Here is a 48,495-nt window from a genome sequence, read left to right as displayed (position 1 = left end):
GCCGCTCGCCGCCGAGGTGATCGCGGCGGGCGGACGGGCGCTCGCCCGGCTCGTCGCCCTGCTGGCGGCCCGCGGCGCGGCGGCCGGCGCGGTCGTCGTCGCGGGCGGCGTCATCACCGCCCGGCCGGCCCTCATGGCCGCCTTCGAGGAGGAGTTGTCGGCGCTCCTCCCCGGCACCGGAGCGCGCCTGCTGGACCAGCCGCCCGTCAGCGGCGCGATCGAGCTGGCCAGGCGAGCGATGCGGTACTGAACGCGATGCGGACGGCCCGCCGCCGCTCAGGCGCGCGCCGATGGCGGGCTGCCGGATCTTGGAGCTGTGGAGGATGAATGCGGTACGCACAGGTGGTCGGGGCACGGACCTCGGAGATCGTCGGGGTGGACACGCCGCCGCCGGGAGGCGGCGAGGTCGCGCTGCGGATCCTCGCGTCCGGCGTGTGCTCCTCGGAGCTCCCGGCCTGGACCGGGCACGACGGCGGGGCTCCGGTGCGGCTCGGGCACGAGGTGAGCGGTGAGGTGATCGGGATCGGCGCGGGCGTCCACGGCTGGGCGCCCGGCGACCGGGTGACCGGGTTCGCGTCGGGCGCGTTCGCCGACGTGGTGAACGTCCCGGCCCGGGCTCTGCTGCCGGTGCCCGCGAACGTCCCGTCGTGGGCGGCGCTCGGCGAGCCCGTCGCGTGCGTGGTGGAGGCGCTGTCGCGGTGCGGACTGCGTCCCGGGCTGCGGGTCGCCGTGGTGGGGCTCGGGTTCATGGGGCTGATCGCGGTGCAGGCCGCCGCCGCGCACGCGCCGGCCGTGCTGGCCGGGGTGGACCCGGTGGCGCACTCGCGGGAGCTCGCGTCGGCGCTGGGCGCGCACGAGACCTTCGCGCCGGAGCAGGCCGAGGGCCGGTTCGACGTGGTGGCCGAGTTCTCGGGCACGGCGAGCGGCCTCAAGCTGGCCGGCGACCTGACCGGGCCCCACGGCGTGCTCTGCGTGGGCGGCTACCACCACGAGGGTCCCCGGGAACTGGACGTCAACCTGTGGTATCGCGGGGTGACGATCGTGAACGGGTTCACGCCGCAGCGGTGGCGGCACCTGGCCGCCCTCGAGGAGGGGCTGCGGCTGATGGAGCAGCGCATGCTCACCCTCGAACCGCTGATCACCCACCGGGTGCCGCTGGACGGCGTCGACAGTGGCTTCGGCCTCCTGCTGGAGCGGCCGGCCGGTTTCGTGAAGTGCGTCGTCTCCGCGGCGGCCGGATCGTAGAGGTCTCGACTGGAGAACGCGCGACGATCTGCGATTTGCGCCTTTTCGCCTGCTCTATCTCATCACGGTCCGGGTGTTCGGCTGGCTGATGCTGCTGGGCCGCAGCCGGGCGGTACAGGGTCATTGCCCGGGATGAGCAGCGCCGCCCTTTTCCCACATGGCCAGTCGCGGCCAGTAGATGTCGGGTTCCAGGTGGAAGCCGGTCCCGTCGATGCGTACCAGGGTCGGTTCGCTGGGTGAGTGCGGTGGCCAGTGGGGCATGTGCGGCGTCTCGGGTGAGCCGCCGGACACGAACGCCGCCCAGGTCGTGTGGACGGAGTCGGCGAGCTCCGGGTCCGTGGGAACGAATCGCTCGGGCACGTCGGGCGCCGGGCCGTCCGGGTTCCGCCAGATGTAGCCGACTTCCGCCCCGTGGCGTGCGCCCGCCCCGTTCGGCTCGTGTTCGCCGTAGAGGTACTTGAACACGCGGGCATGACCGGACTGGGCCGCGGCGAAACGCGAGGTCGGAAGCTGGAAGACGAGATCACCGGTGATCTCGGTCAACAGGCCCTTGCCGGTGTGCTCGGGCAGAAGCTCTCGGTACGCGCTGACGATGTCCTGACCGGTGAGGCCAAGGGGAACGAGCCGGGGATGGACAAGACGGGCGGCCTCGGCGTCGGTCATCTCGTCGTGGATGGAGGTATGGGTGACGGCCTCGCCTGTCGTCGTACCGATCATCAAATCGACGTCCAAGGCGAACCCACGGGCGATCGCCCGCTCCGGGGTCTCCGGGAGCGTCACGCCGTCGACGACCGGCTGGAAGGGCAGACCCAGAACGGCGACGTCGCCATAGACCTCAGGGCGAAAGCGGGTGTAGGCGTCGTCGCAGAGGCTCTTCTGGACGCGGAGCAGGTCCTCGGTCGGCACGTCGGGAATCTGGCGCGCTTTCACGCCGAGCTCGCGGCAGAAGAGCGAGGTGATGTTCTCGGCCGTTTCGACGGTGATGACCGCCGGGCTCGCCCCGCTCTGCACCAGGGCCCGCTGGAAGAGGCCCTTCGCCCCGGGCATGGCCATCAGGGTCGCGACCGCGAAACCGCCGGCCGACCTGCCGGCGAGTGTCACGTTGGAGGGGTCTCCGCCGAACTGGGCGATGTTCTCGTGAACCCAGCGGAGGGCGGCGATCTGGTCCAGGAGCCCTCGGTTCGCGGGGACGTCCTCTCCCAGGTAGAGGAACCCGAGAGCACCGAGCCGGTAGTTGACGGTGACCTCCACGACGCCGCTGCGTGCGAACGCCCCCGACTGGAGGACCGGCTCCGCCCCGGACCCCACCGCATATCCCCCGCCGTGGACCCAGACCAGCACCGGGGCCCTGCCGTCCGGGTCGGGAGTGCGGACGTTGAGGGTCAGGAAGTTCTCCCCCTGCTCCAGGTGGGAGGTGGCCGCGGTGCCCACCGGCCCGTACGTGGCGACCTGGGGGCACACGGGGCCGAGCCGGTCGGCCGTTCGCTCTCCTGACCAGGGACGAACGGGTTCGGGAGCCGCGAAGCGCTGTGCTCCCGTCGGAGCCTCGGCGAAGGGGACGCCGAGGAAGCTCGCCATCCCATGCTGGACGCGGCCTCGCAGAAGCCCGGAGTCCGTACGCACCGTCGGCTGCGTGTCAGTCATCGATTCCTCTCTGTCATCGCGGTGGAAAGTGCTGCCGTGCCGGCATCAGCGGATCCGAGGGTCATCATGAGCCGGTTGGCCCAGGCGAACATCGCGGCGACGGCGATCATGTCGCGGACCGCGTCGTCGTCGAGGCCGGCGGCGTGCAGGCGGTGGATGTCGTCGACGGTGAGCGCCGGCGGGGTCACCGCGGCGTGGGCCGCGACGTCGACGATGGCCCGTTGCCGCTGGTCGGTCACGCCGGCGGCGCCGCGTTCCGCGAGGGCGACCGCGGTGACCTGGTCCTTCGAGAGCTGGACCTGACGGCGCCCGTGCACGGACGCGCAGTATTCGCAGCCCGTGACGAGGGAGGTGGCAAGGGCTGCCAGCTCACGGTCGGCCCGGCCCAGCGAACCGGTACCCGTCATGATCGCGTTGTACAGCGCGGTGCGTTCCGCCAGGACCGCCGGATCGTGCAGCAGGGTGAGATAGAACGGCGACCACTTGGCGGGGGTCTTGTCATCGGCGCCGGCCTCCTTGGCGGGCGGGGCGGCCGCCTCGACCCAGGGGTGCCAGGTGAGGACCGGGAACCGCTCGCTCGCCTGCGGCAGCGCACGAGGTTCCGGCGGCGGGGCGGGCTGGGCGAGTGGCGGGACCGGTGGACGGGGCGTACGCCGGGATGTCTCGATCAGGCTCATGCCGAGGAGCAGCCGCACCCGGTAGCTGGTGTACGCGACGACCTGTGCCGCCGCGACGATCTGCGCGGCGGTGAAGCCGTGGGCCCGAAGGAGCGCGATCTCGGCGGTGCCGGCGTCGGCCGGGTCCATGGCCATGAGCTCGGCGTGTGCGAGCAGCCCGGCGGTGGCGGGGCCGAGTTCGTCCCAGCGCTCCGGATCGCCGACGATCTGCGCGGCGCCGGCGCCCGCCAGGGAGTCGAGGCGGTCGGCCAGCTCGCCGGCCAGGCCGTGATGCCGGTTGACCTGAGCGACCCGCAGCGCGATCCGGGCTCGGTCGGCCCAGGTGAGCGCCGATTCGTCCGCGGGCCGCAGCACCGTGGCATCGACCGAGTCGGTGAACGCACGGACGTCCTCCCGCAGCACCGCCAAGTCCGGCGGCGCACCCGCGACCGCCGCCACGTCCGGCCGCGCACCTGCGACCGCCGCCACGTCCGGCCGCGTACCCGCGACCGCCGCCAACTCCGACGGCGCACCTTGGACGGCGGCCGAGTCCGGCGGCGGCCCCGCGGCCTCGGCCGAGCCCGGCGAACCGGCGGACGACACGCTGCTTTCGAGGAAGCCGAGCAGGCGGCGGCGCTCGGATTCAAGATCCAGCCCCTGCCGCGCGACCCAGTCATCGCTGTAGTACGAGTCGCCGTACCGTTCACCGCCGTCACAGATCAGCGTGACGATGCTGCCGCTCTGTCCTGCGGCGCGCATCCGCGAGATCAGTTCGAAGGCGCCGGCCAGATTCGTTCCCGTGGAGGCTCCCGCCCGGATTCCCGTGACCTCGGCCAGCACGCGCATGGCGGCGATCGAAGCGGCGTCGCCGACCGGCAACACCTCGTCGATGACGCCGGGCACGAACGACGGCTCGACGCGGGGCCGGCCGATGCCTTCGATGCGTGAGCCGGCGCCCACGAGGTCGCGCCGCCCGGTCGCCCATGCCTCGTGGAACACCGACCCTTCCGGGTCGACCACGGCGACCCGCGTCGACACCCGCTTGTAGCGGCAGTACCGGCCGATCGTCGCGCTGGTGCCGCCCGTTCCCGCGCCGACGACGATCCAGGTGGGCTCCGGGTGCTGTTCGAGGGCCATCTGCTCGAAGATGGAGCAGGCGATGTTGTTGTTGCCCCGCCAGTCGGTCACGACCGAGGCGTTGGTGAACTGGTCGAGGTAGAACCAGTCGTCCTGGCTGCCGAGCCGCTCGGCCTCGGCGTACACGGCGCCCGCGTCGGCCACCAGGTGGCACCGCCCGCCGTACCTCCGAATCAGCTCCAGTTTGGCGCCCGAGGTTCCCTCGGGCACGACCGCCACGAACTCCAGTCCGAGCAGGCGCGCGAAGTAGGCCTCCGAGACGGCGGTGGAACCGCTCGAGGCCTCCACGAGCGTCGTCCTGCCGTCGATGTCGCCGTTGGCCAGGCCGAACAGGAACAACGAGCGGGCCAGACGGTGCTTGAGCGAGCCGGTGGGGTGCACGGACTCGTCCTTCAGGTACAGCTGGATGTCCCACGAAGGCGGGAGGGGGAAGACCTGCAGATGGGTGTCGGCACTGCGGTTGGCCTCCGCCTCCACCCGGCGGATGGCGTCCTCGACCCACGCGCGCCGAGCGCGTGTGGTGTCCATGAGCATGAAACGTTCCTGTCCGTCGAGGGCCGAGATACCGGGCGCCGATGGTGATCGCCGAGATGTCCGCCGGGATGGCGGACCGCGGAGTGTGGGGGACGAACCTCCGCCGGGATACCGTCGCATCGTTTCGGTCAAGTCTTCAAGACCGAAACTATTCACCTGCCTATCACATTGGCTTATAGTCGCGGTGTGATCGAGCTCAAGCACTTCCGTCTGCTCCGCGCGATCGCCCGGCACGGGACCATGTCCGGAGCCGCCCGTGAGCTTGGTTACACTCAGCCGGCCGTGACCCAGCAGATCCAGAGCCTCGAACGGTCCATGCGCACCCCGCTGGTGACGCGGAACCGGACCGGCTTCCGGCTCACCGACGCCGGTGAGCTGCTGCTCCGGCACGGCGCGACGGTGCTGGCGACGGTCTCGCTGGCCCAGGCCGAGGTGGAGGCGATCGCGGGACTGCGTGCCGGGCGGGTGCGGATCGCCTGCTTCCCGAGCGCCGCGGCGATGTTGCTGCCACGGGCTCTGGGCGCGATGACCGTCGAGCATCCCGGGGTGTCCTTCACGCTCGCGGAGACGGAGCCGCCCGAGGCTCTGGAGATGCTCAGGCGCGGCGAATGCGACATCGCCATCGTGTATCTGTACGTGACCGCCGGCTCGGACTGCCCGTCCGCCCTGACCCTGGAGCCGGAGGAGATCCGCACCCAGCTGCTGGAGGAGTCCGTGCACGTGGCGATGCCGCGGGGGCACCCCGCCGCCGCCAAACGCTGGGTCGACCTGCGCGAACTGCGTGAAGAGCGGTGGATCGCCGGATGCCCCGGATGCCGCGGGAACCTGTTGGAGGCGTGCGCGGCGTCGGGGTTCACGCCGGACATCGCCTTCGAGACCGACGACTACGTGGCGTTGCAGGGGCTCGCGGCGGCCGGGCTCGGGGTGGCGCTCGTACCCGATCTCATGCGGGCCGCCGCGCGTCACGAACCCGGGCTGGCCCTGCGCCGCCTGCACCCCATGTCGGTGCGCGTGGTCAGCGCCGTGTCCACGGCCGCGCTGATGGGCGTGCCCGGCGTCGCGCAGACCGTCGCCGCCCTGCGCGAGTCGGCGGCCGCGGTCGATCTTGCCGACGTCCCTTCGTAGGGCTCTCAGGGGACGAGCATAAGTTCATCTTATGCCGACCCCAAGAAAGTCGGCCTTGCCCTTCCAGGTATCGTCTGACAACACTGGGTGACCTCCCTAGACCGAAATTCGGCCAGCCGTCTTCCCCCCGTGTTGTCAGATCGGACCTCCATGCGTCACAAACTCCGTCCCCCCACGTCCTCCGGCGACCTGCCGGAGAGCCGGGCGACGGCCGGGCACGGCACCGGCACGCTGCGTGTCGCCGTCGTCGGCGCGGGGCCGCGTGGACTGGCCGTCGCGGCACGGCTGGTGGACGTCCACCGCGAACGAGCGGCTTCCGCCCCCGCGCTCGAACTGCACCTCATCGATCCGATGCCCGGCGGGCGCGTCTGGCAGGCCGACCAGGATCCGGCGCTCCTGATGAACTCGCGAACCCGTCAGGCGACGCTCTTCGCCGACGACAGCGTTCCGGGCGTCACCGGGCCACCCCGCGGGCCGTCCTTTCTGGACTGGTGCGCGGAGGTCGCCCCGCATCTTGATCTGCCGTGGGCGGCGGCGGAGGAGGCGAAGGCGCTCACCCCCGACGGGTTCGGGTCCCGCGCGCTGTTCGGCCACTACACCCGCTGGGTGCTGGACCGCCTGACCGCCGGGTCCGTGCCGGCGCACGTCCACGCGGTCCGGGCCACGGCTCTGGCCGAGCGGGCGGACGGCGCCCAGGTCCTCGCCCTCGACGACGCCGTCACGCCGGAACTGGTCGTCGATGCCGTGGTGCTGGCCCTCGGCCACCTGCCGGTCGCCGCGACGGAGCGCGAACGGGAACTGACCGCGTTCGCCGCCGAGAACGATCTGCTGTACGTGCCGCCGGGACCGGCGACGGCGGCGCACCTTGCCGCCATCCGGCCGGGGGAAGAGGTCGCCGTCCTCGGATCCGGGCTCAACTTCTACGACGTCATGGCGCTGCTGACCGTCGGCCGTGGCGGACGCCATGAAGCCGGCCACTACGTGCCCTCCGGTCGCGAACCGGTCCTGCTCGTCGGGTCGGGGCGCGGCATGCCGTACCTCGCGCGGGCCGTGCGGCCCGGCCCGGTGACGTTGGAGGTCTGCACGCCGCAGGTACAGGCCGCCTGGCTGGCGGCACGGGACGGGCTGGACGTCAAACGCGACGTGTGGCCGGTCATCGAGGAGGAGCTGCGCCGCACCTGGGAACGCGAGGCGGCCGTCTCCGGTGAGAGCCGCCCCTTCGAGCTGGCCGCGATGATCGACCCCCTGGCCGGTGGGGAGGAGCCCGGTTCGCTGACCGGGAGGCTGCGCGGGTTGCTGGCCGCCGACCTGGCCTCGGCGACAGCCACCCCGCGCGGGTCCGCCACCGCGGTCGGCGAGACCCTCGCCAAGCTCAAGGACGTCGTCCGCGACCTCGTCGCCGAGGGCGTGATCGACGGCCGGTCCGTGCTGTCGGACCTGCACGGCTGGTTCCGCAGCGTGGGCGGATTCCTGGCCGCTGGACCTCCCGCGCGGCGCGTCGCAGAGCTGATCGCCCTCATCGACGCCGGGCTGGTCCGCTTCCTGGGGCCGGGCACGCGGGCCACGACCGACCCGCAGGGGAGCGCCTTCCTCGTCACGGCGCGCGAACCGTCCGCGCCGTATCGGGTCCGGGCGCTCCTCGACGCCCGCATGCCCGAGGAGGACGTGCGCAGGACCACCGACCCGCTCGTACGAGACCTGCTGGCCACGGGCCTGGCCCGGCCTGCCACCCTGCGGACCGCCGACGGCGGCCGGGTGACGACGGGCGGCCTGGACGTCACCCGTACGGGGGCTCGGACGCCTTCCGTGGACTGCTGCCGGCTCATCGCGGCGGACGGCACGGCGAGCCCTCGCCGCCTGGCCATCGGCCTCCCGGTTCAACCCCTCGAATGGAACATCGCCAACCTTCCTCAACCAGGACAGTCCGCCCGGACCCTGATTCAAGCGGAGATGATCGCGCGCCACCTGCTCGCGCTCACCCCGATCGTCCAGCCCGCCTCCGTCTCCGCCGAGACGAGGAACCACGAAAGGAGGTGTCCATGACCGCGCGTTACCAGCGAGCCCTGGTCATGACGCCGGCGAAGGCGGCGTCATGACCGTCGTAGTCCGCCATGCCACGATCATCACCGGCCGTGACCAAGAGGTCATCGAGGACGGGCGGGTGGTCGCCGACGGCGACCGCATCGTCGAGGTCGGCCCCGACACCGGCGCCGTTCCGAGCGGAGCCACCGTCCTGGACGCGACCGGCTGCACGGTCCTGCCCGGCCTGCACAACCTCCACGACCACGTCGCGCGCAAGACGCTGCGGTTCCCGGACGGGTCGGGGGTCGGCTACCGGGGACGGGGCGACGTGCTGATGCGGCAGCCGCTGCCCTTCCTGGCCTACCACACGGCCGCGAACCTGGCGGCTCAGCTTCGCTCCGGGGTCACCACCATCAGGGACTTCGGCCTGCCCGGGATCACCGGCATCCAGGCGATGCGAGCGGTCGCGGAGGGCATCATCCCCGGCCCCCGTCTGATCGCGGGCGGCGACCCGATCTGCATCACCGGCGGCCACGCCAGCAACTGGGGTGCCATGGAGGCCGACGGCCCCGTCGGCGTCATGACCGCGGTCCGCAAGCAGATCATCGCGGGCGCGGCCGTGCTCAAGTTCATGGGGTCCGGCGGACTCGGCACCTATCCCGAGGAGGACCCGGGCATCCCCGAACTCGGTCCCGACGAGCTCGCGGCGGGCATCGCGGAGGCGCACAAGTTCCACAAGCGCACCGCGACCCACGCGTACAGCACCGAAGCGATCATGAACGCGATCGTCGCGGGGACCGACACCATCGAGCACGGGGCCTTCACGGACGACGCCGTGGTCGCCGCGATGCTCGAACACGGCACGGCGTTCGTCCCCACCCTGTCCAGCGTCATCGCCATCGCCTTCCAGCATCGGCTCGTCGGCGACCAGTACCTTTACCAGCGGATCCTCGACGACATCGTCGGCCCCCACATGGCCGGCGTCGCCCTCGCGTGGCAGGCCGGCGTACCGGTCGCGACGGGCACCGACACCAACGGTGAGGTGGTGGAGGAGCTCGAACTCATCGCCGAGGCCACCGGCGCGTCGGTGCTGGAGGTGCTGCCCTCGGCGACCCGCGTAGCCGCGGAGGTCGCGGGCCTGGCCGGGGTGACGGGCATGCTCGAACCCGGACTCGCCGCCGAGGTGCTCGTCGCGGACGGCGACGTGATCAAGGAGGGCCTGGACGTGCTGCGCCGGCCGCGCTGGGTGCTGCGCTCGGGCGCGGTGCACCCCGGCGCCCCGCTGCCGCTCGGCATCAGGCTGAGCCAGCTGCGGAACCCGACCCAGCAGTAATCCCCCGCTCTCGCTTCCCCTCATAGGACCAGATGCCTTATGTCCCGTATCCGACTTGCCCAGCTCGCCGTCGCGGCCGCCTCCCTCGTGCTCGCCACCGCATGCTCCTCCACCGCGGCCCCGGCGGGCCAGTCGCCGGCCGCCGGTGGTGACGACGCGCACACCCTGAGCGTCACCGGCTTCTCCGGAGCCTTCGCCGACCAGTTCAAGGCGGAGGTCATCGACCCGTTCCAGAAGGCGCACCCCGACATCACGGTGAAGTACCGCCCGACGACCAACTCCGCCGAGATGCTGGCCGGCCTGCGTACCAACAAGGCGCGGGCCACGGACGACATCGTCATCATCGACTCCTCCGTGCAGCGCACCGCCAACGAAGAGGGCCTGTTCGCCAAGCTCACCGAGCAGGAGGTGCCGAACCTGGCGAACCTGGTCGACGACGCCGTCGTCCAGAAGGGTTACGGCCCGGCGCTGTCGATCGACACCCTCGCGATCGTCTACAACCCGTCGCTGGTGAAGACGCCTCCCACCAACTGGCAGGGCCTCGGCGACAAGCAGTACGCCGGGCAACTGGTCCTGCAGATCGCCGACACCCGCGGCATCGCGTTGATCGCGGGCCTGTCCAAGGAGATGGGCCGCGACTACCAGGACAGTATCGACGCCCAGCTCGGCAAGCTCGCCGCCATGGCGCCGAACGTCCAGACCTTCCAGCCCCAGCCGAACCTGTACGACGCGATCCGCTCGGGCAGCGCGGCGATCGGGGCCGGCTGGAACGCCCGCGCCCAGGCCCTGCACGACCAGTCGCCCGAGCAACTGGCCGTGGCCGTCCCCAAGGGCGGCGGCGTGGCGCAGATCAGCACCATCAACCGCGTCGCGAGCTCGAAGAAGACCGCCGCCGCGAACACCTTCATCGACTTCGCGATCGGCACCGAGGCGCAGAAGGGCCTGGCGGAGAGGGGCTTCTACGGGCCCGTCGACAAGCGGGTCACCCTGCCCGAGAACCTGAAGTCGCGGGTCGCGGCCAAGGACGGCCTGCTCGCCGACGCCGCCCCCATCGACTGGGCGTGGATCTCACCGAAGTACGCCGACTGGGTGCAGCGGATCCAGCGTGAGGTCATCGGTGGCTGACAACTCCTACCTGCGGATCCGCGAGCTGCACAAGACCTATCCAGGAACACGGCGGCCGGCCGTGGCCGGCATCGACCTGAGCCTCGCCCAGGGCGAGCTGCTGGCGCTGCTGGGCCCCTCGGGCTGCGGCAAGACGACGACCCTGCGCATGATCGCCGGGCTCGTCGAGCCGACCTCCGGCCACATCGAGGTGGCCGGACGCGACGTGACCCGCGTGCCCGTCCACAAACGCGGCATGGGCATGGTGTTCCAGTCCTTCGCTCTGTTCCCGCACCTGGACGTCGCCGAGAACGTGGCCTTCGGCCTGCGGCTGCGCCGGATCAGCACCGCAGAACGCCGCCGCCGGGTCGCCGAGGTGCTGGAACGGGTGGAGCTCAGCGCGTTCGCCCGGCGCCGCGTGGCGCAGCTGTCCGGCGGGCAGCAGCAGCGGGTCGCGCTCGCCCGCGCCCTGGTCGTCGACCCCACCCTGCTGCTGCTCGACGAACCCCTGTCAGCCCTGGACGCCAAGCTGCGCGAGTCGCTGCGCACCCAGATCCGCGAGATCCAGCAGTCCTCCGGTACGACCTCCGTCTTCGTCACCCACGACCAGGACGAGGCGCTGTCGATGGCCGACAAGGTGGCGGTGATGCACGAGGGCGCGGTCGTGCAGTTCGGCCCGCCCGAGGAGATCTACCAGGCGCCGGCCACGGTGTTCGCGGCGACCTTCATCGGCCGCGCGAACCTGTTCACCGGGACGCTCGGCCAGGACGGAGTCCTCGACGCCGACGGGCTCGGCAGGATCCCCGTCGCGCCGACGACGGTCGCTCCCGGCAAGGTGTCGGCCATGCTCCGGCCGCAACTGGTGAGCGTGCACGAAGCCGCCGGCCAGGACGGGGCGTTCCCCGGCACGGTCGTTTCCACCAGCTACACCGGAGATCAGATCTCCTACCGCATCGACGTCAGCGGGCGGACGATCGACGCGGAACGCTCCAGCGCCGGCGCCACGATCCTCGCCCCCGGCACGCCGGTCGCGGTCTCCTGGGACGCCGCGGATGTCCGCGTCCTGGAGGGCTGAGCGATGACGAACCCCCAGCCCGCCAGGTTGCGGCGCCGCCCTCCAGCGGCCCTGGGGCTTCTGCTGCCCGGAATCGCGGCGTTGATCTTCGCGTACGTGCTGCCGATGGCGTGGGTCGCCCGCATGTCGGTCAACCGGTTCGTCGACGGAGGCGGCATCGAGCAGACGTTCACCGGCGAGTCGTTCGCCGAGATCGTCACCGACTCCTACTACCTGCAGGTGGCCGGGACGACCGTGTGGCTCGGCGTCGTCGTGGCGGCCCTCACCGTCGTCGTGGCCTACCCGCTCGCGATGTTCCTGGTACGTACGGAGTCCCGGTTCAAGGGCCTGCTGACCATCCTGGCGATCGCCCCGATGCTGGTGTCGTCGGTGGCGCGCACCTACGGCTGGGTCATCGTGCTCGGCAACCAGGGGCTGGTCAACTCGTTCCTGCGCATGCTGGGCATCTCCGATCGCCCCCTGCAGCTTTCGAACAACTTCACCGGAGTCGTCATCGCGCTGGTGCAGATCTTCCTGCCGTACGCCGTGCTCGCCATGACCAGCGGGTTCGGGCGCCTGGACCGGAACGTCGAACAGGCCGCCGCCTCGCTGGGGGCCTCCCGGCGACAGGTCTTCACCCGGGTGACCCTGCCGCTCACTCTTCCCGGTGTCCTGACCGGGGCGCTGCTCGTCTTCGTGCTCGCCATCAGCGCGTACGTCACCCCGCGCCTGATGGGCGGCGGACGGGTCGTCGTGCTCGCGACGGAGATCTACGACCAGGCCACCAACCGGCTGAACTGGCCCTTGGCAGCCTCGCTCTCGGTGGTGCTCATCGTCATCTTCGGCGTGGCCATGGCCGGATACCAGGCGCTCCAGCGCAGGGCCGAGAGAAAGGCGAGCGGACAATGACCAGCTGGGCCTCCCGCGCGGCGAACCGGACCGTCGTCGGGCTCATTCTGCTCTTCCTGTGGACGCCGATCCTGGTCGTCTTCATCGTCTCCTTCGACACCTCCACCTTTCTGCGCTTCCCGCCGAGGGAGTTCAGCTTCGCCCCCTACGTCGAGGTGTTCCAGACCGCGGAGTTCAGCCGCGGGTTGTGGATCTCCATGGTCGTCGCCGCGGGCTCGACGCTGCTGGCGGTCACGGTCAGCACCGCCGCGGCCCTGGCGCTCCACCGGCACCGGTTCCGCGGATCGGGCGTGGTGCAGGGCTTTTTCGTCTCGCCACTGCTCGTCCCGCACATCGTGCTGGCCCTGGCGCTGCTGCTGCTCTTCTCGCCGATGGGACTCACCGACGGCTTCACCGGCCTGATCCTGGCGCATCTGGTGTTGTGCATCCCGTACGCGATCCGGACCATCAGCGTGAGCCTGTCGACGGCCGACACCGCCTGCGAGGACGCCGCCCGGGTGCTCGGCGCGAACGGCTGGACCACGTTCAGGAGGGTGACCCTCCCGCTCATCCGGCCGGGCATCGTGGCTGGGGCGATCATGTCGTTCCTGGTCTCCTTCGACGAGGCGGTCATCTCCCTGTTCCTCAGCGGCTACTACGTCAAGCCGCTGCCGGTCGCCCTGCTGGAGCACGTCGAAACCCAGGCGGGCCCCGAGGTCGCCGCCCTGTCGGTGCTGCTCATCCTGTTCTCCATCGGGATCATGCTGCTCCTGGAGCGGATGACCGGACTCCGCCGCTCACTGCGGTGACATTCAGGAATGCCCCATGCGGCGCCGGAGGGTGTCGCGGTGATCTACGGTGTCGATCCGGCTCTCCAGGTGGTGACCCGCGTTCGGGCCGGCCCGTTCAGGAGCGGTCAGGGGCGGGGCCGGCGCAGCACCGTGCCCGGCCGCGCGCCGGTGGGCGCGCCGTCGGCGAGCACGGCGACGCCTGCCACCAGGACGGCGGCGAAGCCGGTGGACAGCTGCCAGGGATCGGTGTAGGTCGAACGGTCGGCGACGGTCTCGGGATCGAAGACGGCGATGTCGGCCACCGCTCCCTCGGCGAGGCGGCCACGGTCGGCCATTCCCAGCCGCTGGGCCGGTAGCCCGGTCATCTTGCGTACGGCCTCGGGCAGGTCGAGCACGCCAAGTTCGCGAACGTACCGTCCCAGCACCCGCGGGTAGGTGCCGAAGCTGCGCGGGTGCGGCAGCCCCGCGCCTTCCGGCCGCAGCACCCAGCCGTCGCTGGCGACCGACGTCATCGGGTGGCGCAGCACCGTGATGACGTCCTCCTCGCTCATCGCATGGTTGATGATCTTCACTGAGGCCCGGTGGGCCGCGAGGACCCGCAGCGCGGCCTCCGCCGGATCGGTGCCCTCACGCCGCCCGATCTCGGCGATGCTGTGGCCGACGGCGCCGCCATAGGGCCCGTCCGCCAGGCCGGCGAGGATGACGCCCTCGGGGTCGACGTCACGGCCGAAGCGGGATCTCAGGCCCTCGGCCACCCGTTCGCGATCGGCGGGGTCGGCCAGCCTATGCAGCAGCGCGGAAGGGCCGCCGTCCATGCTCCACAGAGGGAGCCGCGAGGTCAGGGTGGTGCTGGAGGCGGTGTACGGGTACACGTCGGCGGCGGCGTCCACCCCGCGTTCCCGTGCCCGGTCCAGTTCGGCGAGCGCGGTGGCGACGGAACCGTGGTTCTCCGGTCCCATCGCCTTGAGGTGGGAGATCTCCAGTCGGCCGCCCGCGGCCTGCGCCGCGCCCAGCGCCTCGCGTACGGCGGGCAGCAGCGCCCCCGACTCGTTGCGCATGTGCGTCGAGTACAGCAGGCCCGCCGCCGCCGCTTCGGCCACCAGGGCGCGTACCTCCTCCTCGGTGGCGAAGGAACCCGGGGCGTAGATCAGGCCGGTGGAGAAGCCGTAGGCGCCCTGGGTCGCCGCCTCGCGGAGCAGCGTGCGCATCGCGTCGAGCTCGGCGGGCTCGGGGGGCCGTTCGGCTCCCTCCATCGCGGCGATCCGCAGTGCCGCGTGCCCGACCTGCAACGCCAGGTTGACGGCGGGCCGCGCGCTGGACACCGTGGCCACGAATCCCCCGATATCGGTGAAGTCCCACCCGGTCTCGGGAGCGAGGAAGTCGCTCCAATCGCGCAGCAGGCCCGCCGGATCCTGCGGGAACGGCGACCACCCGCAGTTCCCCGTCACCAGGGTCGTCACTCCCTGGTAGAGCTGGGTGGTGGCCTGGGGCCAGCCTTCGACGCTGAAGTCGGCGTGCGAGTGCAGGTCGATGAAGCCCGGCGTGACCGCCAGACCTGACGCGTCGACGGTGGTGCGGCCCCTTGGCGGGTCGCCGTCGGCGAAGCGGGCGATCCGGGTGATCCGCCCGCCGTCGAGGCCGAGATCAGCCCGGTAGCCGGGGGCGCCGGTGCCGTCGATCAGGGTGCCGCCACGCACAACGGTGTCGTGCTCCGTCACTGTGCTCGTCCTCCAGGTGTTCCAACGGGAATTCGGTGCTTCAGCAGGCCCTCCCCCGGTCTCAGGGGGACAGGAAGAGCAGGATGGCCGTGTACATCAGGCAGGACGGAACCAGCAACGCCCAACCTGTGATCATCATGTTCCGCAGGTTCGAGGAGCGGGCCAGGCCCATCGCGCCGACCATGTTGGCATTGGGGAAGGGCCCGTAGGTGTCGGCCTTGGAGGCGAACAGCAGCACGATCGTCCACGCGCCGACGCCGACGCCGATGGTGGCGGCCAGGTCGCCGAAGACCTTGTCGAGCAGCACCACCTGGGCCGCCGTCGCCCCCGGCACGCCGACCCAGCCGAGCAGCGCGATGAGGATCGTGAACACGAAGGGGGAACTGCCCGCCAGGCTCTCGCCGTACATGTCCAGGATCACCTTGAAGGGCGCAAGCTTGTCGATCGTGATGAACAGCGCCGCCAGCAGCCAGAAGAGCAGGAAGATGCTGATCAGCCGGGATGCGCCCCGGTAGAGAAGCTCGATGATCTCCTTGGGGCCGAGGCCGCTCGCCAGGCCCGTGACGACGCCCAGCACCGGCAGGGCGAGCAGCGGGAACGCCGTCCCCGCCATGGTGACCGTCGCGTAGGCGACGCCGGCGAGCAGCGCGATCAGGAAGGCGGCCGTGGCCCGGCCCGCGCCCGCGTTCGGCACGTCGGCGTCGCTCGCCGAGCCGACCTCGGCCTCGCTGTAGAAGTCGTCGATGCGCTCGGTCCTGCGCTGCATCCACGGGACCACGATGAGTCCCATGATCAGCGAGAGCACCGCGAGCGGTCCGGCTCCGTAGCCCAGGTAACCGAGGTAGCCGATGCCGGCCGCGTCCATGATGGCTACGTTGGACCCCGCGAAGGGCGCGATGGTCAGCCCGGCGCAGCCACCGATGAACATCATCGACGCGGTCGCCGACCGGGTGAAGCCCATTCTGGCGGTGATCGGCAGCAGGATGGGAGCCGCGATGGCGAGCGCCCCAGCCAGCGTGCCCAGGCTGGCCACCAGCAGCAACGAGGCCACCATGACGCCCAGGATCACGGCGGAGCGGCTCTTCTCGCCCACGACGCGCATGACCCCGCGCACGATGGTCCCGGCCACGCCGGTGCTCTTCAGGATCTCGCCGACGCCGGACCCCAGCATGATGATCAGTCCGATCATCGTCACCTGGTCGGCCAGGGAGTCTCCGAGCAGCGCGCCGATGTCGATCGGCGGCATCTGCGCGACCAGCACCCCTGACAGCAGGGCGATGACCGTGGCGATCACGATGTCCATGCCGAGCAGGGACAGCAGTGCGTACAGCGCGATCGGCAACAGGCCCCAGAGCGTCGGGCCGTTGGCGAGGAAACCGGCGCCGACCGAGGCGACCAGGCCGATCAGGGCGATGATGTTGGTCAGCCTGCGACGCCTGGGGGAGGTTTCGACGTCATAGGCGTTGGTGTCGTTCTCAGGAGAGGTGCCGGGGGAGGCGCTCATGTGCTTTCTCTCTGCGGGGGGTTCGGGCAACTGATCCCGCCGTGGCAGGGCCCGTTGCGGTTCTGGAAGCTGTGATGGGGAGGACTCAGCCGGGGGCGGTGATCGTGATTTCCTTCAGCCGGTTCTCGCCGATGAAGGCGACGTCGACGGTGTGACCCAGTCCCGGCCCGTCCGGTACCCGGACGACGCCTTGGTCGGCGACGACCTCCGGCTGGACGACGTCGCGGGCGTAGTACTTGGCCGAGGCCGACACGTCGGAGGGCAGGGTGAATCCGGGGAGGCTGGAGAGGGCCACGTTGACGGCGCGGCCGATGCCGAATTCGTGCATGCCGCCGCACCACACATCCACGCCGTGCTCCCGGGCGAGGTCGTGGGCCGCCACGGCGGCGGTGAGCCCGCCCATCCGCGACACCTTGATGTTGAGCACCCGGCCGGCTCCCAGCGCGAGCGCCGTGCGCAGGTCGTCGATGGTGTCGACGGACTCGTCGAGGCACACCGGCGTCCGCACGCTGCGCTGCAAGGCGGCGTGGGCGACCAGGTTGCGCGGCGCGAACGGCTGCTCGATCATCAACAGCCCGAAGTCGTCCAGGCCGCGGAGCACGGCGAGTTCCTCCGCCGTCTCGCCGTAGGCACCGTTGGCGTCGACGTGGACCGCCAGATCAGGGAAGGCCTCGCGGACCAGCCGTACCGGCTCTGTGTCCCAGCCGGGGGCGATCTTCAGCTTGACCCTCGGGTATCCGGCGTCGACCTGGCGGCGTACCTGGTCGAGGAGTGCGTCGTAGGTGGGTTCGATCCCCAGCGACACACCCGCCACGACCTCGCTGCGGGTCCCGCCCAGTGCCTTCGCCAGCGAGACGCCGCGGATCCCCGACCACAGGGCCCAGCCGGCGGCGTCGACGCCCGCGATCGCGAAGCGATTGCCGCGTACCTTGCGCCACAGCCGGGGCAACTCCGCCGGGTGCTCCCAGACGGCGTCGACGACGGAGGGCAGCAGATAGCGTTCGGCGATGTGCCAGCAGGTCTCGGTGGTCTCCGGGCAGTAGAAAGGGTCGGACGGAGAGGCGATCTCGCCCCACCCCTCGGCTCCCGACTCCTCCACCAGCCGTACCAGGATGTGGTCCAGATGGGTCTTACGGTGGGAGCTGGTCTGGAACGCGTGCACCAGCGGCAGCCGGACGAGATGCAGCGACGCTTCGACGATGCGGATGGTTCAGTCCTCCAGATAGTTGCCGAGGGCGTGGCTGAGCCGGTCGCGTTCCGCGAGCCTGCGCCGGGCGCCTTTCGAACTGGCGGTGGCCAGAGTGGTCAGCAGGTGCACGACCGCGGCGACCGCCGTTGGGGAGTCGGCGTAGGAGGCGCTGTCGGTCCGTACCACGATGGTTTCGGCCGCGATGGAGGCCAGTGGCGCCCGCGCGTCGTCGGTGATGGCCACCACCGCGCCGCCGGCCTCGGCGAAATGCCGGGCGACGACAACCGTCTCGCGGCGGTACCTGCGCAGCGACACCGCGACCAGCACGTCGGTCTGGCTCACCTCGCTGAGCACGTCGAGGGCCCGCACCACGGCGCCGTCGACGAGGGTGACATGGGAGAGTCCGGCGGACAGGTCGGTGGCCAGCAGCGAGGCGTAGGCGAACGACTTGCCGTACCCGGTGACGAAGCGCCGCCGCGCGGCCACCACGGCGGCGGCGGCCCGGGTCGCGGAGCCGTCGGCGGCGATCCGCTCCAGGGCCTCGGCGAGATTGCGGGTCTCCTGCTCAATGACCTTCTGCTGTAACGCCTCGGCCGACGAGCGGCGTTGCAACCGGGCGCCGAAGCGCTCGCCGGGGCTGCTCAGCCGCCGGTTTTCGGCGTGGGCGAGTTCGAGGTCGCCTGTCGTCACAGGGCACGCTCCAAGCGGTAAAGGGCGGTCTGGGAGGTGTACGGCGAGCAGGACACGGCCGCCCACCCGTCGTCCATCAGTGGTCCGAGGACGGCTGCCAGATCGGTGCGCACCCGTTCCGCGTGGAGCGGGTCTCGCTTGGCGAGGGCAGTGAAGTCGGACGGGATCGGCAGCCATATCCGGTCGCCGTCGGAGATCGGGCGGGCCCAGTCGACCAGGTCCGCAGGGGGATCCTGGGCGGGTGTGCGGGGTCCGGGAGCGCTGCTGAGATCCCAGTCGACAAGGAGGCGGTCGGAGCTGTCGTCGTAGAAGCCGCCGTGGAACCAGCGTGCGACCGCGCCCAGCACGTCGAGGTTGAAGTGCGCGTTACGCGCGATCACGGGGTCGTAGGTCCAGCGCATCCGGGTGGCGCCCCAGCCCAGCGCGACCTCGCGCTGGGCTGACTTGAGCGCCCGGCCCAGGCCGCAACCTTGGTGGCTGGGGTGGACCACGGCCGCCTGGGAGTAGTGGTAGGAGCTGGTCCCGTCCGTGGCCTGGAAACCGAAGGCGAAGGCGATGACGCGGTCGCCGTCGCGCGCGCCGACGACGGAGCCGCCGTTGTCGCGCAGGGCGGTGAGCAGTCGCGGGCTGGCGCCCTGGCGCAGGTCGGTGTAGCCGAACACGTCCCGGTAGAGCGTGGTCGCCTGACCGAGCTCGTCCGGGGTGGTGAGGGTCCTGACCACGGGCGTGGTGGTTGACGTCATGAGGACGGGGTGCTCCTGCTGCGAACGAGGTGATGTCGGGATTCGTACCTTAAAGTCGCATCTAGATTAGGTATCAAGGCATCGACAATACTGTCAATACCGGGCTGAACTGCGAATAGTCGTGACGTAGACGCTGAAAGCCTGTGAAAGGTGGGCCATTGCGGCGGATATACGTCACGTATCATGCTCTGCAACGCAGGGGCGGCCCGCGCTGGGCCGCCCGCCCTCCAACCCCGAGGACAGCAGATGATCAGCGTCGGATCCCCCCACGGCGACGGCACGGCGGACACCCCGGCCACCGGGCTTCTTGAGGCAGCCCAGGCGCGCGCGGCGGAGATGGCGGAACGGGTGCGCCGCTACGTGGAGCACGAGACCCCCACCGGCGATGCCGAGGCGCTCAACGCGCTCGCCGACCTGCTGGTGGCCCGCTACACCGAGCTCGGCGGCGTCGCCCGCCGGGTCGCCGAGCCCACCGGCGACCACGTCACGGCCGACCTTCCCGGCTCCCCCGGACGAGCGGACGAGGCTCCGCTGCTGTTCATCGGCCACCACGACACCGTGTGGCCGAAAGGCCATCTGGCAGGGCCGATGCCGTGGCGGCTGACGGAGTCGGCCGAGCACGAGACCCTCGCGCACGGGCCCGGCGTCTTCGACATGAAAAGCGGCCTGGTGGTCATGGAGACGGCTCTGGAAGTGGCCGCGCGCGCCGGCGTCCGGCACCGGCCGGTACGGGTGGTCGTCGTGGCCGACGAGGAGATCGGCTCCCCCACGTCCAACGCCCTGGTCAGGGAACGCGCGCAGGGCGCGTTCGCCGCACTCGGCTTCGAGTCCCCGCACCCCGGCGGCGCGCTCAAGCGCGGGCGGCGCGGCAGCACCCGGCTGCGGCTGAGCGTGCACGGGCGCGCGGCGCACGCCGCGCTCGACCCTGAGAAGGGGATCTCAGCGATCGACGAGCTGGTCGACCAGCTCGTCAGGGTGCGCGAGGTCGTCGGCAGGCATTCCCATGGAGTCCTGTGCAACGTCGGCGCGCTGTCGGGCGGCGGCAAGACCAATGTGGTGCCCGAACGCGCCTCGGCCGACATCGGACTGCGCTTCGCCGACGCCGCCGTCGAACGCGCGGTGCTCGCCGAGCTGACCGCCCTCGCACCGGTGCGCGAGGGGGCGCGGGTCTGGGCGGAGATCCTGTCGAGCAGGCCCACCTGGGCGTTCGAGGGCCCCGACGACCCCTTCAGCGCCGCCGTACGCGCGGCAGGGCAGCGGCTGGGCCAGGACATCACCGCCGAACCCGCCGCGGGGGCCGCCGACACGAACACGGCCGGCTCGCTGGGCCTGCCCACACTCGACGGATTCGGTCCCCTCGGGGCGGGCGCGCACGCGCTGCACGAGCAAATCCTTCTGTCTTCGCTGCCCGAGCGCGCGGCCCTGGTCGCCGCAATCCTCGCCGAACTCTGACCTGAAGGGTGTCACGACTCGGCTTCAGTCGCTGGTCTGCGGTTGATGACCAACGAGACCCGCCCCCGTACCGCACCCTCCACGGCAGACGGCTCCTGGTCGACCGCGTTCGTGCCGGCAGACCCGTCGCCCATGTCGCCGACGAAATGCCGTAGCTCTGACCAAGGAACGTCAGTTTCTCGTCGCCGGGCGCAGCCCATGCCACGGGCGGTCGTACTCTACGATTCCGGGCGTTCACGCAACGATCAGAAGCCGAGGCTCGCGACACCCTCGCACTGAGCCCGGGGACACCGGCAGAGAGCACACAGCATGACCAGCATCTCAGTAGCGATCGGTACCGAGGACTACAATTGAGGCATGGGTGGTTCCCGGAGTACTGTCATGGGCCGGCCTCGGGAATTCGACATCGACGAGGCGTTGGAGCGCGCCATGCAGGTGTTCTGGGAGCGGGGGTATGAGGGGGCGACCCTCTCTGATCTGACCGGCGCCATGGGGATCACCAAGACGAGCATGTACGCGGCCTTCGGTAACAAGGAGCAGCTGTTCCGCAGGGCACTGGAGCGCTACGCGGAGGGGCCGGCCTCCTACGCGACGCGCGCCCTGGAGGAGCCGACCGCACGAGGGGTGGCCGAGGCGCTCCTGCGTGGAGCGGTTCGGACCACGACCCTTTCCGAAGGCCATCCTGGATGCCTGACAGTGCAGGGCGCGCTGGCGGCAAGCGACGGAGGTCGACCCGCGCACGATCTGCTCGTCAGCTGGCGGAACGATGCGGGCCTACGCCTTCAGGAGCGCTTCCAGCGCGCCGTCGACGAGGGCGACCTCCCGCGCGACGCCGACGCAGGGCGACTGGCCCGATACGTTATGACGGTGGCCTTCGGTATCGCTGTCCAGGCCGCCAGCGGCCTCGGTCACGACGAACTCCAGGACATCGCCGACACGGCGCTGCGCAGCTGGCTGCCATAGCGGGGCGTGCGACTCTGTCGAGATGAAGGATGCGAAGACGTCCGACACGCATTCGCGCAGAGCCTCACCGAGGGCCACGTCGGCCACGCTTACAGAATCGCCCTCCGGCACGAGGACGCTGTCCCGGATCGAATCCGGCGCAGACACTCGCCAGGCGGACCGGTGACGTGCTCGCTCTGAACCTGCCGTACGAGCGAGGTATTGACCGTGTCCCGACTACCTGGTTTCTCCTTTCAGACAACCCACGGGGGGACAAAGGAGAGGACATGACTGGCGAAACCGCGACAGGGGGTGTTCGACTGAGGGCGCCAGCGTGGGCGGAGATCCTGGCGGGAGGCGCCGCTTAGGCGCGTCCTTTCTCCTTGTGGCCGTCCTGCTGCCGCTCGTCAAAGACGCCGCCGTAGCAGGCGTCGTCGGGCTTCTCGTCTCGGGTGCGATGGGGCTCATGGCCTTTGCAGCCGCCGTACTCATCCGTATACGCGGGCTCGCAGCCTTCGGCGTTCGCCGTGCGAGGCCGCGAGCGCGGCGGTCTTCGCCGTCGCCCACGGCATCAACCCCATCCCGCCCGTGGCGTTCGTGGTCGGGGTGCTCGCCGCCCTGCTGTTCCGCTGGTCGGGTTCGATGGCCGGGCGTTGTGTTGCACGGCGTCAACAACGCGACCGCTTTGCTCGTCCCACTCGCCGGGGGCGTGAGGAGATCCGTCGGCGCGGGTGCGTCGGCGGTGCAGCGCGTGAGGACTGCGGGGCCCGTTCTTTCGAGCCCTTGCGCATGTCCGTACGACGTCGGGCGAGCGAAACCGGCGCGCTGCGCTGACGCTGCCGCGGTGCCGCGTCCCGGAGCGACACGCCGACTTATGTACCGATCGGAATAGAAGTAGCGGGCCCGAAGTTAGCCCCTCCAACGATGGCCGCCGCGACGAGAGCGTGGAAGGGCGTCGCGAGTCATCAACACCCGAACAGAGCCCCGATCCGGGGCGGCAGAAAGGCCATCATGTCTGACACCGACCTGCGCAACATCGAGGCGCTCGACGCCCATGAGTCCGACCGCATCGCAGTGGTCACCGGCGCCAGCCGTGGCATCGGCGCGGCCATCGCCGGCCGTCTCGCTGCCGACGGGTACACCGTCGCCGTTCACTACCGCCAGGACTCGGCCGCCGCGGCCGGCGTCGTCGAAAAGATCATCGCGGCCGGCGGTGCGGCGTTCTCCTTCGCCGCCGACCTGGCCGCGCCCGACACCGGCACCGCGTTCTGGGCCGCCTACGATGCGGCTGCGGGCTCGCTGCGCGACGTTCCCGTGCGGGTGCTGGTGAACAACGCCGGGATCGCCCTGCACGGCACCATCGAGGAGTTCGGTGCCGAGGACTTCATTCGCCAGCAGCAGATCAACACCACCGCGCCGTTCCTGATCATTCAGGCTGCCCTGCCTCGCCTGGCCGACGGCGGGCGCATTGTGAACATCTCCTCCGGCGCCACCCGCGTCGCTCTGCCCGACATCATCGGCTACACCATGACAAAGGGCGCCATCGACGCCCTCACCCTCCCCCTCGCCCAGCACCTCGGCTCCCGCGGCATCACTGTCAACGCCGTCGTCCCCGCCACCATCGACACCGACATGAACGCCTCCTGGTTGCGCGGCAACCCCGACCTCATCGCCGACATCGCCGCGCAGAACGCCCTCGGCCGCATCGGCGAACCCGACGACGTCGCCGACGTCGTCGGCCTCCTCGCCTCCCATGACGCCCGGTGGGTCACGGGACAGGTCATCGACGCCACCGGCGGCTACCGCTTGTAGAAGGCGTCCCTCCGGTGCCAACAACGCATCCGCGTTGCTCATCACGCTCGTGGGGGCGTTACGAGAGCTGACGGGGCGCGCCCCGGTCGACTTCTGTACCGATTAGAATAAAAGTACCCCGCAGTCGAATTCTTACTTCGGCGACGGCCGCCACGGCGAGATCGTGGGAGGGCGTCGCACGCCATCACCATTGCGGAGCTGGAGGGGCACGGCGGCGATGCCCGGACCGTGGTGTTCGGCAGCAACTCAGCGAGCGTCACCCCTGGAGTGCCCCGGCGGGTGATCCGCGCCCTGCGCGCCGGTGAGATCGATCGAGCGGCGCGGACGCTGCGACTGTTCGGGCCGGTCGCCCCGAACATCGCCTACGCGGCGTCGAAGAACGCGGTGACCGCCATGGTCAGCCCCTCCCACCAGGACGTCGCCGTGAGCACCACGCCGAGGACGCTCAGCGGCGCGATCGCGGCGACGGCGGTCACCATCACCACCCGACGCATCCGTGTACCGGTCGGGGCGTCGTCCTGCGTGTGGTCGTCGATGATCAGATCCGCTTCTCGGCTTCCCGTCGCTTGATCGCGCGGCCGACGAAAGGCTTCGCGATCAGCGCCGCGACGAGGAGGCCGAGCGCTACATATTGCAGAGCCCCATTGCGGGTGAAGAACCCCGTGATGCTCTCAGGAAGCGTCGTGAAGAGGCCGAAGTCGAAGTAGTACAGCCCGATGTAGGCGAGGAAGACGGTCACGGACAGGAGGATGACCGCGGTGAGCACCAGGTCGAGGATCTTCATAGTTCCTCCACGATCGCGTCCGTCGCCTGCCCGGGGTAGTGACGTGGTGTCACATCGTCCGGTGACACCCCGCCACTGCACGCGCGGCGGACGATGGGATGCGATGGGGGCATGACATCCCAGTCGGCCCCTATCGAGCACCCCGCACACGTACCGTTCTGGCGACGACCCCTCCTGGTGATCCGCGAGAACATGCGCGCCTATCTCGTCATCAACGCGGCCGCCTACGGCCTCGCCATCATCGGGTTCGTGATCGGACTCGTCTTCCCCGACCTCAGCGCGGCACGGTCTGCGTCCCTGGAGGAGGACGGCACCGGCGAGCTGGTGCGCTGGCTGGTGAACACCCCGCCGCTGTTCGCGCTCACGATCCTCGGAGTCAACCTCTTCCGCCTCAGCGCGCTGACCATCGTGCTTCCGTCACTCATCGTGCCCTTCGCGGGGCTCGCGTTCTTCGGCTACTGGTCGGTCGAGACCGGCATCACGCTCGTTCCGGCATCCCCCCAGGGGTGGGTGGCACTCATCCCCCACTCGCTGACCCTCGTCATCGAGTTCCAGGCGTACGTGCTTCTTCTGCTCGGCGCGTACCTCCTGGGCAGGCACTGGCTGTTCCCCCGCACCATCGGCGCGGAGAACCGACGCCAGGGCTATGTCGGAGGCCTGCAGCGGATCGGCCTGCTGGCGCTGCCGGCACTCGCGCTGCTCATCGTCGGCGCGGTGTGGGAGGCGTACTCACTGCGGTACTTCGTGTACCCGCTCAGTCAACTGCTGCTGTGATCCCACCGGCAGACCGGGTGCTCAGAGGCCGCCCGGGCACGCCGGTGGTCCTCAGAGGAAGCTTCCAGAAGTCGGATGTCCACACCGGCGGATGCCTCAACCACTACGCCAGTCGCATCTTCGTGATGTCGAAAAAACGGGACACCCGGTTACCCGAAGTCATCCAGCATATCGAGGAGGCACTGGATCCGGCGAAGAACGCGGCCACGTTCCCGCCGCTGAGGGACGGGCACGACTGGGACGAACCCTCGTACCCGCCCTGCGACGAGTTCCCCTTCGCCTCCACCATTCAAGGGGCAGCGAACGCCGACGGGCATTTCTCGGTGCACGCTGTCAATCACCAGCAAAATATCGACCAAGGTCATGTGCTGCGATCCTTCTATGCACATTACCGAGTCGGCGGCGACAACCAGTTCTGGGTTTCGATCGAACCCTAGCTTGCCAGCCCACACGCATTAACCGAGGGAGGGCCTCAGCGGTCCTCCCTCAACCCTCCGCCACCGGCGGAGCTGCATAGCAATCTTTGGTCGCTAGATCGCAAACTGCCGTAGAGTACGTCCCCCATGAAAGGCACCGACATCCCCCGCTACCCATGGGCTGAACGTCTCCACACCATGAGCGGCACAGACCACGATCTCTACACCGATCAAGACCCCTCGTCCTATCCGCCCGAGTGGCTGGGAACAACTCCCGCCGACGAAGCCGAGATCCGCCGGCAGGAGAAGCGCCTCGGCCGCCGCCTGCCACCGAGCTACCGGGAGTTCCTCCAGGTGAGCAACGGCTGGGACGTGGACTCCGCCACCAGCCTTCACCTGCTCCCCATCACCGAGGTCGGCTGGACGCGCGACGTGGACCCACACCTCGCGCACTCATGGGGTCCCCCGTCGGGCTCCCCCATTCCGAAATTACCCGACGATTATTCCTTCGACTACGACGCCCCTCAGGACCAGGACTTCTTCGAGGTCGGGGACTTTCTGCCGCACACGTTGTGCATTTCCGAGAACGTCGAAGGCAGCGTCTACCTGCTCACTCCGCACATCGTCACTTCGGGCGACGAATGGGAGGCGTGGTATCTCGACACCTCGTACATGCTCGGCGCTACCCGCTTTCGGTCATTCTGGCATCTGATGGAAGACGCCTTCCGGCGCGACACATACTGAGGCTTTTTCATCCCATGGCGACTGTCACAATTTTCGCTGCTTTGACAGAGACGGCGACACTCGCCATGATCATACGCCATGCTCAACATCTCCGAACGAATCTTGTTGACGTCGCCACACCGGCCTGGTCGGCGACCGTTACGGACCGGAATCGCCCTATGCGCCGCGCTGGTTCTGTCCCTGGCGGGAATGCATGGGGCCGCCGCCGACACCACCACCGCCACCGGCCAAGTCGTCGGGTGGGGTAGTGACTACTACGGCCAGGCCACGCCCCCCGCCTCGGTCCAGTCGGGCGTGGACACGATCTCCGCCGGGCTCACCCACGCGCTGGCTCTCAAGGACGGCGTGCCGATCGCATGGGGCAACGACTACGAAGACCGTACCTTCGTCCCGATCGACCTGCGCCGGGGAGGGGTGACCGCGATCTCGGCCGGTTACCACCAGAGTCTCGCGATCAAGAATGGCGCTGTCTGGTCCTGGGGTTCTTACACGACGCCAGGTGAAGCCCTGGCGCCGCCGCCGGAGACGCAGTCGAATGTGGACGCGGTCTCCGCTGGTTACATGCACAGCATGGCGCTGAAGGACGGCGAGGTCATCGCGTGGGGCTTCGGCGGCCACGGTGAGACCGCGGTGTCGGAGGAGGCACGCTCCGGCGTCGACGCGATCTCCGCGGGGATGTACTACAGCCTCGCTCTGAAGGACGGCAAGGTCATCTGCTGGGGTCCCAACTATGACGGGGAATGCGACGTGCCCGAAGAAGCGCAGTCGGGCGTCGACGCCGTCTCCGCGGGCTCCACCTTCGTCCTCGCCCTCAAGGACGGCCGGGTGATCGGCTGGGGCAACAACAACTACCACCAGCTCGACCTGCCCATCGAGGTGGACGACCACGTCATCGCAATCGCCGCCGGATCCATGCACGGCATCGCACTCAAGGACGACGGCCAAGTCATCGGCTGGTGGTACGACGCGCAGGGACAGAGCACGGTGCCGGAGGTGGCCACGTCGGGTGTGACTGCCATCTCGGCCGGCGGGTACTTCAACCTCGCTCTGAAGTGACCGGACCGCCGGGGGACGAACGGTTCCCCGGCGCTGTGCCTGCCGATGATGACATCCGCCCAGATCATGGGCAGCCGGAGCCCTGCGGTTCGATCAGGACCGCTTTGACGTGCCGATCCGCATTCCGGTCGATGGCGGCCCGGTCGGCAGTGACGGCCCCCCGCCAACGGTCGCGGTGACCTTGCGGCGTACTGTCCGTACCCTATATGGTCCAATTCGTCTCCTAATAAGGTACTGATGGAACTGGATGGCGGTGTACGTACTCGATGCCCATGGACCCGGAGCCGTCATCACCGCGGCCAATGACAGCGTGCTCCTGCGCGTCCTCCTGGACAGCACGCTCATCCTCAACGCGCACCATCTACGCCGGACCCTCACCCGCTATCTGCAGCACTACAACACAGCCCGACCCCACCGCGGCATCCGACAGTTGTCCCCATCGCAAGCCGAAACAGGACCGCCGACCCCCATCGACCTTGCCAGCCGACGAGTCCACCGCAGAGCCATCCTCGGCGGCCTCATCAACGAGTACCGGATCGCCAGCTGATCAGGGGGCGCGATCAACGAATACCACCACGCCGCTCAACCACAGCTCAAAGCACGTAACTCAATATTCGAGCGGCACACGCTGCCACTCATGCAGGACACCGAGGACGAATACGTTAAGGTACGGGCCGGCGACCGGGCGGCGCAGGCGCGGCTGCGCGGCGAGTTGCTCAAGGAGTTCGGCACGCAGGCCACGTACGAGCTTTGGCTCGATGCCCAAGGGCGCCCGGCGCGGCAACGACTGACCGCGAAGACGCCAGTGGAGATCACCTTCTCCGATTGGGGCGATACGACGGTGATCGCTCCTCCAGCCGATCAGGTCCGGGTCCTGACGCAGTAAACCCGGCGTTATGTCAAAGCGGCTGGCCGAACCCGCGACTCCCCGAACGCTGACCCCAAGCCCCGAGACGACTACACAAAGCTACTCCGGCCACGGTGGCAGCTTCGTTACCGGCGCCCCGGTACGACGCGGGCTGTAGAAGTGCCTGTCGACGGTGCGGGATGCGTGTCGTTCGCCAGGACGAGTTTGCTTGACCGAGACTGTGCTCTCGCCTTCAGTCACGCGGACTCGCAGATGCAGAGTTGAAGCGGCGTGTCCACGGCAAATGGCCGACCGGACCAGTCGCCGAAGCGCTCGACGAGCCGAAGGCCGCCGAGCGAGACGAGCAGCGGCAACTCCTGCGGGAAGATGCTCCTGATCTCGAGCGGTGCGACGACGAAGTCGGGCTCGGAGTCAGTCGAGAGGTGCCACGTCCCGCGTGTGACTTGCACGGGCGCATCGTAGATCTCAGCGACATCGACGCTGACGTTGCCACGGTCAGGATCCATGAACGACAACGACTCCCGGGTGCGCCGCACGCCATCGGCTTCGGCAAGCAGGCGCACGCTCGGGTTGAACACATCGAAGACGAACCGTGCTCCAGGCGCCAGGTGTCGTCGGACCGACCGGAAACAGCTCACCAGATCCTCGGCATCATGCAGATGCAGCAGGGAATTGGCTGTGATGAACACGAAGTCGAATGTGCGGCCCAGATCGAAGGCCCGCATGTCGCCCTGCACCCATTCCACCGCCACACCGCGCTCATTCGCCTTACGCTGAGCCTCAGCCAGCATGTCCGACGAGAAGTCCACGCCGACGCACGGATGCCCGTCAGACGCGATGGGGATCAGCTTGTGCCCGGTGCCGCACCCGAGTTCCAACACGCGCCCGCCTTGCCGATTGGCCTCGGCCCGGTAGAAGTCGACTGCGGGCCCGCCGCCCGGGAACATCAGGTCGTACAGCCTCGCGTGCGAGTAGAACGCTTCACTCATCAAGCGCCTCCTCCTTCCGGCTCATCCGCTGTTGGCCGTGGTGGCCTGCCGATTCAAGCGTGTGCGCCACAGCCGCGACAACAGCTTTACCGTCATCCGCGCCAACCTCCGCTTCCCCGCGGTGATGACCCGCCACACCAAGATCAAAAACCTGCACCCCTCGCGGGACGCGAAGAAGCACGCTGCCGCCGCGCGCCAGAAGGCCGCCACCTACCGAGCCAAGGATGCCCACGCCAAGTCGATCGCCGAAACCCAGACTCCGGACCAGCACGCCAGCGAGCACGAACGGCGCTGGCCCAAGGAGATCTACGGCCCGTACCGGGTCTGTCGGTTTCCGAAGTCGTCTGCACGGATGCGCGAGTGGTCTGCATGCTGCGGCACACCAAGGAGGCAGGGCTCGGTTCTAGCGGCTTTCGAAGCCACCACCGAAGCTTCCACTTGGGGTGTTCACAAGTGGCGTTGGCCAGCAGGGAAGGGACTGGGTCATGTCCGATTGCAGCTCCGACTGTCGCCGCATACAGGATGTCGCCGCAGAACAGGGTCCGGCCATTCCGGGTACTCCTCCGGCGCAGGCGGCGCTCCATCATCACTCATCCTTTCTTCTACCTCCGATGCCCCGTCACGCCATCCGGTTCTGCTCCGAAGCAATCCGAAGATCCACGGGACACGCTCTAGTCGCGAGCCGACATAACTGGCGCTACGCCGTAAATCAACGGATTCACAGGTGATCGTCTGCGCGTTACTCTGCCTCCGAACTCACGGAAACGGAGAGCGTAGATGCGCAGATCAGCCAGATCCGGTTTAGCCCTGTCCCTGGTCGGGGTGGCAGTCACGGCCGTCTTGATCGCCACCGCACCGGCCGCGTCAGCCGCGCCCGCCCGCGCCGACGGGCACCGGGTCACCGTCATGGTCCACGGGTTCGACCGTGAGGCCGACATCAGTTGCGCCGGCGCCTGGAACAGCGCCAAGAAGCTGCTGAACGCCAACGGCTGGGGCGACGTCGTCACCTTCGGCTACTACAACAAGGCCACCAACTGCGACCTGCGGCTGCAGGGGACCACCGACACGCGCATCCAGGAGGTCGGCCGCCAGTTCGCGTGGACCGTCTACTACCTGTACTCCAGCCATGACGTGGCTATCGACGTCGTGACGCACTCCATGGGCGGCCTGGTCGCGAAGGCGGCCATCGAAGGCGTCAACAGGTACGGCGTGGGCAAGCCGCCGCCCGACCTGAGCGGGCTGACGGTCGACCCGAACAACATCGGCGCGACCAAGTGGCCCAGGGACTGGCCCCCGTTCCTGTACATCGAGGACATGGTCACGCTCGCCACCCCGCACCAGGGCATCGGCAGCGCGGTGGTGAGCGCGTGCGCCATCACCCACGAGCAGTGCAGCGACATGCGTCCGGGCAGTGGCTTCCTGAGCTGGCTGGGTAAACAGCCGGCCTCACAGATGGGCACGGACTACACCTTCCTCGCCTCCAGCCACGACGACACGGTCAGTTCCGACTCTGCGACCAACAAGCGCATCGCCCACCACTGGGCGCTCTACGGCTCGGACGCGGATGGCGGCACACTCAGCCACACCTCTATCCGCAACACCTCGATCGGCGACTGGCAGGCGTCGTACGGCGGGGATTTCAGCGACGAGGGTGAGGGCGCCTATCCCGCGCCGCTCCGGCGCATGCTGGAGGGACTGTACGACCAGCGGGCCCAGTAACGCGCGACGACCGTCGGCGCTGTCGCCCCGGGCGTGCGGATCATCACCCTCTCCTCGTGAACGCCTCCTCGCCGTCGCCCTGTCGGCGGGAGCCGACGGCCCGCGGACCGGAGGCGCCGGGGACAGCGGACCGGAGGCGCCGGGGACGGCGGTAATTTCCGCGTGCCGTGCTCGATGAAGACCAGCACATACAGCCGCTTGAGCAACATGGTCTCGACCACCAGGAAATCACACGCGACGATCGCGTGGGCCTGAGCGGCCAGGAACCGCCGCCCCGCCGGCCTGGCCCGGCGGGGCGGCAGGGCGGGGCGGGGCGGCAGGGCGGGGCGGCAGGGCGGCGGACCGATACCAGCCACGTGCAGGATCTCCCACGCCGTGGCGGCCGCGATCCTGCAATCCAGGCAGCCCGACTTGCCCTGGATTCCCCTATGACCCCAGGCCAGGTTCTCCCGCGTCATCCAACAACCAGACGCCGCAAACCAGAGCCGATCGGCGTGACTCCACCGCGGCCGGCCCCCAAGTTGACGACGGAGCACCTGATTCTCGTGACGGAGCGCTGAGTGCCACCTCAGATTGACCGGACTGGTTTGCTCAGGCTTGGGGTTTATCGACCCGCCACTCCCCCGCGATGACCATCGTCGCGCGTTCCTCCAGGGAGTACCGGGGCCAGGCCGGGATCGTCTCGTGGCTGGGGTCGCCGGTTCGGGCGAAGGCGGCCCAGGCACGGCTCATGGCATCGGCGACCTGCTGGCGATCGGCTTGCTGTCCCACGAAGGGGACACGGTCGACGACGTTGAACGCGTAGGGCAGGTCAAGGCTGTGGCAGGAGCCTAGGAGTTCCCCGAGAATAGGAGTTTCCTGGGCGAACAAGTACATGTAGACCGCTGCGGGCTGTGTGAGTTTGCGTTCGGCGATCGCGATCGAGCCTTGACGGAAGGACAGGTCGCTGATGATGCGGGACCACAGCAGGCGGGGGGATTCGCCGGGATATTCGGCGCGATAGCGCGCCACCGTCTCCCCCGCCTGGTCGCCGAGGTCGCGCCGGAGCACCGTCGACAGGCCGGCCTCCGTCAGTTCCAGGTACTCGGGATCCTCGTTCAGCAGGAGCGCGGCGTCATGGACCGTCGAGCCGATCAGCAGCGGAACGTCGGCTGCCTGGGCGGCGGGGCCGGGGTCGAAAGGGTGTATCGGGAGGACCTCTCCGTCGAGGATGGGTCCGAGGCCGATGGCGTTGGAGAACAGGCCCGCGCCGAAGCGCATGGGTTCGCCGTAGAAGATGGCGGTCTGTACGTCGAGAAGGTCACGCATGGAGATGTCCAACAAGCCAGCGGCCTGGCTTCTCGGAAGGTCGAGTTCGCGCAGCACCCGATCGAGCAGCCGGTCGCCGTCCTCGACGGTGGCGACCTTCGTGATCGGGCCGCTCTGCATGATCGCCTTGTGGAACAGGCCCGCGGCCCGGGGCATGGCCATGACCGTGGCCACCTTGCCGGCGCCGCCGGACTGCCCGAAGATCGTCACGTTGGCGGGGTCGCCGCCAAAGGCGGAGATGTTGTCGCGGACCCACTCCAGGGCGAGCGCCAGGTCCGAGAGGCCCGCGTTGCCCGAACCGGCGAACCGCTCTCCCAGAGCGGCATCGAGCGGGAGATGCCCGAACAGGCCCAGGCGGTGGTTGACGGTCACCACGACCACATCACCGCTACTGGCCAGGCGGTCGCCGTTGAACATCATCTCGGCGCCGGTGCCGTGGATGAATCCGCCGCCGTGGAACCAGACCATCACCGGCCGAGCGGGGCCGCTTTCCGCGTCGGGAGTCCAGACGTTGAGGGCCAGGCAGTCCTCCCTCATCGGGCCGCCCTCGACGGGTGTGCCCGTGCGGGGGTACATGAGCGAGAGCACCTCGGGCATGCTGCCATTGGCGTAGACGCGCGTGTCGACCTGGGGCGCGGCCGGGCCGAAGGTGACGGCGTCGCGTATGCCGGTCCACGCTCTGGCGGGCTCGGGAGAAAGAAAGCGATCGGCCTCACCGTACGGCACACCCAGAAAGGCGGTGACGCCGAGGCTTTCCACGCCGCGCAGGGTGCCCGCCTCCGTCTTGACGGTCACGTATCGGGGCATTGTCGATCTCCTTGAGATAGCGATAAGGGGTCAGCGGATCTTGCGGATGGGCACGATGGCGACGGCCCCAAGGAGGGCCGTGACGATGACGAAGGCGAACAGGCCGCCGTAGCCGCCGGTGAGGCCGATGATCGCGGCGGCGATGAACGGGCCGGCGATCTGCGGTCCGGTGGTGGCGACGTTGAGCAACCCCAGGTCGCGGCCGCTGTTCTCGGCCTTGGGCAGCACCAGGGTCATGATGGCCTGATCCACCGCGCCGTATATGCCGAAGAACAGTCCGGACAGTGCGCTGTACAGGAGCATGCCCGTCCACGTCGGCCAGACCAGCGGGATCACCGCCGCGGCGGCCATGCCCATCGAGGAGACGATCACGAACGCCTTGCGCCGGTTCAGCCGGTCGGACAAGGCACCGCTGAACAGCGTGGTGACGAACATCGTGACCATGCTGACCGTCGCGAGCGTGGCCACCGCGGCGGAGGCGTCGCCTGCGGGGATCGCCTCGGCACCGATGTAGTCGGTGAGCGTGTAGAGCAGGTAGGTGTTGATCGTCCAGTAACCGGCCATCATCAGCACCCGGGCCACGAACGCCCAGCGGAAGTCCCGGTCAGCGAGACCGGAGAAAAACCGGCCGAGCCGCACCAGCAGAGGCACATGCCCGGTGTCCGCGGCAGCGGCGGCGGCGGTGGGCACCGGGTCCCGGCTGAGCGTGACGAGCAGGATCGTCGCGACGACCAGGACGGCGCCCAGCACCGCGTACCCAGCGATCCTGTTTCCGGCCAGCGCCGATGCCCCGTTGACGCCGAGGAGCACGCCAACCGTGGTGGCCACGCCGACCAGCGAGGAGACCAGGCCCCGGCGCGCCTCGGGGACGCGGTCAGGCACGAGTGCGCCGATGACCGCCTGGTACGCGCTCATCGCGGCCATCACCGCCACATAGACGACTCCGAGCGTGAACAGGCTCCCCATGCCGCCGAGCAGCAGCATGGCCAGGAAGGCCACGATCGCGCTGGCCAGCAGCCACGGGGCCCGGCGGCCGAAGCGGCCGCGCGTACGGTCGGACAGAGCGCCGAACAGCGGATTGCCCACGGCGGCGACGCCCGCCCCCAGGCTGGCCAGGACGCCGTAGGCGGCGACCTTCCCTGCCGGGTCGATGTCGGCGACCTGGCCGGGCAGCAAGATCTGCTGGATCCCTTGGAACAGGCCGAACATGGCGAGGTTGCCGACGAGGAGCGGGCCGAGAAACCGGCCTGGCACGCGCGGCGAGGGGGATGACGGGAGGGGCGGCGCGTCAGGGGTGACATCCGCTGATGACATGGGGATCTCCTGACCGGCGCGGAGGCGGCGCCGGGTCGTACAGTGTTGCCCGTAGATTAATTCTGACTGTGAAATAATGTCAATGAGGATGCCGCTAGACTCGACGCCATGAAGGTCGGCAGCGATTCCCGGCAGGCGCCCGCCGACGTCCTCGACCTTCGCCGGCGCAACCTCTCCCAGGTCCTGCACCATCTACGCGACCGCGGCCGGAGCTCCCGGATCGAGGTCGCCGCCGACACCGGCCTGGCCGCCGGGGCCGTGACCAGCCTGATCTCCGAGCTGATCGACGCCGAACTGGTCCAAGAGGCAGGACTGAGCGGCAGCGGCGCTGCCGGCCGCCCGCGCCGGCTTCTGACACTGGCCGGAGGCTCGGTCGCCGCAGTCGGCGTCCAGGTCGACGCCGAGACCGTCGCGGTGCGGATCATCGACCTCGTCGGGCGTGAGCTCTACTCCGGCCGCCACGCACACGCCGTATCGGACTTCTCCGACGATGCGCTGGCCCGCGCCGCCGCGGCACACATCACCAGTGCCCTCGACACGGCCGGCGGAGATCGGCTCACCATCGCGGTCACCGTCGCGGTTCCCGGCTGGCCGCACGAGGGTCTCGTCGTCTCGCCGACACTCGGCTGGGCGGGAAATCCGTTCCTCGACGATCTGCGGACGCATCTCGGCTGCCCGACCGGCGCTCTCAGCTTGGCCAACGACGGCAACCTGGGCGCTCTGGCCGAGTACCAACTCCTGCGCCCGACCGGCGTGCGCGACCTCGTCTATATGGAGGGTGGGGTCGGCATCGGCGGCGGAGTCATCGTCGATGGCCGCCAGGCGTTCGGAGCGGCAGGGGCCGCAGGCGAGTTCGGGCATGTGGTAGTCGATCCGCAAGGTCCGGCCTGCCTATGCGGGCAGCGCGGTTGCCTGGAGCGGTATGCCTCACTTCCCGTGCTTCTGGAACGGACCGGGCTGCGTGCGCAACTGAGAGAACGCGGGGCCAACGCCTCGCTGGCGGAACTGGTCCGCCTGGCACGAGCAGGAACCCTTCCAGTACTGGACGCGCTCTCGGACATCGCCCGGCACCTGAACGTTGTGACGGCCGCCGCCCAGATGATCATCAACCCGCACACGATCGTGCTCGGCGGCTACTTCGCTCAGGTTGCCCCATGGCTCATCTCCGCGATGACCCGCCAGGCGGCCCCCCTGATAATGTCCCCGAACATCCGCCCCGGCGCCCTGAGCGTCGACGCTCCTCTTCATGGCGCCGCCCTATCCGCCACCAATGCCATCCTCGACGATCCCCTGCGCATCACCCGCCCTTCTTCCGGCCGTACGGGGTAGTGATGCGCCGGGAGTGCGCCAGGCCACCGCCCGCGCGGCCGGCCCCGGCGCCGCGCATGGGTGCCGTGGCCGCGGTCACCACGGGGGTTGCCGGTTGCCAGCGGGGCGAGGGCACCCCCTTCGTAACGACGTCTCCGAAGCCGCGGTCACGCAGCTGACCAACCTGACCGGCACCGCTCCGGTCCTGCTGACCGGCGACAACCCCCGCGCGGCGGCCCTGGTGGCCGGCCAGACCGGCATCACCGACGTACGAGCGGGCCTTGGGACAAGAACACCCCGTCGTGGGTTGGTCCGGCGGAGTGTTCATCGGTGACGTGTCGTCGGTCGTCGGCAAGATGCCGGTGATTAGTCGACCACCTCGCTGACGCCGGAGCGCTCCGCGGGCTCGTCAACGAGGTATTTTGCCGGCCGCGAAGAGGCGACGAGCGAGCGCAGGGCGAGGTTGATGACCGCGCGGGGATAGCCGCGGGCGGTCGTGTGGATCAAGGTCATGGCGTCCTCGGCGAAGAGTTGGTCGGGACAGCCGACCAGGTTCAGGTGGTGCTTGACGTAGCCGGCGGTCGCGTTCCATCAAATCAGTTTGATGTATTGTGTGGGCATGACCCAGTCTGGTCAGAGCATTCCGCCGCCGTTCGTCCGGCTGGTCGCCCACGAGGTGCGCTGGCGGCTGTTGAGCGAGCTGGCGCGCAGCGATCTACGCGTGCGGGAACTCGTCACCCTGGTCGGCGAGCCGCAGAACCTGGTCTCCTACCATCTGCGACTGCTGCGCTCGGGCGAGCTTGTCACCGCCCGCCGCAGCAGCTTCGACGGCCGCGACAGCTACTACCACCTGGACCTGGACCGCTGTGCGGACGCGCTAGCCGCCGCCGGTGCCGCCCTGCATCCCGGGCTGCGCCCGCTCCCCACCGGGCCGGCCAACGCAGCCGAACCTCCTGGAGCCAAAGTGATCGCAGCCGCACGCGCGGCCGGAACCTCTGTGACGCCCTCCGTGCTGTTCATGTGCACCGGTAACAGCGCCCGTTCCCCCATCGCCGAGGCCCTGCTGCGCCACCGCGTCGGCAGTCGCGCCGAGGTGACCAGCGCCGGCAGCCACCCCAAGCCGCGCCTGCACCCCCACGCCGTACGCGTGCTACGCCGGCGGTACGGCATCGACCTCACCGGTCAGCGTCCACGCCATCTGGACATGATGACCGGCCGCCGCTTCGACTACGTGATCAGCCTGTGCGACAAGGTCCGCGAGGTCAGTCCCGACTTCGACGACGATCCGCGAGGAGGGCCGCAACGCCTGCACTGGAGCATCCCCGACCCAGCCGCCACCAGCGGCGACGACACCACCGAGGCCAGCTACCCCGAGTTCGACCGTACCGCCGCGGAGATCGACACCCGCATCCGGCACCTGCAACCCATCCTGTTCCCCACCCCGTACCGGGAGGTCCAGCCATGATGCCAGCCGACCAGGTCGCCAGCGTCCGCTACATCGTCGACGACGTCCAAGCGGCCATCGACTTCTACACCACTCACCTCGGCTTCACCGTGAACTTCAGCGCCGCGCCCGCCTTCGCCGACGTGGTACGCGGACCGCTGCGGCTGCTGCTGTCCGGTCCCGCCAGCTCCGGCGCCCGCGCCACGCCCGACCAGGCCGCCACCGCGGGCCGCAACCGTATCCACCTGATCGTCGACGACCTGGACGCCGAGATCGCCCGGCTGCGCGACGCGGGCCTACCGTTCCACAGCGACGTGGTCGCCGGCCCCGGCGGGCGCCAGATCCTGCTGGGCGACCCGGCCGGCAATCTGATCGAGCTGTTTCAGCCCGCCCACCAGCCTGCCGCCACTCCCTGAGGAAAGCCTCCATGTGACGGCCTCACATCCCACTGGCCGGCTCACCGCACTTCCCAAGATCCCAGGAGCGACCATGTCCGCCACCCCTGCGGTGCCGCGACGCCCATCTTCCCCGCACGCGGTACGGGCACTGAGACCTGGCCGACCCGGTCGGCAAAGGCGTCGAGCGACGCTGGCCCGAGCCGCGATGAGACCGTCCGGCGCGTCCAGACCCTGCTCGCCGAGCTGGTGCCCACCGGCGCCTGAACACCGCAACCGGAGATAGTCGTGGCGGGCACCGGTCAGGGGCTGTTGGAGCGCCGTCTGGGTCTGGCCGACGCGGTCGTCATCGGGCTGGGCTCGATGATCGGCGCCGGTGTCTTCGCCGCCTTCGCGCCGGCTGCGCGCGTGGCCGGCTCGGGGTTGCTGGTCGGGCTGGCGCTGGCGGCGGTGGTCGCCTACTGCAACGCGACCTCCTCGGCCCGGCTGGCCGCCCGTTACCCCGCCTCCGGCGGCACCTACGTGTACGGGCGGGAGCGGCTGGGGGATTTCTGGGGTTACCTGGCCGGGTGGGGGTTCGTGGTCGGCAAGACCGCCTCGTGCGCGGCGATGGCCCTGACCGTGGGCTCCTACCTGTGGCCGGAGCAGGCACACGCGGTCGCGGTGGCCTCCGTGGTGGCGCTCACCGCGGTCAACTACGCCGGGATGTCCAAGACGGTCTGGTTGACCAGGGGAATCGTCGCCGTGGTGGTGGCCGTGCTGGCCGCGGTCGCGGTGGCCTGCCTCGGCTCCGGTGCCGCGGACGCCGCCCGCCTGGATGTGACCTCCGATGCCACCGCCGCCGGGATCCTGCAGGCGGCGGGCCTGCTGTTCTTCGCCTTCGCCGGATATGCCCGCATCGCCACGCTGGGAGAGGAAGTCCGTGACCCGGCCCGGACCATCCCCCGGGCCATCCCGCTCGCGCTCGGACTGACCCTGGTGGTGTACGTGGCGGTCGCGGTGGCTGCGCTGACCGTGCTGGGCAGCACGGGCCTGGGCCGGGCGAGCGCCCCGCTGACCGAGGCCGTGCGCGCCGCCGGGCTGTCCGGCCTGGCGCCAGTGGTCGGTGTGGGCGCCGCGGTGGCCGCGATGGGCTCGCTGCTCGCGCTGATCCTGGGTGTCTCCCGCACCACGCTGGCCATGGCCCGCGACCGGCACCTGCCGCACGTGCTGGCCGCCGTCCACCCCCGCTTCAAGGTCCCTCACCGTGCCGAGCTGGTCATCGGCGCGATCGTGGCGATCCTGGCCGGCACGGCGGACCTGCGCGGCGCGATCGGCTTCTCCTCCTTCGGCGTGCTGGTCTACTACGCCATCGCCAACGCCAGCGCCTGGACCCTCACCCCCGCCGAGGGCCGCCCCATGCGGCTGATCCCTGCCGTCGGCCTGGCCGGCTGCCTGGTCCTCGCCTTCGCCCTGCCGCGGTCCTCGGTGATCGCCGGGGCCGCGGTGCTGGCCGCGGGCGCCGCCGCATACGGCCTGCGACGGGCGATCATCACCCGCTCGTCATGATGCGAAGATGGCAAGGCAGCCCACAGGGCACGGCGACGGAAGGCGCTTGAGCTCCGACGGGTCCCCTTCGGATGACGTCAGCTTCCCTCCCGCCTCGGCTTGCCGTCGTTGAGATGCGGAAACGGCTCCGAGTCAGGCGCAGCGCAGCAGGAACACGAATCCGTAGTCCATGTGGATCTGCTGGTGGCAGTGGAACAGCGACAATCCCGGCTGGTCGGCGGTGAAGTCGAAGTCGAGGCTCTGGTACCAGCCGAGCATGACCACGTCCATGAGCAGGCCATGGATGGCAGCGCCGGCGATGTGGGTGAGGTGGCCCACTGCGCATGCCGTATGCGATGCAGAAGGCCGAGGAGATCCGCGCCCGCGGCTACCCGCCCGGATTCCCGCTCAAGGACCTGGGGCTGCTCGCCGACGAACGGGTTTCGGAGCAGAGCCCCCGGCCACCGCGACGAGGCGGGTGGCTCGCCGTGGAGGATGCGGGGTCCAGGCGTTCGGCACTGTGCAGAGGTTCCGCCCGAACTCTCCCCTGACGCTCAGGAGCTCCCTTCGCGCTCGCCGGCGGACTACGGGGCCAGGTCGGTGTACGCGGCGAAGCCGGTGGTCTGCCAGGTGTGACCGCCGTTGGTCACCGCGAACGCTTCGAGGTCGTCGCGCTTCTCGACCCAGTCGCGGGCGTCGTCGCCCATCGCGTACGCCGCGGTGGCGAAGGCGTCGACGGTGGTCAGGCGGGGGCCGATGAGGGTGATGGACAGCAGTTCCCCGGCGGGCCGTCCGGTGTGCGGGTTGAGGATGTGCGGGCCGCGTTCGGCGTTGCCCGAGGTGGCGATGGCCAGGTCGTGGCCGGTGACCACCGTGCGGAGGGTGTCGGGCCGCAGGGGGTCGGCGACGGCGATCCGCCAGGGGCCGGGTTCGGGGCCGAGCTGGATGTCGCCGCCGCCGTTGAGGCAGTGGCGGGGCGCGCCGGCCTCGGTCAGCAGCAGGGACGCCTCCTCCACGGCCCAGCCCTTCACCAGGCCGGACGGGTCCAACCGGCCGCCAGGACAAGTGGCGAAATATCCGTCTGTGTCGAGTTCAACCTGTGCGCACAGGGCAAGGACGTGGGCCACCTCCGGCGGGCAGCCCGTCAGGCCGACCTCGCCGCGTGCGAGGCGGCTGATCGCGCTGTCCGGCCGGTAGGTGGAGAAGACCTCCTCCACGTGGTGCAGCCAGGCGACGGCGCGTGCCACCGCTTCGTCGGCGTCGTGGCGTACGTCGAAGGAGAAAACGGTGCCCATCGCCTGCTCGACGTGCCGGGTCACAGCGCACTCCGATCGATGGCGCTCTGGAGGGAGCGGGTGTAGCCGTCGCTGGTGTAGGTGGCGCCGGAGACGGCGTCGATCTTGGCGCTCTGGGCTGAGAGCGTCTCTTGGCGCAGGATGGGCAGCGCCGTGTCGCTGATCTCGAGGTCGCGCCGGTTGCCGTCCGGGGAGCGCAACACCTGAACGTCGGTGATCTTGCTGCCGGTGACGGTGATGCGCACCTGTACGGGGCCCCAGCGGGTGTCGACGGTATCCCCGTCGACGTTCCGGATGCCGGCGGAAGCCGCGGACGGCGAGGACGGCGCAGGGGTCTGGCCGCCGCTCCCGAGATCCGGCCGTACCGGCTCACGGGTCTGGACGGCTGCGGGCGGCGGGGCGAGGCCTGCGACGTCGTGTGGTTTGAACGACAGCAGGAGCGCCAGGCCGATGGCGGTGACGATCACCGCGAACACCATCCTGCGCATGGCGGATCTCCTTAGAATTCGAACGACTCGTGATGGATCTGCTGGTTGGGCACCCCTGCGGAGCGCAGCGCCTTGATCGCCGCGCGGGTCATGGCGGGCGGTCCGCACACGTAGGCGTCGTGCTCGCGCAGGTCGGGCAGCAGGCGGTCGAGCTCGTCGAACAGGCCAGGGGCCCTGGGCCCGGTCGAGAGGTAGAGCGTGGCGTCACCGCAGGCTCGGGCGATCTCCTGCAGTTCGCCCTGGAAGAGCAGTTCTTCGGGCGTGCGGGCGCGGTAGAGCAGTGTCACTCTGCCGGGCAGCGTCTCGAACAGGGTGCGCAGCGGGGTGATGCCGACGCCGCCCGCGATCAGCAGCGACTTGCCGCCACGGCCAAGACGCGCGGTGAAGCCGCCGTACGGGCCTTCGGCGAGCACCGGCGTGCCCGGCCGCAGCCGGGAGAGCGCCGCGCTGTGGTCGCCCAGCGCCTTGACCGTGATGCGCAGCTCGTCGCCGGCGGGCGCGGCGGACAGCGAGTACGGGTTGGCCGACCACCACAGCCCGCGGGTCAGGAACCGCCAGCGGAAGAACTGGCCGGGCTCGGCGCCGAGCCCTCGCAGGGCCCGGCCGGTCAGGTGAACCGACACGACGCCCGGGGCATCGGTCGTGACGCGGGACACGCGCAGGCGATGCCGCGCCCACAGCCGGACCGGGCCCAGGAACCGGTACCAGACCAGCAGCGCCGCCACCCCGAGATACAGGGCCCACCAGGCGAGCTGGGCGATGCGGTCGCCGGTGAACTGGGCGCCCGTCGCGAGCTGGTGCCCGAACGCCAGCCAGGCCGCCAGATAGGTGTAGAAATGCAGGTAGAACCACGTCTCATAACGCAGCCGACGACGCGCGGCGCGGGCGGAGACCAGACCGACCCCCAGGAGCAGCAACAGGGCCGCGGTCGCCTTCAGCATGTCGGGGAAGGTCAGCACCATGGTGGCCGTCTCGGCCACGACGCCGGCCTGGTCAGCCAGGGCGTACCCCCAGATGATCGTCAGCACGTGCACGGTGATGAGCCCGATGACGTACCGGCCGCCCATCGCGTGCCAGCGGGCCAGCCGGTCGCTGCCCACTCCGTGCTCCAGCGCCGGGATCCTGGCCATGAGCCCGAGCAACACGGCCAGCCCGTAGCCGGCCAGCAGTCCTGTGATGCGACCCGCCTCGGTGAGCCAGCCGTCGAGCCCCACCACGGACGGCGTGCCGCGCCACCACAGGACGAGGACCGCGACCGCGCCCGCAGCCACGGCGGCGAGCAGCCGCTCGGGGCGCATCGGACGGCGAGGCAGAGCCCTGCCGGCGCTGTGCCGCGTTGTAGCGTGAAGAGTGGCCATGAGGCCACCGTTCCAGGTCAGCCTATGTTTTCCCTCTGAGAGAGCCCTTTCAGAGGATTCTCAGAGGAAGTTCGCCTTTCCTGGCAAAGGAGGTGAGAATGAGCAACCTGTCGCGTCCGGACGGCACGCCGATCCGCGTGCTCGTCGTGGACGACGAACCGGACCTCCTGGAAGTGCTGGAGCGCACGCTGCGCCAGGAGGGCTGGCAGGTCGAGGCCGTGGGGAGCGGCCAGGCGGCGATCCAGGCGGCCGAGAGGTTCGCGCCGGACGCGGCGATCCTGGACATCATGCTGCCCGACCTCGATGGGCTGAAGCTGATGGGCAGGCTCAGGGAGCGCATGCCGGAGTTGTGTGTGCTCTTCCTGACCGCGCGCGATGCGGTGGAGGACCGGGTCGCGGGCATCACGGCAGGCGGCGACGACTACGTCACCAAGCCGTTCAGCCTGGAGGAGGTGCTCGCACGGCTGCGCGGCCTGCTACGCCGCGCAGGTATGGCCCGCGCCACCGACGGCGAGCGGCTCGTCGTGGCCGACCTGTCCCTGGACGAGGAGAGCAGAGAGGTGAGCAGAGCCGGCACACCGATCGACCTGACTCCGACCGAGTTCGAGCTCCTGCGCCTGCTCATGTGCAACCCGCGCAGAGTGCTGACCAAGGGGCAGATCCTCGACCACGTGTGGTCCTACGACTTCGGCGGCCAGGCGCACGTGGTCGAGCTCTACATCAGCTACCTGCGCAAGAAGATCGACGCGGGCCGCAAGCCGCTGATCCACACCGTGCGTGGCGTCGGATACGTACTCAAACCGTGAACCTCCTGCCGCGCACCCTCAAGGCCAAGCTGATCGCCGGGCTGCTCGTGCTGCTGGCGCTGTCGTGCGCGGCCGTCGGCGTCGCCACCTCCGTGGCCATGGAGAACTTCCTGATCGGCCGGCTGGATCAGCAACTCGCCGTGTACGGCGTGCAGTTCCCCGCCAGCCTGGAGCATGACGAGGACACCCGCGGACAGCCGCGGGGCACGTTCGGCGCGCGACTGCTCGACGGGCGCCTCACCCACGCGGCGGTCGTGTCGCAGGAGAGAGCCGTCCCGCTCAAGCTCAGCCACAGCGAGGAGGTGACGCTGGCCGCGCTCCCGGTCGACGGCCCGCCGCGGACCGTGACCCTGTCCGGCCTGGGCGACTATCGGGTCCAAGCCGCCCTGGGCCAGGACGGCGACGTCCTGATCACGGGGCTGTCGTTGCACGGGGTGGAGGAGACTCTGGAACGCCTGCAGCTGTTCGAGCTGGTGATGTTCGCAGGAGCGCTCGCCGCCGCCGGTCTCGCGGGCGTTGTATGGGTACGGCTGGCGCTGCAGCCGCTGCAACGCATCGCCACGACCGCCCGGAAGGTGAGCGAGCTGCCGCTGGCCAGCGGCGAGGTCGTCCTCGCCGAACGCGTGCCAGACACCGACCCGCGAACCGAGACCGGCCAGGTCGGCGCCGCGTTCAACCGCATGCTGGGCCACGTGGAGTCCGCCCTCGGCCGCAGGCACGCCGTCGAGCAGCGGCTGCGTGTCTTCGCCGCCGACGCGGGCCACGAGCTGCGCACGCCGCTCGCCGCCATCCGCGGGCACGCCGAGCTCGCGCTGCGCGGCGATGCCCCGATGCCGCAGGAGGTACGGCACGCGCTGAGCCGGATCGACGCCGAATCCGGCAGGATGAGTGAGCTGGTGGACGAACTCCTCCTGCTGGCCCGGCTGGACCAGGGACGCCCGCTGGCCAGGGAGGAGGTCGACCTGACCCGCCTGGCCATCGAGGCCGCCGGCGACGCCCGGGCCACCGCCCCCGGCCATCACTGGCGGCTCGAACTGCCGGAGGACCCGGTCACCGTCACCGGCGACCCGCTCCGGCTGCACCAGGTAGTCGCCAACCTGCTGAGCAACGCCCGCATCCACACCCCGGACGGCACAACCGTGACCGTGGCAGTCCGCCGGCTGCCGGGCGAGGCCGAGGTCATCGTCAAGGACGACGGCCCCGGCATTCCGGCCGACCTCCAGGAGGAGATCTTCGAACGGTTCTCACGCGCGGACCCCGGCCGGTCGCGTGCCAGCGGCGGAGCCGGGCTCGGCCTGGCGATCGTCCGCGCGGTGATGGCCGCGCACGGCGGATCGGTGGACGTGCGAAGCCGTCCGGGCCTGACCGAGTTCCGGCTGCGCCTGCCCGCATAGCGCCCTCGCTGTACTCAGCGGACGACCTCGACATTGGCCATCATGCCGCGGTCCTCGTGGTTGAGGATGTGGCAGTGGAAGGGGTACGGCTTGCCGTTCACGCTCATCAGCTGGAAGTCGTTGACGTGAATGTGGAAGGTGTGCTGCTCCTCGGTGGTGTTCAGCTTGGCCCGCACATCGATCGGGTTCGTCTCGACCTGCTTGCCGCTCGGTGATGCTGCGAAGTCCGGCTCGGCACGAGCCCTCGGCTGGATGCGACTCCGGCTCCCGCCGAAGCGGAGGCCCAGAGCCGATCAGTTGCCACTTCGCGCTGTGGCAGCGCATGTGCGACAGGCTGCTGAGTGCGATTCCGGCCGTGCACGACCATGCGAGCGGGCGACTCAGCCCACCCCGTTGGCGGAGGCGACGACCGTGTACAGCTCGCCGTGCTCGGCGGCAATCATCGGGCCGGGCAGAACAGCCGTCTGCCCGGCCCGGCATCATGCGGCGCTTCCGCTGCTCCCCCCGATGCAGCGGCTGCCTGGCCGTTGCCCCAAGGTCCCCGACCTGAGGCCCTGACCTACCTGTGTAACTATCCGAATGGGAGTAATGCGGCCCTCTGCTGAAGGTCGAATCTGTGAATAGTCGCATCACACACGGCACTCCTCAGCGCTGGCATTACCGTGGCCCCACCGGCCCCGTGCATTGAGGCTGAAGCGCAGTGCCCGGCCAGTCGGATACTGGCGCGCATCCTCGCCGGCGCCGCCAACCCAATCGAAACGGTCATGTCACGTTGCGACCTTCCCACGAAAACATGTCAAGCTGCGCATTCTCCGGAGCGATGCGACCAAGCGGTTGCTTCGTAGGGGCTCCTGGTCTTGAGGCAGCCGGGCAGAATGCCGACGAGCCGGTTGGCGAGCTGACACAGCGCGGCCCGGTGGCCGACGTCACGGGCACGCCGCATGTCGAAGGCGGCCCGGGCGATATCGCCGCCGACCCCGTCGAGGACGACGTCGACGGGGGCGACCCCATCGGTCCAGCCCGGAGCCGTGTAGTCGACCACCTCGTCGGCCCCCAGGTCGCGAGCCACACCGGTCTTGCGCGAGCCCCCGGCCGCCGCGACGACGGTGGCGCCCGCCGACTTGGCGAGCTGCACGAGGAGCGAGCCCACGCCGCCGGCCGCCGGCGTTCCCCGGGCTGTGGTGCGGTCGCCCGGATCATCATGGTCGCGGTACGCCCGGCGGCCAAGATCGCGACCACGTCGTCCAGTGACCCGGCCGACCTCGGTCCCAGCCGCGCGGCCCCGCTGGAGAAGGTGCTGAGCTGCTGCCCGGGAGCTGAAGCGAGCGGCCGGACACGTGCGTGCCTTCTCCGATCTGCTCCCCCAGCGCCAGGGACACCGGCCGGCCGGCTGGATCGACGAAGTTCGGGCCGGCGACCTGCGACAACTGCGTCCCTTCGCCGAAGGGCTGGATGTTCGGCAGAGCCAACCTCGACCTGCTCCGGAAACGGATCCTGCTGGCCTGAAAGTCTTCACGATCTTCGTGCCAGAGCCGGCTTGTCACGGCCGTCGGCACACGCCGGTGAGAACTTCGCGCCGGTCAGCGGCGCAACTCGACTCGGTCGGGACACCGCCGCGAAGCGAGTGCTCGGAACCATGCCTGCCGGCCCTGCGTCGAGAGGGAGCATCCATGCCCGGGTTGTGGGCAGGTGAGGCGCATGAGTGAAGTGGTCACCGTGACACCCTGCGAGGACGGCCCGCTGCTCCTACGAGGGCCGTTCGAGCTGCTCACCCAGGACGGGGAGCGGATCGAGGCCGGTCGTGCGACGGTCGCGTTGTGCCGTTGCGGTTTGTCGGCGGCCAAGCCATTCTGTGACGGTTCGCATAAGCCCGCCGGTTTCCGCGCGACCAGCGAACCCGACTCGCCGGCGTAGCTGCCGGGTGGAATGGGCGGCCCGCCGGATCCGGCCGCCCGCGTAAGGCATGCCGCCGGCCAGAGCGGCCCCGAGCGCGAGCCAGCTGCAGATGGCCCGCTCCACTATCCACACAGGCGCGAGCAGCGAGCCGGAGACGGGGAAGATCCGGCGCCCGCCCGCCCGCCACCGGCCCACCTCGGCCAGCCCCACGGCCAGAGTCACGGCCAGAGTCACGCCCGCCAGGAGCCCGCCGGACCGTCGTATGAGCGCGAACACGGGCAATACCGCCAGGAATGCCGTCATCTTCACCGGTTGCGCGAGGTCGTCATAGGCCTGCCGGACCCGCTGCGACCAGAACCGGCGCGTGTCGCAGGGCAGCCGCCGGACGTACAGGCCGAGCGGGCGCACCTCGCGCCCGCCATGGACGCGGACGGTGCGGATCAGCTCCAGATTCTCGAACAGCACGTTGCCGTCGTAGCCGCCCATTCGCAGGAAGAATCCGCGCCGTATGCCGAACGTGCCCGGGTAGTCGGCGCCGAAGCTGCGGTTGAGCAGCGTCCGTGCGTTGTCCCAGCGGGCGTGCCACGACAGCGGAGCGAAGTAATTCTGCGGCCTGACCAGCTCGGCGTCCCCCAGCAAAGCATGGATCGCAGCCAGGCCGGGCAGATCGTAGCGGACGTCGTCATCGGCGATCACCACACGCTCACCCGTCGCGAGCCGCAGCCCGGTGGTGACGCCCGTGACCTTGCCATTGGCGAAGCGGAGCCCGGCCGCCGGGCGGACATGCCGAACCAGGCGGTGCCAGCGGCGGGCGTGGCAGCCGAACAGCTCAGCCGGGCTCCCGTCCACCACGATCACCCGTACGTGCCTGGAGAGCCAGCGCAGGTAAGCGGTCAGCTCGTCGAGCCCGGCGTCGTCATGCCAGCGCAGCGGCAGCACGTAGTCAAGATCCAAGCGGCCAGGCCGTCCAGTTGCTGCCCGCATGGACGCCGAGCCGATCACGCCGGAACGGGCTGCGCCCGCAGCGAGCCGGTCCCACGTTGCCAGCAGCTCATCACGTGTTCGGCCCACCGTCGTTCGAGCTCCAGCGCGCAGGCGGCGCCGTACACGATGTCGCCCGTGCACGCGGGGAAGGCGGTGGCGAACGCGCCACACATGTCGTTCGCGGCGATCTGCTCATGTACGGCGTCCGCCTGTACATGCTCGTCGTAGAAGCGCACGGTCACGGGCCCGGCGCCGAGCCGGCGAAGCCCCGCGGCGTAGCGGCGGTTGGGCAAGGACGATGTCATCTCGATCGCGGCCAGGTGGCCGAGCAGCGCCGCGCGCCACCTGCGGTGCAACCCGAACAGGGACATCGCGTTGGAGATCGCCAGCGTGACACCAGGCACCCGATTCAGGTAGGCCCCGTAAGCGTCGTCCAGGCCGAGACCGCGCAAGGTGGCGCGAAACAGTTCGGAGTGCATACGCTCCCGCCTGCCGCCACCGTACTCATCGGACTGGATCTCCACGAGCGCGGCCTTGGGGCCCCCGCTGAGCCTCGGAATGGCCCACGTATGCGGGTCAGCCTCCTTGAGGTGATAGATCGAGCGATGCATGACGAACTCACGGAAGTTGTTCAGGCTGGCTTCGCGCTGGAGGAAGAGCGACAGCAACGGCTCCTCCTCCGGGCAGGTCAGGGCCGTCAGCGCCGCCCGCAGACCGGCGGGATCGAGGCTGTCGGGACGCGGGACGGCCGCCGCGAGGGACCGTTCGAAGCGCCGCTCGAGCACAGCCCGAAAGCCCAGCAGCGCCGGATCCCACTCCCACCGATCGTCCACTTCGTCGAACCCCTGATAGTGGAGCTCGTAGCAGGCGAACAGGGCCAGCTGCGCATCGTCATCGTCCAGCCCGGCAGCGGCGGTCGCCACGACCTCATCGGGCGGGCCGGTCCCGGCCGGGCCGCGGAGCAGGTCGAAGAGAGCCTCAGTGATCGACCCTCGAGCCGGTGGCAGCCGCATCACGCCTCCCGGCACCACATGGGATCGATAGGGACACGCCTGAGAACACAGGCATCACGAACCATGCGCACTCCCTTCAAGCCCTGTGCTGCTAGCGGCTGCCCGAGCGCCTGTTCGCTAAACTGGTTTAGAGGCGTCCGTAACTCGGCCGGCCGGTCGACGGGCTCGTGGTTCGCGGTAGTCCTGTTGCCTTGTTTACGGCGGTTGCGCGGGGTAGGCGGCCAC

At 69.8% G+C, this 48,495-nt stretch carries 48 protein-coding genes and 1 pseudogene; 28 read left to right on the top strand and 21 right to left on the bottom strand.

From position 1 onward, the window contains the following. Both ACFPZ3_RS56535 and ACFPZ3_RS56530 read left to right on the top strand, forming a co-directional pair. A partial coding sequence (locus ACFPZ3_RS56535; RefSeq protein WP_379522744.1) for a hypothetical protein occupies positions 1 to 250 on the top strand: 250 nt, incomplete at its 5' end. 77 nt (positions 251 to 327) lie between these two features. Beyond that, positions 328 to 1,245, top strand: coding sequence for an alcohol dehydrogenase catalytic domain-containing protein (locus ACFPZ3_RS56530; protein WP_379522743.1), 918 nt, complete (start codon positions 328 to 330; stop codon positions 1,243 to 1,245). Between the two features lie 120 nt (positions 1,246 to 1,365). Here ACFPZ3_RS56530 and ACFPZ3_RS56525 read toward each other — a convergent pair whose 3' ends face one another. From ACFPZ3_RS56525 to ACFPZ3_RS56515, 3 genes and pseudogenes are all read right to left on the bottom strand, one after another. Further along, positions 1,366 to 2,889 carry a carboxylesterase/lipase family protein gene (locus ACFPZ3_RS56525; RefSeq protein ID WP_379522742.1) on the bottom strand — a complete coding sequence of 508 codons (1,524 nt, stop codon included), beginning with the start codon at positions 2,887 to 2,889 and terminating at the stop codon, positions 1,366 to 1,368. Next, positions 2,886 to 3,566, bottom strand: coding sequence for a peroxidase-related enzyme (locus ACFPZ3_RS56520; RefSeq protein WP_379522747.1), 681 nt, complete (start codon positions 3,564 to 3,566; stop codon positions 2,886 to 2,888). Before ACFPZ3_RS56520 ends, ACFPZ3_RS56525 begins: the two co-directional genes overlap by 4 nt. Before the next feature lie 579 nt (positions 3,567 to 4,145). Continuing rightward, positions 4,146 to 5,210 (bottom strand): annotated as a pseudogene (locus tag ACFPZ3_RS56515) (PLP-dependent cysteine synthase family protein); the annotation flags it as partial. A 192-nt stretch (positions 5,211 to 5,402) separates the two neighbouring features. Here ACFPZ3_RS56515 and ACFPZ3_RS56510 point away from each other — a divergent pair. The 7 genes from ACFPZ3_RS56510 to ACFPZ3_RS56480 all read left to right on the top strand — a co-directional run bounded on the left by ACFPZ3_RS56510 (position 5,403) and on the right by ACFPZ3_RS56480 (position 13,551). Then, the gene (locus ACFPZ3_RS56510) at positions 5,403 to 6,341 is read left to right on the top strand and encodes a LysR family transcriptional regulator (protein WP_379522741.1); all 939 of its coding nucleotides are present in this window, start codon (positions 5,403 to 5,405) and stop codon (positions 6,339 to 6,341) included. Positions 6,342 to 6,491: 150 nt separating this feature from the next. Then, complete coding sequence (locus ACFPZ3_RS56505; protein WP_379522740.1) at positions 6,492 to 8,384, top strand: FAD/NAD(P)-binding protein; 1,893 nt, start codon at positions 6,492 to 6,494, stop codon at positions 8,382 to 8,384. Positions 8,385 to 8,433: 49 nt separating this feature from the next. Beyond that, the gene (locus tag ACFPZ3_RS56500; protein WP_379522739.1) at positions 8,434 to 9,696 is read left to right on the top strand and encodes an amidohydrolase family protein; all 1,263 of its coding nucleotides are present in this window, start codon (positions 8,434 to 8,436) and stop codon (positions 9,694 to 9,696) included. Between the two features lie 39 nt (positions 9,697 to 9,735). Beyond that, a complete protein-coding gene (locus ACFPZ3_RS56495; RefSeq protein ID WP_379522738.1) occupies positions 9,736 to 10,821 on the top strand; it encodes an extracellular solute-binding protein in 1,086 nt (361 codons plus the stop codon). Continuing rightward, a complete protein-coding gene (locus ACFPZ3_RS56490) occupies positions 10,814 to 11,875 on the top strand; it encodes an ABC transporter ATP-binding protein (protein ID WP_379522737.1) in 1,062 nt (353 codons plus the stop codon). Before ACFPZ3_RS56495 ends, ACFPZ3_RS56490 begins: the two co-directional genes overlap by 8 nt. A 3-nt stretch (positions 11,876 to 11,878) precedes the next feature. Further along, positions 11,879 to 12,763: an ABC transporter permease gene (locus tag ACFPZ3_RS56485; protein WP_379522736.1), complete on the top strand. Its 885-nt coding sequence runs from the start codon at positions 11,879 to 11,881 to the stop codon at positions 12,761 to 12,763. Continuing rightward, on the top strand, positions 12,760 to 13,551 hold the full coding sequence (locus tag ACFPZ3_RS56480) for an ABC transporter permease (RefSeq protein ID WP_379522735.1): 792 nt from the start codon (positions 12,760 to 12,762) through the stop codon (positions 13,549 to 13,551). The genes ACFPZ3_RS56485 and ACFPZ3_RS56480 overlap by 4 nt, the downstream gene beginning before the upstream one ends. Positions 13,552 to 13,658: 107 nt before the next feature. Here the strand turns inward: ACFPZ3_RS56480 and ACFPZ3_RS56475 are convergent, their stop codons facing one another. The 5 genes from ACFPZ3_RS56475 to ACFPZ3_RS56455 form a co-directional block, all read right to left on the bottom strand. Next, complete coding sequence (locus ACFPZ3_RS56475) at positions 13,659 to 15,251, bottom strand: N-acyl-D-amino-acid deacylase family protein (RefSeq protein ID WP_379522734.1); 1,593 nt, start codon at positions 15,249 to 15,251, stop codon at positions 13,659 to 13,661. 61 nt (positions 15,252 to 15,312) lie between these two features. Further along, positions 15,313 to 16,755, bottom strand: a complete 1,443-nt coding sequence (locus ACFPZ3_RS56470; protein ID WP_379522733.1) for a Na+/H+ antiporter NhaC family protein — start codon at positions 16,753 to 16,755, stop codon at positions 15,313 to 15,315. 85 nt (positions 16,756 to 16,840) lie between these two features. Next, the gene (gene menC, locus ACFPZ3_RS56465) at positions 16,841 to 17,920 is read right to left on the bottom strand and encodes an o-succinylbenzoate synthase (RefSeq protein ID WP_379522746.1); all 1,080 of its coding nucleotides are present in this window, start codon (positions 17,918 to 17,920) and stop codon (positions 16,841 to 16,843) included. 45 nt (positions 17,921 to 17,965) lie between these two features. After that, positions 17,966 to 18,634 (bottom strand): MurR/RpiR family transcriptional regulator, encoded by a 669-nt coding sequence (locus ACFPZ3_RS56460; protein WP_379522732.1) that lies wholly within the window; start codon positions 18,632 to 18,634, stop codon positions 17,966 to 17,968. After that, positions 18,631 to 19,377 carry a GNAT family N-acetyltransferase gene (locus tag ACFPZ3_RS56455; protein ID WP_379522731.1) on the bottom strand — a complete coding sequence of 249 codons (747 nt, stop codon included), beginning with the start codon at positions 19,375 to 19,377 and terminating at the stop codon, positions 18,631 to 18,633. The genes ACFPZ3_RS56460 and ACFPZ3_RS56455 overlap by 4 nt, the downstream gene beginning before the upstream one ends. A 246-nt stretch (positions 19,378 to 19,623) precedes the next feature. Between ACFPZ3_RS56455 and ACFPZ3_RS56450 the strand changes: the two genes are divergently transcribed. The 3 genes from ACFPZ3_RS56450 to ACFPZ3_RS56440 all read left to right on the top strand — a co-directional run bounded on the left by ACFPZ3_RS56450 (position 19,624) and on the right by ACFPZ3_RS56440 (position 23,583). Next, positions 19,624 to 20,829, top strand: a complete 1,206-nt coding sequence (locus tag ACFPZ3_RS56450) for a M20/M25/M40 family metallo-hydrolase (RefSeq protein WP_379522730.1) — start codon at positions 19,624 to 19,626, stop codon at positions 20,827 to 20,829. Between the two features lie 381 nt (positions 20,830 to 21,210). Further along, a complete protein-coding gene (locus ACFPZ3_RS56445; protein WP_379522729.1) occupies positions 21,211 to 21,792 on the top strand; it encodes a TetR/AcrR family transcriptional regulator in 582 nt (193 codons plus the stop codon). A 990-nt stretch (positions 21,793 to 22,782) separates the two neighbouring features. Next, entirely contained in the window at positions 22,783 to 23,583 is an 801-nt protein-coding gene (locus tag ACFPZ3_RS56440; RefSeq protein ID WP_379522728.1) for an SDR family NAD(P)-dependent oxidoreductase, read from the top strand. Positions 23,584 to 23,945: 362 nt separating this feature from the next. Here ACFPZ3_RS56440 and ACFPZ3_RS56435 read toward each other — a convergent pair whose 3' ends face one another. After that, positions 23,946 to 24,077, bottom strand: coding sequence for a hypothetical protein (locus ACFPZ3_RS56435; protein ID WP_379522727.1), 132 nt, complete (start codon positions 24,075 to 24,077; stop codon positions 23,946 to 23,948). A gap of 44 nt (positions 24,078 to 24,121) precedes the next feature. Further along, positions 24,122 to 24,367, bottom strand: a complete 246-nt coding sequence (locus ACFPZ3_RS56430) for a hypothetical protein (protein ID WP_379522726.1) — start codon at positions 24,365 to 24,367, stop codon at positions 24,122 to 24,124. A 111-nt stretch (positions 24,368 to 24,478) separates the two neighbouring features. On the opposite strand from ACFPZ3_RS56430, the gene ACFPZ3_RS56425 reads away from it, so the two are divergent. From ACFPZ3_RS56425 to ACFPZ3_RS56400, 6 genes are all read left to right on the top strand, one after another. Continuing rightward, the gene (locus ACFPZ3_RS56425) at positions 24,479 to 25,141 is read left to right on the top strand and encodes a stage II sporulation protein M (protein WP_379522725.1); all 663 of its coding nucleotides are present in this window, start codon (positions 24,479 to 24,481) and stop codon (positions 25,139 to 25,141) included. Then, positions 25,138 to 25,578: a NucA/NucB deoxyribonuclease domain-containing protein gene (locus ACFPZ3_RS56420; protein WP_379522724.1), complete on the top strand. Its 441-nt coding sequence runs from the start codon at positions 25,138 to 25,140 to the stop codon at positions 25,576 to 25,578. Before ACFPZ3_RS56425 ends, ACFPZ3_RS56420 begins: the two co-directional genes overlap by 4 nt. Before the next feature lie 126 nt (positions 25,579 to 25,704). Next, complete coding sequence (locus ACFPZ3_RS56415) at positions 25,705 to 26,301, top strand: SMI1/KNR4 family protein (protein ID WP_379522723.1); 597 nt, start codon at positions 25,705 to 25,707, stop codon at positions 26,299 to 26,301. Between the two features lie 189 nt (positions 26,302 to 26,490). Continuing rightward, a complete protein-coding gene (locus ACFPZ3_RS56410; protein WP_379522722.1) occupies positions 26,491 to 27,357 on the top strand; it encodes an RCC1 domain-containing protein in 867 nt (288 codons plus the stop codon). Between the two features lie 247 nt (positions 27,358 to 27,604). Beyond that, on the top strand, positions 27,605 to 27,904 hold the full coding sequence (locus ACFPZ3_RS56405) for an integrase core domain-containing protein (RefSeq protein WP_379522721.1): 300 nt from the start codon (positions 27,605 to 27,607) through the stop codon (positions 27,902 to 27,904). Positions 27,905 to 27,994: 90 nt separating this feature from the next. Further along, complete coding sequence (locus tag ACFPZ3_RS56400; protein WP_379522720.1) at positions 27,995 to 28,243, top strand: hypothetical protein; 249 nt, start codon at positions 27,995 to 27,997, stop codon at positions 28,241 to 28,243. 218 nt (positions 28,244 to 28,461) lie between these two features. Here ACFPZ3_RS56400 and ACFPZ3_RS56395 read toward each other — a convergent pair whose 3' ends face one another. Then, positions 28,462 to 29,214, bottom strand: coding sequence for a class I SAM-dependent methyltransferase (locus ACFPZ3_RS56395; RefSeq protein ID WP_379522719.1), 753 nt, complete (start codon positions 29,212 to 29,214; stop codon positions 28,462 to 28,464). Positions 29,215 to 29,991: 777 nt separating this feature from the next. On the opposite strand from ACFPZ3_RS56395, the gene ACFPZ3_RS56390 reads away from it, so the two are divergent. After that, positions 29,992 to 30,933 (top strand): esterase/lipase family protein, encoded by a 942-nt coding sequence (locus ACFPZ3_RS56390; protein WP_379522718.1) that lies wholly within the window; start codon positions 29,992 to 29,994, stop codon positions 30,931 to 30,933. A gap of 591 nt (positions 30,934 to 31,524) precedes the next feature. Here ACFPZ3_RS56390 and ACFPZ3_RS56385 read toward each other — a convergent pair. Together ACFPZ3_RS56385 and ACFPZ3_RS56380 are read right to left on the bottom strand one after the other, a co-directional pair. Next, positions 31,525 to 33,048 carry a carboxylesterase/lipase family protein gene (locus tag ACFPZ3_RS56385; protein WP_379522717.1) on the bottom strand — a complete coding sequence of 508 codons (1,524 nt, stop codon included), beginning with the start codon at positions 33,046 to 33,048 and terminating at the stop codon, positions 31,525 to 31,527. A 30-nt stretch (positions 33,049 to 33,078) separates the two neighbouring features. Then, on the bottom strand, positions 33,079 to 34,362 hold the full coding sequence (locus ACFPZ3_RS56380) for an MFS transporter (protein ID WP_379522716.1): 1,284 nt from the start codon (positions 34,360 to 34,362) through the stop codon (positions 33,079 to 33,081). 108 nt (positions 34,363 to 34,470) lie between these two features. On the opposite strand from ACFPZ3_RS56380, the gene ACFPZ3_RS56375 reads away from it, so the two are divergent. Further along, positions 34,471 to 35,691 carry an ROK family protein gene (locus tag ACFPZ3_RS56375; RefSeq protein WP_379522715.1) on the top strand — a complete coding sequence of 407 codons (1,221 nt, stop codon included), beginning with the start codon at positions 34,471 to 34,473 and terminating at the stop codon, positions 35,689 to 35,691. 345 nt (positions 35,692 to 36,036) lie between these two features. On the opposite strand, the gene ACFPZ3_RS56370 is transcribed toward ACFPZ3_RS56375, so the two are convergent. Then, positions 36,037 to 36,183, bottom strand: a complete 147-nt coding sequence (locus ACFPZ3_RS56370; protein WP_379522714.1) for a hypothetical protein — start codon at positions 36,181 to 36,183, stop codon at positions 36,037 to 36,039. Between the two features lie 106 nt (positions 36,184 to 36,289). On the opposite strand from ACFPZ3_RS56370, the gene ACFPZ3_RS56365 reads away from it, so the two are divergent. The 3 genes from ACFPZ3_RS56365 (at position 36,290) to ACFPZ3_RS56355 (ending at position 39,057) form a co-directional block, all read left to right on the top strand. After that, positions 36,290 to 37,135 carry an arsenate reductase/protein-tyrosine-phosphatase family protein gene (locus ACFPZ3_RS56365; RefSeq protein ID WP_379522713.1) on the top strand — a complete coding sequence of 282 codons (846 nt, stop codon included), beginning with the start codon at positions 36,290 to 36,292 and terminating at the stop codon, positions 37,133 to 37,135. Continuing rightward, complete coding sequence (locus tag ACFPZ3_RS56360; protein WP_379522712.1) at positions 37,132 to 37,530, top strand: VOC family protein; 399 nt, start codon at positions 37,132 to 37,134, stop codon at positions 37,528 to 37,530. Before ACFPZ3_RS56365 ends, ACFPZ3_RS56360 begins: the two co-directional genes overlap by 4 nt. Positions 37,531 to 37,791: 261 nt before the next feature. Continuing rightward, the gene (locus ACFPZ3_RS56355; RefSeq protein WP_465263598.1) at positions 37,792 to 39,057 is read left to right on the top strand and encodes an APC family permease; all 1,266 of its coding nucleotides are present in this window, start codon (positions 37,792 to 37,794) and stop codon (positions 39,055 to 39,057) included. Positions 39,058 to 39,189: 132 nt separating this feature from the next. On the opposite strand, the gene ACFPZ3_RS56350 is transcribed toward ACFPZ3_RS56355, so the two are convergent. Beyond that, positions 39,190 to 39,375: a multicopper oxidase domain-containing protein gene (locus tag ACFPZ3_RS56350; RefSeq protein ID WP_379522711.1), complete on the bottom strand. Its 186-nt coding sequence runs from the start codon at positions 39,373 to 39,375 to the stop codon at positions 39,190 to 39,192. A 5-nt stretch (positions 39,376 to 39,380) separates the two neighbouring features. Here ACFPZ3_RS56350 and ACFPZ3_RS56345 point away from each other — a divergent pair, with 5 nt between their 5' ends. Continuing rightward, positions 39,381 to 39,587 (top strand): hypothetical protein, encoded by a 207-nt coding sequence (locus ACFPZ3_RS56345; protein ID WP_379522710.1) that lies wholly within the window; start codon positions 39,381 to 39,383, stop codon positions 39,585 to 39,587. A gap of 33 nt (positions 39,588 to 39,620) precedes the next feature. Here ACFPZ3_RS56345 and ACFPZ3_RS56340 read toward each other — a convergent pair whose 3' ends face one another. From ACFPZ3_RS56340 to ACFPZ3_RS56330, 3 genes are read right to left on the bottom strand one after another with little or no spacing between them, the layout of a single operon-like run. Beyond that, positions 39,621 to 40,355, bottom strand: a complete 735-nt coding sequence (locus tag ACFPZ3_RS56340) for an FAD:protein FMN transferase (RefSeq protein WP_379522709.1) — start codon at positions 40,353 to 40,355, stop codon at positions 39,621 to 39,623. Then, entirely contained in the window at positions 40,352 to 40,819 is a 468-nt protein-coding gene (locus ACFPZ3_RS56335) for an FMN-binding protein (RefSeq protein ID WP_379522708.1), read from the bottom strand. Before ACFPZ3_RS56335 ends, ACFPZ3_RS56340 begins: the two co-directional genes overlap by 4 nt. A gap of 11 nt (positions 40,820 to 40,830) precedes the next feature. Further along, the gene (locus tag ACFPZ3_RS56330; RefSeq protein WP_379522707.1) at positions 40,831 to 42,177 is read right to left on the bottom strand and encodes a ferredoxin reductase family protein; all 1,347 of its coding nucleotides are present in this window, start codon (positions 42,175 to 42,177) and stop codon (positions 40,831 to 40,833) included. Positions 42,178 to 42,275: 98 nt separating this feature from the next. Here ACFPZ3_RS56330 and ACFPZ3_RS56325 point away from each other — a divergent pair, with 98 nt between their 5' ends. Both ACFPZ3_RS56325 and ACFPZ3_RS56320 read left to right on the top strand, forming a co-directional pair. Further along, positions 42,276 to 42,983: a response regulator transcription factor gene (locus tag ACFPZ3_RS56325; RefSeq protein WP_379522706.1), complete on the top strand. Its 708-nt coding sequence runs from the start codon at positions 42,276 to 42,278 to the stop codon at positions 42,981 to 42,983. Next, on the top strand, positions 42,980 to 44,377 hold the full coding sequence (locus tag ACFPZ3_RS56320; protein ID WP_379522705.1) for a sensor histidine kinase: 1,398 nt from the start codon (positions 42,980 to 42,982) through the stop codon (positions 44,375 to 44,377). The genes ACFPZ3_RS56325 and ACFPZ3_RS56320 overlap by 4 nt, the downstream gene beginning before the upstream one ends. Positions 44,378 to 44,391: 14 nt before the next feature. Here the strand turns inward: ACFPZ3_RS56320 and ACFPZ3_RS56315 are convergent, their stop codons facing one another. Both ACFPZ3_RS56315 and ACFPZ3_RS56310 read right to left on the bottom strand, forming a co-directional pair. After that, a complete protein-coding gene (locus ACFPZ3_RS56315) occupies positions 44,392 to 44,553 on the bottom strand; it encodes a multicopper oxidase domain-containing protein (protein WP_379522704.1) in 162 nt (53 codons plus the stop codon). Between the two features lie 620 nt (positions 44,554 to 45,173). After that, positions 45,174 to 45,527, bottom strand: coding sequence for a zinc-binding dehydrogenase (locus tag ACFPZ3_RS56310; protein ID WP_379522703.1), 354 nt, complete (start codon positions 45,525 to 45,527; stop codon positions 45,174 to 45,176). A 191-nt stretch (positions 45,528 to 45,718) separates the two neighbouring features. Between ACFPZ3_RS56310 and ACFPZ3_RS56305 the strand changes: the two genes are divergently transcribed. Both ACFPZ3_RS56305 and ACFPZ3_RS56300 read left to right on the top strand, forming a co-directional pair. After that, on the top strand, positions 45,719 to 45,883 hold the full coding sequence (locus ACFPZ3_RS56305; RefSeq protein ID WP_379522702.1) for a hypothetical protein: 165 nt from the start codon (positions 45,719 to 45,721) through the stop codon (positions 45,881 to 45,883). Between the two features lie 192 nt (positions 45,884 to 46,075). Beyond that, a complete protein-coding gene (locus tag ACFPZ3_RS56300; protein ID WP_379522701.1) occupies positions 46,076 to 46,291 on the top strand; it encodes a CDGSH iron-sulfur domain-containing protein in 216 nt (71 codons plus the stop codon). A gap of 980 nt (positions 46,292 to 47,271) precedes the next feature. Here ACFPZ3_RS56300 and ACFPZ3_RS56295 read toward each other — a convergent pair. Beyond that, entirely contained in the window at positions 47,272 to 48,270 is a 999-nt protein-coding gene (locus ACFPZ3_RS56295; protein WP_379522700.1) for an iron-containing redox enzyme family protein, read from the bottom strand. Between the last annotated feature and the right edge of the window lie 225 nt (positions 48,271 to 48,495).

This window comes from Nonomuraea insulae (assembly GCF_042656245.1).
Note: the sequence above shows the minus strand (reverse complement) of the source record. Positions and strands in the feature narration are given on the sequence as shown.

Excerpts from the sequence above, each read along its gene's own strand:
- ACFPZ3_RS56295 (WP_379522700.1), bottom strand. The coding sequence starts at position 48,270 with ATGCGGCTGCCACCGGCTCGAGGGTCGATCACTGAGGCTCTCTTCGAC.
- ACFPZ3_RS56470 (WP_379522733.1), bottom strand. The coding sequence starts at position 16,755 with ATGAGCGCCTCCCCCGGCACCTCTCCTGAGAACGACACCAACGCCTAT.
- ACFPZ3_RS56495 (WP_379522738.1), top strand. The coding sequence starts at position 9,736 with ATGTCCCGTATCCGACTTGCCCAGCTCGCCGTCGCGGCCGCCTCCCTC.
- ACFPZ3_RS56330 (WP_379522707.1), bottom strand. The coding sequence starts at position 42,177 with ATGGCCACTCTTCACGCTACAACGCGGCACAGCGCCGGCAGGGCTCTG.
- ACFPZ3_RS56430 (WP_379522726.1), bottom strand. The coding sequence starts at position 24,367 with ATGAAGATCCTCGACCTGGTGCTCACCGCGGTCATCCTCCTGTCCGTG.
- ACFPZ3_RS56345 (WP_379522710.1), top strand. The coding sequence starts at position 39,381 with ATGCCGTATGCGATGCAGAAGGCCGAGGAGATCCGCGCCCGCGGCTAC.
- ACFPZ3_RS56480 (WP_379522735.1), top strand. The coding sequence starts at position 12,760 with ATGACCAGCTGGGCCTCCCGCGCGGCGAACCGGACCGTCGTCGGGCTC.
- ACFPZ3_RS56390 (WP_379522718.1), top strand. The coding sequence starts at position 29,992 with ATGCGCAGATCAGCCAGATCCGGTTTAGCCCTGTCCCTGGTCGGGGTG.
- ACFPZ3_RS56375 (WP_379522715.1), top strand. The coding sequence starts at position 34,471 with ATGAAGGTCGGCAGCGATTCCCGGCAGGCGCCCGCCGACGTCCTCGAC.
- ACFPZ3_RS56400 (WP_379522720.1), top strand. The coding sequence starts at position 27,995 with ATGCAGGACACCGAGGACGAATACGTTAAGGTACGGGCCGGCGACCGG.
- ACFPZ3_RS56300 (WP_379522701.1), top strand. The coding sequence starts at position 46,076 with ATGAGTGAAGTGGTCACCGTGACACCCTGCGAGGACGGCCCGCTGCTC.
- ACFPZ3_RS56455 (WP_379522731.1), bottom strand. The coding sequence starts at position 19,377 with ATGACGTCAACCACCACGCCCGTGGTCAGGACCCTCACCACCCCGGAC.
- ACFPZ3_RS56395 (WP_379522719.1), bottom strand. The coding sequence starts at position 29,214 with ATGAGTGAAGCGTTCTACTCGCACGCGAGGCTGTACGACCTGATGTTC.
- ACFPZ3_RS56525 (WP_379522742.1), bottom strand. The coding sequence starts at position 2,889 with ATGACTGACACGCAGCCGACGGTGCGTACGGACTCCGGGCTTCTGCGA.
- ACFPZ3_RS56325 (WP_379522706.1), top strand. The coding sequence starts at position 42,276 with ATGAGCAACCTGTCGCGTCCGGACGGCACGCCGATCCGCGTGCTCGTC.
- ACFPZ3_RS56380 (WP_379522716.1), bottom strand. The coding sequence starts at position 34,362 with ATGTCATCAGCGGATGTCACCCCTGACGCGCCGCCCCTCCCGTCATCC.
- ACFPZ3_RS56485 (WP_379522736.1), top strand. The coding sequence starts at position 11,879 with ATGACGAACCCCCAGCCCGCCAGGTTGCGGCGCCGCCCTCCAGCGGCC.
- ACFPZ3_RS56360 (WP_379522712.1), top strand. The coding sequence starts at position 37,132 with ATGATGCCAGCCGACCAGGTCGCCAGCGTCCGCTACATCGTCGACGAC.
- ACFPZ3_RS56385 (WP_379522717.1), bottom strand. The coding sequence starts at position 33,048 with ATGCCCCGATACGTGACCGTCAAGACGGAGGCGGGCACCCTGCGCGGC.
- ACFPZ3_RS56335 (WP_379522708.1), bottom strand. The coding sequence starts at position 40,819 with ATGCGCAGGATGGTGTTCGCGGTGATCGTCACCGCCATCGGCCTGGCG.
- ACFPZ3_RS56415 (WP_379522723.1), top strand. The coding sequence starts at position 25,705 with ATGAAAGGCACCGACATCCCCCGCTACCCATGGGCTGAACGTCTCCAC.
- ACFPZ3_RS56530 (WP_379522743.1), top strand. The coding sequence starts at position 328 with ATGCGGTACGCACAGGTGGTCGGGGCACGGACCTCGGAGATCGTCGGG.
- ACFPZ3_RS56500 (WP_379522739.1), top strand. The coding sequence starts at position 8,434 with ATGACCGTCGTAGTCCGCCATGCCACGATCATCACCGGCCGTGACCAA.
- ACFPZ3_RS56410 (WP_379522722.1), top strand. The coding sequence starts at position 26,491 with ATGCATGGGGCCGCCGCCGACACCACCACCGCCACCGGCCAAGTCGTC.
- ACFPZ3_RS56505 (WP_379522740.1), top strand. The coding sequence starts at position 6,492 with ATGCGTCACAAACTCCGTCCCCCCACGTCCTCCGGCGACCTGCCGGAG.
- ACFPZ3_RS56445 (WP_379522729.1), top strand. The coding sequence starts at position 21,211 with ATGGGCCGGCCTCGGGAATTCGACATCGACGAGGCGTTGGAGCGCGCC.
- ACFPZ3_RS56365 (WP_379522713.1), top strand. The coding sequence starts at position 36,290 with ATGACCCAGTCTGGTCAGAGCATTCCGCCGCCGTTCGTCCGGCTGGTC.
- ACFPZ3_RS56435 (WP_379522727.1), bottom strand. The coding sequence starts at position 24,077 with ATGCGTCGGGTGGTGATGGTGACCGCCGTCGCCGCGATCGCGCCGCTG.
- ACFPZ3_RS56425 (WP_379522725.1), top strand. The coding sequence starts at position 24,479 with ATGACATCCCAGTCGGCCCCTATCGAGCACCCCGCACACGTACCGTTC.
- ACFPZ3_RS56440 (WP_379522728.1), top strand. The coding sequence starts at position 22,783 with ATGTCTGACACCGACCTGCGCAACATCGAGGCGCTCGACGCCCATGAG.
- ACFPZ3_RS56520 (WP_379522747.1), bottom strand. The coding sequence starts at position 3,566 with ATGAGCCTGATCGAGACATCCCGGCGTACGCCCCGTCCACCGGTCCCG.
- ACFPZ3_RS56450 (WP_379522730.1), top strand. The coding sequence starts at position 19,624 with ATGATCAGCGTCGGATCCCCCCACGGCGACGGCACGGCGGACACCCCG.
- ACFPZ3_RS56405 (WP_379522721.1), top strand. The coding sequence starts at position 27,605 with ATGGCGGTGTACGTACTCGATGCCCATGGACCCGGAGCCGTCATCACC.
- ACFPZ3_RS56370 (WP_379522714.1), bottom strand. The coding sequence starts at position 36,183 with ATGACCTTGATCCACACGACCGCCCGCGGCTATCCCCGCGCGGTCATC.